General features: G+C 68.9%; 50 protein-coding genes and 1 pseudogene (1 of these 51 running past the window's edge). 16 read left to right on the forward strand and 35 right to left on the reverse strand.

The window, feature by feature from the left end:
- Both HUA76_RS42300 and HUA76_RS42305 read right to left on the reverse strand, forming a co-directional pair.
- Window positions 1–1411 (reverse strand): annotated as a pseudogene (locus HUA76_RS42300) (molecular chaperone DnaJ); the annotation flags it as partial.
- A 33-nt stretch (window positions 1412–1444) separates the two neighbouring features.
- Window positions 1445–1948, reverse strand: a complete 504-nt coding sequence (locus tag HUA76_RS42305; RefSeq protein ID WP_174458593.1) for a tRNA (cytidine(34)-2'-O)-methyltransferase — start codon at window positions 1946–1948, stop codon at window positions 1445–1447.
- 17 nt (window positions 1949–1965) lie between these two features.
- Between HUA76_RS42305 and HUA76_RS42310 the strand changes: the two genes are divergently transcribed.
- Together HUA76_RS42310 and HUA76_RS42315 are read left to right on the forward strand one after the other, a co-directional pair.
- Complete coding sequence (locus HUA76_RS42310) at window positions 1966–2343, forward strand: DUF192 domain-containing protein (protein ID WP_174458592.1); 378 nt, start codon at window positions 1966–1968, stop codon at window positions 2341–2343.
- Window positions 2344–2433: 90 nt separating this feature from the next.
- Window positions 2434–3198, forward strand: a complete 765-nt coding sequence (locus tag HUA76_RS42315) for a Stp1/IreP family PP2C-type Ser/Thr phosphatase (RefSeq protein ID WP_141642395.1) — start codon at window positions 2434–2436, stop codon at window positions 3196–3198.
- Between the two features lie 7 nt (window positions 3199–3205).
- Here the strand turns inward: HUA76_RS42315 and HUA76_RS42320 are convergent, their stop codons facing one another.
- The 4 genes from HUA76_RS42320 to HUA76_RS42335 form a co-directional block, all read right to left on the reverse strand.
- Window positions 3206–5224: an amylo-alpha-1,6-glucosidase gene (locus HUA76_RS42320; protein ID WP_174458591.1), complete on the reverse strand. Its 2019-nt coding sequence runs from the start codon at window positions 5222–5224 to the stop codon at window positions 3206–3208.
- Window positions 5221–7125, reverse strand: a complete 1905-nt coding sequence (treZ, locus tag HUA76_RS42325) for a malto-oligosyltrehalose trehalohydrolase (RefSeq protein WP_174464150.1) — start codon at window positions 7123–7125, stop codon at window positions 5221–5223. Before treZ ends, HUA76_RS42320 begins: the two co-directional genes overlap by 4 nt.
- A gap of 303 nt (window positions 7126–7428) precedes the next feature.
- Window positions 7429–8460, reverse strand: coding sequence for a sugar phosphate nucleotidyltransferase (locus HUA76_RS42330; RefSeq protein WP_174464151.1), 1032 nt, complete (start codon window positions 8458–8460; stop codon window positions 7429–7431).
- Window positions 8461–8488: 28 nt separating this feature from the next.
- Complete coding sequence (locus HUA76_RS42335; RefSeq protein ID WP_174464152.1) at window positions 8489–9529, reverse strand: aminoglycoside phosphotransferase family protein; 1041 nt, start codon at window positions 9527–9529, stop codon at window positions 8489–8491.
- Window positions 9530–9903: 374 nt separating this feature from the next.
- On the opposite strand from HUA76_RS42335, the gene HUA76_RS42340 reads away from it, so the two are divergent.
- The 4 genes from HUA76_RS42340 to HUA76_RS42355 all read left to right on the forward strand — a co-directional run bounded on the left by HUA76_RS42340 (window position 9904) and on the right by HUA76_RS42355 (window position 14319).
- Window positions 9904–11271 (forward strand): pyridoxal-phosphate dependent enzyme, encoded by a 1368-nt coding sequence (locus HUA76_RS42340; RefSeq protein WP_141642400.1) that lies wholly within the window; start codon window positions 9904–9906, stop codon window positions 11269–11271.
- A gap of 135 nt (window positions 11272–11406) precedes the next feature.
- Complete coding sequence (locus tag HUA76_RS42345; protein WP_174464153.1) at window positions 11407–12915, forward strand: AlkA N-terminal domain-containing protein; 1509 nt, start codon at window positions 11407–11409, stop codon at window positions 12913–12915.
- Entirely contained in the window at window positions 12908–13444 is a 537-nt protein-coding gene (gene ogt, locus HUA76_RS42350; protein WP_174464154.1) for a methylated-DNA--[protein]-cysteine S-methyltransferase, read from the forward strand. Before HUA76_RS42345 ends, ogt begins: the two co-directional genes overlap by 8 nt.
- A gap of 59 nt (window positions 13445–13503) precedes the next feature.
- Window positions 13504–14319, forward strand: coding sequence for an isocitrate lyase/phosphoenolpyruvate mutase family protein (locus HUA76_RS42355; RefSeq protein WP_174464155.1), 816 nt, complete (start codon window positions 13504–13506; stop codon window positions 14317–14319).
- A gap of 159 nt (window positions 14320–14478) precedes the next feature.
- On the opposite strand, the gene HUA76_RS42360 is transcribed toward HUA76_RS42355, so the two are convergent.
- Entirely contained in the window at window positions 14479–14937 is a 459-nt protein-coding gene (locus HUA76_RS42360; RefSeq protein WP_174458584.1) for a MaoC family dehydratase, read from the reverse strand.
- Window positions 14938–15124: 187 nt separating this feature from the next.
- Here HUA76_RS42360 and HUA76_RS42365 point away from each other — a divergent pair, with 187 nt between their 5' ends.
- The gene (locus tag HUA76_RS42365) at window positions 15125–15388 is read left to right on the forward strand and encodes a hypothetical protein (RefSeq protein WP_174458583.1); all 264 of its coding nucleotides are present in this window, start codon (window positions 15125–15127) and stop codon (window positions 15386–15388) included.
- A gap of 221 nt (window positions 15389–15609) precedes the next feature.
- Here HUA76_RS42365 and HUA76_RS42370 read toward each other — a convergent pair whose 3' ends face one another.
- The 4 genes from HUA76_RS42370 to HUA76_RS42385 form a co-directional block, all read right to left on the reverse strand.
- Window positions 15610–16608: a hypothetical protein gene (locus HUA76_RS42370; RefSeq protein ID WP_174458582.1), complete on the reverse strand. Its 999-nt coding sequence runs from the start codon at window positions 16606–16608 to the stop codon at window positions 15610–15612.
- 164 nt (window positions 16609–16772) lie between these two features.
- Complete coding sequence (locus HUA76_RS42375) at window positions 16773–18368, reverse strand: caspase family protein (protein ID WP_174464156.1); 1596 nt, start codon at window positions 18366–18368, stop codon at window positions 16773–16775.
- The gene (locus HUA76_RS42380) at window positions 18365–19135 is read right to left on the reverse strand and encodes a hypothetical protein (protein WP_174464157.1); all 771 of its coding nucleotides are present in this window, start codon (window positions 19133–19135) and stop codon (window positions 18365–18367) included. The genes HUA76_RS42375 and HUA76_RS42380 overlap by 4 nt, the downstream gene beginning before the upstream one ends.
- A complete protein-coding gene (locus tag HUA76_RS42385; protein ID WP_174464158.1) occupies window positions 19132–19683 on the reverse strand; it encodes an RNA polymerase sigma factor in 552 nt (183 codons plus the stop codon). The genes HUA76_RS42380 and HUA76_RS42385 overlap by 4 nt, the downstream gene beginning before the upstream one ends.
- 205 nt (window positions 19684–19888) lie before the next feature.
- Between HUA76_RS42385 and HUA76_RS42390 the strand changes: the two genes are divergently transcribed.
- Window positions 19889–20050 carry a hypothetical protein gene (locus HUA76_RS42390; RefSeq protein ID WP_174464159.1) on the forward strand — a complete coding sequence of 54 codons (162 nt, stop codon included), beginning with the start codon at window positions 19889–19891 and terminating at the stop codon, window positions 20048–20050.
- Between the two features lie 41 nt (window positions 20051–20091).
- Here the strand turns inward: HUA76_RS42390 and HUA76_RS42395 are convergent, their stop codons facing one another.
- From HUA76_RS42395 to HUA76_RS42405, 3 genes are all read right to left on the reverse strand, one after another.
- Entirely contained in the window at window positions 20092–20469 is a 378-nt protein-coding gene (locus tag HUA76_RS42395; RefSeq protein WP_174464160.1) for a DUSAM domain-containing protein, read from the reverse strand.
- A gap of 9 nt (window positions 20470–20478) precedes the next feature.
- Window positions 20479–20856: a hypothetical protein gene (locus HUA76_RS42400; RefSeq protein ID WP_174464161.1), complete on the reverse strand. Its 378-nt coding sequence runs from the start codon at window positions 20854–20856 to the stop codon at window positions 20479–20481.
- Between the two features lie 265 nt (window positions 20857–21121).
- Window positions 21122–21769 carry a TetR/AcrR family transcriptional regulator gene (locus tag HUA76_RS42405; protein WP_174464162.1) on the reverse strand — a complete coding sequence of 216 codons (648 nt, stop codon included), beginning with the start codon at window positions 21767–21769 and terminating at the stop codon, window positions 21122–21124.
- A gap of 55 nt (window positions 21770–21824) precedes the next feature.
- On the opposite strand from HUA76_RS42405, the gene HUA76_RS42410 reads away from it, so the two are divergent.
- From HUA76_RS42410 to HUA76_RS46350, 3 genes are all read left to right on the forward strand, one after another.
- Window positions 21825–22556, forward strand: coding sequence for a nitroreductase family protein (locus tag HUA76_RS42410; protein ID WP_174464163.1), 732 nt, complete (start codon window positions 21825–21827; stop codon window positions 22554–22556).
- Window positions 22557–22649: 93 nt separating this feature from the next.
- On the forward strand, window positions 22650–23840 hold the full coding sequence (locus HUA76_RS42415) for a hypothetical protein (protein ID WP_174464164.1): 1191 nt from the start codon (window positions 22650–22652) through the stop codon (window positions 23838–23840).
- A 74-nt stretch (window positions 23841–23914) separates the two neighbouring features.
- Window positions 23915–25414 (forward strand): tail fiber domain-containing protein, encoded by a 1500-nt coding sequence (locus tag HUA76_RS46350; protein ID WP_174464165.1) that lies wholly within the window; start codon window positions 23915–23917, stop codon window positions 25412–25414.
- A 148-nt stretch (window positions 25415–25562) separates the two neighbouring features.
- On the opposite strand, the gene HUA76_RS42425 is transcribed toward HUA76_RS46350, so the two are convergent.
- From HUA76_RS42425 to HUA76_RS42435, 3 genes are all read right to left on the reverse strand, one after another.
- Complete coding sequence (locus HUA76_RS42425; protein WP_174464166.1) at window positions 25563–27440, reverse strand: metallophosphoesterase; 1878 nt, start codon at window positions 27438–27440, stop codon at window positions 25563–25565.
- A 191-nt stretch (window positions 27441–27631) separates the two neighbouring features.
- Window positions 27632–28777 (reverse strand): cystathionine gamma-synthase, encoded by a 1146-nt coding sequence (locus HUA76_RS42430; protein ID WP_141642414.1) that lies wholly within the window; start codon window positions 28775–28777, stop codon window positions 27632–27634.
- Window positions 28778–28826: 49 nt separating this feature from the next.
- A complete protein-coding gene (locus tag HUA76_RS42435) occupies window positions 28827–29588 on the reverse strand; it encodes a crotonase/enoyl-CoA hydratase family protein (protein ID WP_174464167.1) in 762 nt (253 codons plus the stop codon).
- A gap of 133 nt (window positions 29589–29721) precedes the next feature.
- Between HUA76_RS42435 and HUA76_RS42440 the strand changes: the two genes are divergently transcribed.
- Complete coding sequence (locus tag HUA76_RS42440) at window positions 29722–30723, forward strand: class I SAM-dependent methyltransferase (RefSeq protein WP_371823607.1); 1002 nt, start codon at window positions 29722–29724, stop codon at window positions 30721–30723.
- A gap of 34 nt (window positions 30724–30757) precedes the next feature.
- Here HUA76_RS42440 and HUA76_RS42445 read toward each other — a convergent pair whose 3' ends face one another.
- Window positions 30758–31948, reverse strand: a complete 1191-nt coding sequence (locus HUA76_RS42445; RefSeq protein ID WP_174464168.1) for a hypothetical protein — start codon at window positions 31946–31948, stop codon at window positions 30758–30760.
- 235 nt (window positions 31949–32183) lie between these two features.
- Between HUA76_RS42445 and HUA76_RS42450 the strand changes: the two genes are divergently transcribed.
- Together HUA76_RS42450 and HUA76_RS42455 are read left to right on the forward strand one after the other, a co-directional pair.
- Entirely contained in the window at window positions 32184–32849 is a 666-nt protein-coding gene (locus tag HUA76_RS42450; protein WP_174458571.1) for an RNA polymerase sigma factor, read from the forward strand.
- Entirely contained in the window at window positions 32836–34668 is a 1833-nt protein-coding gene (locus HUA76_RS42455; protein ID WP_174464169.1) for a FecR domain-containing protein, read from the forward strand. Before HUA76_RS42450 ends, HUA76_RS42455 begins: the two co-directional genes overlap by 14 nt.
- 189 nt (window positions 34669–34857) lie before the next feature.
- Here the strand turns inward: HUA76_RS42455 and HUA76_RS42460 are convergent, their stop codons facing one another.
- Window positions 34858–36051, reverse strand: a complete 1194-nt coding sequence (locus tag HUA76_RS42460) for a DTW domain-containing protein (RefSeq protein ID WP_174464170.1) — start codon at window positions 36049–36051, stop codon at window positions 34858–34860.
- A 146-nt stretch (window positions 36052–36197) separates the two neighbouring features.
- Here HUA76_RS42460 and HUA76_RS42465 point away from each other — a divergent pair, with 146 nt between their 5' ends.
- Both HUA76_RS42465 and HUA76_RS42470 read left to right on the forward strand, forming a co-directional pair.
- Complete coding sequence (locus HUA76_RS42465) at window positions 36198–36962, forward strand: 16S rRNA (uracil(1498)-N(3))-methyltransferase (RefSeq protein WP_174464171.1); 765 nt, start codon at window positions 36198–36200, stop codon at window positions 36960–36962.
- 33 nt (window positions 36963–36995) lie between these two features.
- Complete coding sequence (locus HUA76_RS42470; protein ID WP_141642421.1) at window positions 36996–38618, forward strand: aminopeptidase P family protein; 1623 nt, start codon at window positions 36996–36998, stop codon at window positions 38616–38618.
- 114 nt (window positions 38619–38732) lie between these two features.
- Here HUA76_RS42470 and HUA76_RS42475 read toward each other — a convergent pair whose 3' ends face one another.
- The 16 genes from HUA76_RS42475 to tig form a co-directional block, all read right to left on the reverse strand.
- Window positions 38733–39902: a winged helix DNA-binding domain-containing protein gene (locus tag HUA76_RS42475; RefSeq protein WP_254614854.1), complete on the reverse strand. Its 1170-nt coding sequence runs from the start codon at window positions 39900–39902 to the stop codon at window positions 38733–38735.
- A gap of 273 nt (window positions 39903–40175) precedes the next feature.
- Window positions 40176–40733 (reverse strand): DUF4123 domain-containing protein, encoded by a 558-nt coding sequence (locus HUA76_RS42480; protein WP_141642423.1) that lies wholly within the window; start codon window positions 40731–40733, stop codon window positions 40176–40178.
- Between the two features lie 14 nt (window positions 40734–40747).
- Window positions 40748–41278: a hypothetical protein gene (locus tag HUA76_RS42485; RefSeq protein WP_174464173.1), complete on the reverse strand. Its 531-nt coding sequence runs from the start codon at window positions 41276–41278 to the stop codon at window positions 40748–40750.
- 50 nt (window positions 41279–41328) lie between these two features.
- A complete protein-coding gene (locus tag HUA76_RS42490; RefSeq protein ID WP_141642425.1) occupies window positions 41329–42759 on the reverse strand; it encodes a DUF2914 domain-containing protein in 1431 nt (476 codons plus the stop codon).
- Between the two features lie 77 nt (window positions 42760–42836).
- The gene (gene grxD / locus HUA76_RS42495) at window positions 42837–43157 is read right to left on the reverse strand and encodes a Grx4 family monothiol glutaredoxin (RefSeq protein ID WP_141642426.1); all 321 of its coding nucleotides are present in this window, start codon (window positions 43155–43157) and stop codon (window positions 42837–42839) included.
- Window positions 43158–43173: 16 nt separating this feature from the next.
- Entirely contained in the window at window positions 43174–43431 is a 258-nt protein-coding gene (locus HUA76_RS42500) for a BolA family protein (protein WP_141642427.1), read from the reverse strand.
- Window positions 43431–43976, reverse strand: a complete 546-nt coding sequence (locus tag HUA76_RS42505; protein WP_141642428.1) for a YqgE/AlgH family protein — start codon at window positions 43974–43976, stop codon at window positions 43431–43433. Before HUA76_RS42505 ends, HUA76_RS42500 begins: the two co-directional genes overlap by 1 nt.
- An 86-nt stretch (window positions 43977–44062) precedes the next feature.
- A complete protein-coding gene (locus HUA76_RS42510) occupies window positions 44063–44524 on the reverse strand; it encodes a response regulator (protein ID WP_141642429.1) in 462 nt (153 codons plus the stop codon).
- Window positions 44525–44617: 93 nt separating this feature from the next.
- Window positions 44618–45430, reverse strand: a complete 813-nt coding sequence (locus HUA76_RS42515) for an ABC transporter permease subunit (protein ID WP_174464174.1) — start codon at window positions 45428–45430, stop codon at window positions 44618–44620.
- 193 nt (window positions 45431–45623) lie between these two features.
- Complete coding sequence (locus HUA76_RS42520) at window positions 45624–46508, reverse strand: ABC transporter permease subunit (RefSeq protein WP_141642431.1); 885 nt, start codon at window positions 46506–46508, stop codon at window positions 45624–45626.
- A gap of 163 nt (window positions 46509–46671) precedes the next feature.
- Window positions 46672–48258 carry a peptide ABC transporter substrate-binding protein gene (locus tag HUA76_RS42525; RefSeq protein WP_254614867.1) on the reverse strand — a complete coding sequence of 529 codons (1587 nt, stop codon included), beginning with the start codon at window positions 48256–48258 and terminating at the stop codon, window positions 46672–46674.
- A 242-nt stretch (window positions 48259–48500) separates the two neighbouring features.
- Window positions 48501–50951, reverse strand: a complete 2451-nt coding sequence (gene lon / locus HUA76_RS42530; RefSeq protein ID WP_141642433.1) for an endopeptidase La — start codon at window positions 50949–50951, stop codon at window positions 48501–48503.
- Between the two features lie 198 nt (window positions 50952–51149).
- On the reverse strand, window positions 51150–53219 hold the full coding sequence (locus HUA76_RS42535; protein ID WP_254614855.1) for a prolyl oligopeptidase family protein: 2070 nt from the start codon (window positions 53217–53219) through the stop codon (window positions 51150–51152).
- Between the two features lie 288 nt (window positions 53220–53507).
- Window positions 53508–54791 carry an ATP-dependent Clp protease ATP-binding subunit ClpX gene (gene clpX, locus HUA76_RS42540; protein WP_141642435.1) on the reverse strand — a complete coding sequence of 428 codons (1284 nt, stop codon included), beginning with the start codon at window positions 54789–54791 and terminating at the stop codon, window positions 53508–53510.
- A 215-nt stretch (window positions 54792–55006) separates the two neighbouring features.
- The gene (gene clpP, locus HUA76_RS42545) at window positions 55007–55627 is read right to left on the reverse strand and encodes an ATP-dependent Clp endopeptidase proteolytic subunit ClpP (RefSeq protein WP_141642436.1); all 621 of its coding nucleotides are present in this window, start codon (window positions 55625–55627) and stop codon (window positions 55007–55009) included.
- 51 nt (window positions 55628–55678) lie between these two features.
- Window positions 55679–55916: the final stretch of a trigger factor gene (gene tig, locus HUA76_RS42550; RefSeq protein ID WP_174458560.1), read on the reverse strand. Its footprint extends 1040 nt past the window's final position; only the last 238 of its 1278 coding nucleotides appear in the window; its start codon lies beyond the right edge, outside the window; the stop codon is at window positions 55679–55681.

Genomic DNA, 55916 nt, shown 5'->3' on the forward strand with positions numbered 1-55916 from the left:
CCTCTTCCGCGAGCCGTGCCTCTTCAGCGAGCCGTGCCTCTTCAGCGAGTCGCTCCTCTTCAGCGAGCCGAGCCTCTTCAGCGAGTCGCTCTTCCTCGGCACGAACCCGGGCCTCCTCAGCGAGCCGGGCCTCCTCAGCGAGCCGAGCCTCTTCCGCGCGGCGCTCTTCCTCAGCACGAGCCCGCGCCTCTTCAGCGAGTCGCTCCTCTTCAGCGAGCCGTGCCTCTTCAGCGAGCCGTGCCTCTTCGGCAAGTCGCGCCTCTTCCGCGAGTCGCTCTTCCTCGGCACGAACCCGTGCCTCTTCCGCGAGCCGTGCCTCTTCCGCGAGTCGCTCTTCCTCCGCACGGACCCGTGCCTCTTCGGCAAGTCGCGCCTCTTCCGCGAGTCGCTCTTCCTCGGCACGAACCCGGGCCTCTTCGGCGAGCCGGGCCTCTTCAGCGAGTCGCTCCTCCTCGGCGCGAATCCAAGCCTCTGCCGCCAGCCGAGCAGCCTCCGCGCGCCGGGCCTCTTCCGCGCGCCGTTCTTCCTCGGCACGAGCCCGGGCCTCTTCCGCCCGCCGTTCTTCCTCCGCCCGAACCCTCGCCTCTTCCGCGAGCCGTTGCTCCTCGGCACGAATCCGAGCCTCTTCCGCGAGCCGAGCCTCTTCAATCGCACGGAGTCGGGCTTCCTCCGCCAGCCGAGCCTCCTCCGCCCGCCGACGAGCCTCCTCCTCGGCGCGGAGCCGCTCCTCCTCCGCCCTCCTGCGCGCGGCCTCCTCCTCCTGCCTGCGCGCCTCCTCCCTCGCCTCCCACTCCTCCACCGACAGCGCCTCGACGCCCCCTTCGCGCTCCAACACGAGCAACAGCGCCTCGCGCGCGGGCGTCAGCGACTCCGGCTCACGAAACTCCCCCAACGTCCTCAGCAACTCCCGCTCGGACGCATCCGTCAGCCACGGCTCGCACACAGCCACATCCGCGCACCGGAACACCCGCCCCTTCGCCCCACCCGCCCCCGGCCGCTCCAGCGCCGCCCGCACCACCCTCACTCCGGAGATGGGCTCGAACTCCGCCTCCACGCTCCCAGGCTCGAAGGCCGCGCGCTCGGCCAACTCACTCAACCGCCGCACGTGGGCAAGCACCTGCTGCTCCACCACCGCGTCCCGCTCCAGCCCGTGCTCCTCCAACAACTCCTCGTCCGCGGCGCCCGCCCCCCCCCGCGCCCACAGCGCATCCAGCGCCTCCGCGCTCAACAAGCCACTCTGCAACAGCGCCTGCGCCGGACTCTGATACCCAAACCCCAGCCGCGTCCCCACGAGGTCGCCCTCGCGCAGCATCAACCGCGACTCACGCCCTCCTGCGGACAAGGTCAGCCATCCCGTGGCTCGGGACTTGTGGGCGGAATACAGCGCTTCGGCGGCCTGCGACGGAATCATCCTCGCCGCAGTGTAGTCCCTCCTCACCGCCCCTCAACTTGCCGAGGGTGCCCGCCTGCCCGCCCCGGTGAAACACACCTGTCGCAGCGCCTCGTAGGTCCCCACCCCCACCGCCGTGGACAGGTTCATGCTCCGCCGCCCCTCCAACATCGGAATCGTCAGCGCCGTCCCCGTCCCCCCCTCCATCACCTCCGGCAACAGCCCCGTCACCTCCGAGCCGAACACCAGATGGTCCCCCTCCTCGAACCGCGCCTCGTACAAGGTCTGCTCCGCCCGCGCCGAGAACAGCCACCGCCGCGCGTCCGGATACGCCGCCACGTAGGCCTCATAAGTCGGGTACAGCCGTAGAAATACCTTGTCCCAGTAGTCCAACCCGGCCCGCTTGAGGTTCCGGTCATCGATTGAGAAGCCCAGGGGCTCCACCAGGATGAGCCGGCAGCCCGTCACCGCGCAGAGGCGGGCCACGTTGCCGGTGTTGGGGGGAATCTGGGGGGAGACCAGAACCAGATGCAGAGGACGCGCCAGGGGCTCGAGCATGGGGTAGAACGCGCTACATGCGCTGGAAGGTGACCAACGAGACGCGGCAGAAGCCGCTGGCGGACCGGGCGGAGAAGGCCACCTCTTTCGCCCAGCGCTTCAAGGGACTGATGGGGCGCCAGGAGCTCGCCATGGGCGACGGCCTCCACATCCAGCCCTGCAACTCCATCCACACGTTCTTCATGCGCATCCCCATTGACGTCGCCTTCCTGGACGCCCAGGGCCGCATCGTCAAGCAGATGATGGCGCTGCCGCCCTGGAGGGCCACCTCCGTGTACTTCCAGGCCCGTTCCGTGCTGGAACTGCCCGCGGGCGTCCTGGCCGCGAGCGGCACCCAGGAAGGGGACCGCTTGAGCTTCGAGCCTGCCTCCCCTGCCCCGGTGTCCCCTGTCTGACCGCACCAAGAGCACGTCTTTTGACCGTTTTCCGAGCGCTTTGTTAACGTGCGCCGCCAGTTTCTCGTCCCCTTAGAAGAGTCCCCGCGCATGCGCATCGAGGTAGCCGGCAGCACCCACGTCGGGATGAAGCGGAACCACAACGAGGACAACTTCCTCATGTTGCCCGATGAGCACCTCTTCATCGTCGCGGACGGGATGGGCGGGCACTCCTCAGGAGAGATCGCCAGTCGCATCGCCGTGGACGAGTTGGGTGAGTTCTACAAGATGACCTCCAAGGACCAGGACAGCACCTGGCCCTTCAAGATGGACAAACAGCGCAACTATGACGAGAACCGGTTGGCCACCGGAATCAAGCTCGCCAACGCGCGCATCTTCGAGAAGGCCAGCAGCGAGTCGAAGTACAAGGGCATGGGGACGACCATCGTCAGCGTGCACTTCGCCAGCGACGTCGCGTACGTCGGGCACGTGGGCGACAGCCGCGTGTACTGCTTCCGCGCTGGAGCCCTCAAGCAGATCACCGAGGACCACTCCCTGCTCAACGACTACCTCAAGGCGAAGAAGCTCTCGCCCGAGGAAGTCGAAAACTTCCCGCACAAGAACGTCATCGTCCGCGCCCTGGGCATGAAGGAGAACGTCCAGGTGGACGTCTCCCGCGTGGACCCCCAGCCGGGCGACGTCTTCCTGCTGTGCTCGGACGGCCTGAGCGGCATGGTGACCGACCCCCAGATGCAGGAAATCCTCGGCCGCACGCCCGAGCTGGACAAGGCGTGCTCGCAGCTCATCGACATGGCCAACGCCGCGGGCGGCAACGACAACGTCACCTGCGTGCTCGCCCGCTACCACCCCGCCTGACCCGACGTCAGGCGATGCGCAGGAAGACCCGCAGCGCCTCGGCCACTCCCCAGGCCTGGGCGATGCACCCCCTTGGCCTGAAGGGGGGCGTGGCGTCGAAGATTTCGCTGACCTGGCCGACGCCCGCCTGTCTCAGGTGGGTCTCCAGGCCCTCCATGACGTCACGCACGTGCGCGCGGGCCGGCTGAACCCTGAGCGCGGCGTCCACGTAGTGGCCAATCAGCCAGCTCCACACCGTGCCCTGGTGGTACGCCGCGTCACGCGCGCGCAGGTCTCCGTCATACGTGGCCTTGTAGTCGTCGTGGTCCGAGGCCAGCGAGCGCAGCCCCACCGGGGTGAGCAGCTCCGTCTCCACCTTGCGCAGCACGTCCGACCAGTGGTCCGGGTTCAACACCGGGTACTTGAGAGACAGGGCGAAAATCTGGTTGGGCCGCACGGCGGCGTCATTGCCGCCCCCTTGCGCGTCCACCACGTCGAACAGGCACCCCTCGGCCGGGTTCCAGAAGCGCCGGTTGAAGGAGTCCTGCGCCTGTTGCGCGGCCATCGCGTAGGGCGTCCCGTCCAGTCCCTGGAGCGCGGCCCACTCCGCCATCAGCCGCATGGCGTTGAACCACAGGGCGTTGAGCTCCACGGCCTTGCCGCGTCGGGGCGTCACCACCCAGCCGTCCACCTTCGCGTCCATCCAGGTGAGCTGGTAGCCCTCTTCGCCCTGCGTCAGCAGCCCATCCGTGGGGTCGATGCGGATGTTGTGGCGGGTGCCCTGCTGGTGCCTGCGGACGATGTCCTCGAACGTCGGGTAGAACTCCCGCAGCAGCTCCAGGTCCCCGGAGGCCGTCACGTAGCGGTCCACCGCGTGGAAGAACCAGAGCGTCGCGTCGGCCGTGTGGTAGAGCCCGTCGGCCTCTCCCTCCGGGAAGAGGTTGGGCAACAGCCCGTCCTTCACGTGGTGACGGAACGTGCGCAGAATCGCCGCCGCCTCACGGAAGCGCCCCGTGGACACCGTCAGGCCCTCCAGCGAAATCATCGTGTCGCGGCCCCAGTCGGTGAACCAGGGGTAGCCCGCGATGACGCTGCGGGCATCCTCGCCAATGGCCCGGGCCCACGCATCGTCGCGCGGACGCATGGGGTCGACGATGAACTGGTCGCCCGCGAGGACCAGGCGCGCCGCCGTGCCCGTCCTCGCCGCCACGGGCGCGCGCTCCAGCAGGCGCCACTCGCGCTCGCGCTCCATGTCGAAGCTCATGGACGGGTCCCGGTCCAACAGCGCCCAGTCATCCACCGTGGCACCGAGCGACAGGCGACTGCCTGGCCTCACCGTGCACTCGAAGTAGCCAGGGCTCGCCTGCGTCTCGATGTGGGGCATCCCCCGGGAGCGCTCCGTCCGGTAGAGCAGGGGTGAGGAAATCTCAGGCATCGCCACGAAGGGCACGATGCCATCGCCGTACAGCCGCAGCCGCAGCGAAGGCGCATCCTTCGCCGCCTGCATCTCGATGCGCTCTCCCTGGAGAATGACCTTCGGCTGGCAGTAGTCGTGCGGGAAGTCGTGCTCGTGCACTCGAAACACCGGGAAGGGCCGCAGCCGGAGCTTCACCGGAGGGCCGGACAGGTGCGCCCACTCGATGAAGAGCGTGTTCTCCCCGTGCACCAGCACCAGCCTGCGACGCAGACGGGAGGCGCCCAGGACGTACTCCCATTCGGGAATGAGGCCGTCGAGCCGGAAGGAGCGCAGCAGCGAGGCGTCCCCCATCAGCGCGCCGTCCGCCCGCACCTCGCCGTCCAGTCGGCACGTCTGCCCCTCCACCCGGGCCGTCTCCACCAGGCGGGACAGCATGACGGTGCGGCCCCGCTCGGGCAGGGTGGGGATGAAGAGGCCGTGGTAGCGGCGCGCGTTCACCCCCGCCAGGGTGCTGGACGCATAGCCCCCCAGGCCGTTCGTCATCAGCCACTCCCGTCCGAGCACCTCGATGGCCGGCGCTCCCACCGGCCATGCGAACTTCAGCTCCGGCAGCCCGCGCACCCGGCTCATCCGGCCTTCTGTGGGCCGAGCCCCTGGCCGCTCCTCCCGGTGCTCGTCATCCACAGGGCGGTCATCCCCGGTACGCGCCACGACGTCTCGACCCTCAGTGACTCCAGTGAGCAAGACCCTGCACCTCCGAATCGAACCTCTTCACTCGACAGTCCAAGACGCCACCCTTCATCCCGAGGTGGTGCGAGTAATGGTTCGGGGCACGGAGAGAGCTCCAGCTCGCCCCCCAGGTTGACGAGCAGCAGCCGGTCGCCTTCCTGTTCGCTGCCCGAGTAGCGCAGCACGAGCGCGAGCGGGGAGAGGACCGCGCCGGTGAGCTGGCCGCTGTCCTGCCGGGCAAGCACGGAGTCCTCGCGGCGCAGTCGGAGCAGCTCCCGGTGCAGGGTGAGCGGCCCGGTGTGGCGCTCGCGCTCGCTCCAATCGAGCCGGGAGAGGGTGAACGCCTTCTCGTCCACGTGCTCCACGTAGCCCTCGTGCTCCAGCGCGTGACGGGCGCTCTCGAACTGGCCGAGGAACTGGTCCCGACCCTTGCGCACCAACGGCTGCAGCTCCGGCTTGTGGTCCACGAAGTAGAAGAAGGGGGAGTTCGCGAACCACTCCTGGCCCATGAAGAGCAGCGGCGTCTGGGGCAGCAGCAGCCACAGCGTGGTGAGCGCGCGCGCCAGTCGCTCGCCGCAGATGCGGTGCAGCCGCTGGCCCTGGAGCATGTTGGCGAGCTGGTCGTGGTTCTGGAGGTAGAAGACGCACGCGCTCGCGGGCACGCGCAGCAGTGGACTGCCTCGGGCCTTCTTCTGCCAGCGGTAGTACTGCCCCTGATAGAGCGAGTTGCGCAGCGCGCACGACAGCAGCTCCTGCGCGGTGCCGCGATAGTCCTGGAGGTAGGCCTCCGCGCGTCCCGTGGCGGCGACACGGGCGGAGTGGTGGAAGTCATCCACCCAGAGGGCATCCGTGCCCCAGCCGCCCCGCTCCACCGACCTCACGCACAGTTCGTCCTGGGGCTCGTTCTCGGCGATGACGAGCACACCGCGGCCAGCCGCGGCCTCGCGCACGGCGCGCGTCAGCTCCTGGACGATGTGGCACGGCCCGTCGTCATACAGGGCCTGCGTCGCATCCAGGCGGAGCCCGTCGAAGTGATACTCGGCGACCCAGGCGCAGGCGTTCTGGATGAAGAAGTCGCGGCTGGGGCCCGCGGCGGCGCCGTCGTCGAAGTTCGTCGGCTCGCCCCACTCGTTCTCGTACTTGCGGGTGAAGTAGTCCGGTGAGTACTGGGCCAGGTAGTTCCCGTCGGGCCCCAGGTGGTTGTAGACGACGTCCACCAGCACGCCGAGCCCCAGCGCGTGCGCGGCCTCCACGAAGGCGCGCAGGTCCTCCGGCCGGCCGTACTGCCCGCTGGGCGCGAAGAGCTGCGCGCCGTCATAGCCCCAGTTGAAGCGCCCGGGGAACGTGTGCAGCGGCATCAACTCCAGGCAGGTGACGCCCAGCTCCTTGAGCAGCGGCAGCTTGGCGATGGCCGCCCTGTACGTCCCCTCGGGCGTGAAGGCGCCCAGGTGCAGTTCGTAGAGCACCTGCCCCCGGATGCAGGACACGCCCTTCCAGTCGCCGTCCGTCCACGGGTGCGCGTACGCGTCGACGACCTCGCTGAAGCCATGCGGGCCCTCGGGCTGGAAGCGCGACGCGGGGTCTGGGAACTCCTCGCTCGAATCCAGGCGGTACTTGTACAGCGCCCCCACGGCCACCGGATGCACGGCCTCGAAATAGCCCTGGGCGTCCCCCGCGAGTGGGAGCGGGCGGGAGCCTCCCTTCACCACGACCTCCACACTGCGCCTGCGTGGCGCCCACACACGGAAGTGAGTGCTGTCTCCCCCCGCCGGCCTGGCCCCCAGAGAACCTCGCCACTTCATGCCCCAGACCTCCCCTTGTTCCCCGCCGGAAACCCCCGGCGCAGGCAGGCTGTCCGTGGCGAAAGGTAGGGCCCATTGTCCGAAACGGCGACCTTCGTGCGGACGACAGAGCTCGCTCGCACGCCGTGCGGTAACCGACCCTTTCCGAGCAGGGTTCGTGCGCGCGCGGACAGGAGTCGACAGGCATCACCATGCGGCCGCCCCCACACGCTCGCGGCGAGGGCACGCGCGAGCGGGCGGCGCACGGCACCCGCTGGCCGCGCACGCGGTCAGCTCATCCGAGGGCCTTGAGGCTCGTGCGAGTCAGCGCCCCGAAAGCGGCGCGGGAATCCGATGCTCCCGCCACGCAAGCAGCTCCGTGAGCGACTCATCCGCCTCGATCACGGTCTGCTCGAAGACGGCGGCGTTCTGGAGGCGAGCCCCCGCGTCCACCTTCACTCCGGCGCCCAGCGCCACGGACTCGCCGACGACGGCGCCCTCCGCCACCGTGACGCCCCGGCCAAAGTACGCGGGGCCCTCCACCTTCGCGCCACTCACGTGCGCGTCGGGATGCGCCCACGAGGACCCCGGCCCTCGCACCGTGCCAGCGAGCGGCGAGTCCGCCCCCAGCCACTCCAACCGCACGCGGCCGGCGAGCACGTCCCGCACCGTGGCCAGATACCGCGACGGCGTGCCCAAATCGGACCAGTAGCCATCCACGCGCACGCCTCGCACCACCTGTCCCTGGGACATGGCGCGCGCGTAGACCTCGCGGTTGATGTCCTCGGGTCCTTGCGCGCTCATGAAGTCGAAGACGCGCGGGGACATGACGTGCACGCCCGTGAAGTGCCACGGCGTCAGGCCCTCGCCTCCAGGCCCGTGTCCCGCGATGCGCCGCACTCGTCCGGACGCATCCAACTCCACCGACGCGTACTTCTCCCCCTCCGGCATGGGCAGCAACACCATCGTCGCCAGCGCACCGGACGCCTGGTGCACGGCCACCACCGGCCGCAGGTCCACCGGGTAGAGGATGTCGCCGTTGTAGACGATGAAGTCTCCGTCCGAGAGGAAGTCGCGCAGGCCCCGGATGCCGCCGCCGGTGCCCTGGATGACGGGCTCGCGCACCACGTGCAGCGCCAGCTTCGCGCGCGCGCACTCCTCGCGAGCCACCTCCTCCATCGTATCCGGCAGGTGGTGGGTGTTGATGCCCACCGCCGTGACACCCGCGGCCTTCAGCACCGCCAGGTGGTAGCGCAGGAGCGGCTGACCCAGGAACGGGAGCGCCGGCTTGGGCCAGCGCTCCGTCAACGGACGCAGGCGGGTTCCCAGACCCGCGCAGAGCACCATCGCCTTCATTGTCGACTCCCCTCCCCCGCCAATGGGCTCAGGCCGCCAGCTCCGGGACGTACTTCGCCACCAGCTCCTGCAGCCCTCGCAGCTCCGGCCGCTGACGGAACGCCTCGCGCACGTAGCGCAGCGACGCGGGGATGGAGACGAGGAAGCCCGGGTTGCCCTTCACGCGGTTGATGTACTCGAAGCGGCCCGCGTCCTTCAGCTTGCGCTGCACGGTGAGCAGGTCGAAGAACGCCTTGAACTCCACCGCGTCGATGCGCTCGCCGCTCGCCTCCTGGAACGTGGCGATGTAGCGGTCCAGCATCGCGTCCACGAAGGCCCGGTCCAGCTCCACGTAGCTGTCGCGCAGGAGCGCCACCAGGTCGTACTGCCTGGGGCCCTGGAGCGCGTCCTGGAAGTCGATGACCACCAGCTCGCCCTCCTTCACCATGATGTTGCGGCTCTGGTAGTCGCGGTGCGTGAAGCCCCGGGGCGCGGCGGCCAGCTGCTTCGCGATGTCCCGGAACGTCGCGTCCAGCTGCGCGCGCTCGGCGTCCGTGGGCAGCTTGCCGCTCCACGCCTCCAGGCCCCACTCGCGGAAGTGGTGCAGCTCCCAGTCGTACAGGTCCTCGTCGAACGAGCGCGTGAAGGCCAGGCAGTCCGGGTCCTGGTGCTTCTCCGCCTGCACCCGCAGCCGCGCCAGCAGGTCCACCGCGCGCGTGTAGAGCGCCTCGTTGTGCTTGCCGCCTTCCAGCGCGGACTCGAAGGTGATGTCGCTTAGGTCTTCAATCACCATCATCCCCGCCGGCTCGTCGTAGCGGAGGATGGCGGGCACGCGCACACCGAGCTTGTTCAGGTAGCGGTGCACGTTGACGAAGGGCAGCTCCTTCGGAGGCTCACCCTTGGTGGCCTCCTCGCTCTTCTTCGTCGCGTCCAGCGGCATCACCATCACCACCCAGCTCTCCGGGGGCGCGCCGACGCGGTAGTACGAGCGATTGCTCGCGTCTCCCTTCAACTTCTTGATGGGAGCATGGGGAACGGGACGGCCAGTGGCCTGTCCCACCTGGTCGCGCAGGGCGGCCTCGAGTTCCATATCGACGGGGTTCTCCAAGGGGGTTGGGAGAAGAGGCTTGCGAGTATGGGAGGGGCGACTTTCCGCGTCAAAGGCCCGGCGCGGCGATTGCCCCCTGGCCCCTCGGGCTGTCACGTAAGCGACGGCGAAACCTTGAGCCCCCAATTCCCGTCGCGACGCGTCGCGCGCCCGGCCGCCCCCTGACGAAGCAGGCCCGTCCCTGCTGGCAGGTCGCCAGGAGACACCCCGGGTCCTGCTGCTCCAGGGGTGCGGGGGAAGTGCCCAGGACGGGGCACTGTTACTTCTCGACCGGGGAGATGGACTCCCGCTGTCGACCGGGCCCCTCCGGCGGCATATAAGACGCGCCGCGAACCCCCTTTTTTCTGGAAGCCCCGATGGACATCCACGACACCATTCTCTCCGCCATTGGCAACACGCCCCTGGTCAAGCTCAACAAGCTCGTCGGACCGAACGATGCGACTGTTCTGGTCAAGTGCGAGTTCATGAACCCGGGCGCGTCCATCAAGGACCGCATGGCGCTGTACATCATCGAGAAGGCCGAGCGGGAGGGGAAGCTCAAGCCCGGCGGGACCATCGTGGAGAACACGTCCGGCAACACCGGCATGGGCGTGGCGCTGGCGGCCGCGGTGAAGGGCTACAAGTGCATCTTCACGATGCCGGACAAGATGTCGCTGGAGAAGATCAACCGCCTGAAGGCGCTGGGCGCGCAGGTGGTGGTGACGCCGACGAACGTCGCGGCCGAGGACCCCCGCAGCTATTACGAGACGGCCAAGCGGCTGCACCGTGAGACGCCGGGCGCGTTCATGCTGAACCAGTACCACAACCCCGACAACATCGAGGCGCACTACCAGCTCACCGGTCCGGAGATCTTCGAGCAGACCGGCGGCAAGATGGACTACTTCATCTCGGGCCTGGGCACCGGCGGGACGATGAGCGGCGCGGGCAAGTTCCTCAAGGAGAAGATCCCCGGCCTGAAGAACGTGGGCGTGGACCCCGAGGGCTCCGTCTACGAGGGCTACTTCAAGACGGGCAAGCTGACCGAGCCGCACGTCTACAAGGTGGAAGGTATCGGCGAGGACATGCTGTGCGGCGCCATGGACTTCAAGGTCGTGGACGACGTGCGCCAGGTGGATGACCGCCAGTGCTTCGCGGCGGCGCGGCGGCTGGCGCGCGAGGAGGGCATCTTCGCGGGTGGCTCCTCCGGCGCGGCCGTGCACGTGGCCGTGCAGCTGGCGAAGGAAGTGGGCAAGGGCAAGACGATTGTCGTCGTGCTCCCCGACTCCGGCAGCAGCTACATCAGCAAGTTCCACTCCGATGAGTGGATGCGCGACAACGGCTTCGCCGAGGACAAGAGCACCGGCACCGTGCGCGACATCATCGGGAGCAAGCAGCGCGACGTGAAGACGGCGCGCAAGGGCGACCGGGTGGACCAGGTCGTGGAGACGATGCGCGGTCACGGCATCAGCCAGATGCCCGTGGTGTCCGAGGACGGCCGCGCGGTGGGCATGGTGCACGAGTACGACCTGCTCAACGCGCTGGTCGCCGGGAAGGCGAAGTTCGCCGACACCATCGACGCCATCGTCTCGCCGCTGCAGGGCGCGCTGTCGCCGGACACGAGCATCGCCCGCCTGCGGGAAATCTTCGCGCAGGACAACGTGGCCGTCGTGAAGGAGGGCGAGAAGGTCATCGCCATCGTCACGAAGATCGACCTCATCGACTTCCTGCACCGCACGGCGGCCTAGTCGGCCCCCAGGCAGTCGCGTCTTGAAGAGGGCCTCTCACCGGTGGTGGGAGGCCCTTTTCGCGTCTGGAGGGCGCGTGCCATCGATGTCCGAAAACCGCGAGCGCGCACGACGCCCCGATGACACTGTCTGGGCATGGACCTGCTCGATTCCGACGCCTGCTACCGCGTGCTCCAGACGCGGGATGCCCGCTTCGACGGCCGCCTCTTCGTCGCGGTGACGTCGACCGGCATCTACTGCCGGCCCATCTGCCCCGCGCGCACGCCGAAGCGGGAGAACTGCCGCTTCTTCGCCTCCGCCGCCGCGTCCCAGGAAGAGGGCTTCCGGCCGTGTCTGCGCTGCCGGCCGGAGACGGCCCCGGACCTCGCCTCCTGGCGGGGCACCTCCAACACCGTGTCGCGCGCGCTGGCCCTCATCGCGGAGGGCGCGCTGGACGGAGGCGAAGCGGGCGTGGACGCGCTGGCGGAGCGGCTGGGCGTGGGAGGACGACAGCTCCGCCGTCTCTTCAAGCAACACCTGGGCGCCACGCCGGTGGCCGTCGCGCAGACGCGGCGCGTGCTCTTCGCCAAGCAGCTCATCCAGGAGACGCGGATGCCGCTGGCCGAGGTCGCGCTCGCCGCGGGCTTCGGCAGCATCCGGCGCTTCAACGAGACGTTCCAGGACCTCTACCAGCGGCCCCCCAGCGCCCTGCGCCGCAAGCAGGCGGTGGAGACGACCTCCAGCGCGGCGGCGGAAGCGGGCGTCACGCTGCGGCTGCGCTACCGGCCGCCGTACGACTGGGCGGCGATGCTCGCCTATCTGTCCGCGCGAGCCATCCAGGGCGTCGAGCAGGTGTCCGACTCGCGCTACCTGCGCACGGTGTCCCAGGACGGCGCGGTGGGCACGGTGGAGGTGTCCCACGAGCCCGCGAGGGACAACCTCGTGGCGAGGATTCGCTTCCCGCGCGTCCAGTCGCTCCCCGCCATCGTCGCGCGCGTGCGCAGGGTGTTCGACGTGGGCGCGGACATCGAGGTGATTGGCGCGCACCTCTCCAGGGACCCCTTCCTGGCGCCCCTCGTGGCGCTGCGTCCCGGGCTGCGGGCCCCTGGCGCATGGGACGGCTTCGAACTGGCGGTCCGCGCGATTCTGGGCCAGCAGGTGACGGTGGTGGCCGCGCGCAGGCTCGCGGGCCAGTTGGTGGGACTGTGCGCTGACGCCCCCGTGGACGGACTTGCTCCGGGCCTGTCGCGGGCCTTCCCTTCACCGGAGCGCGTCGTGGCGACGGACCTGGGAGCACTGGGAATGCCCTCCGCGCGCAAGGCGTCGCTGAAGGCCCTGGCGGAAGCGGCGCTCGCGGACCCGCTGTTGTTCCAGCCGTTCGGCACGGTGGAGGAAGGCGTCGCCCGGCTGCGCTCCATCCGAGGCGTGGGCGAGTGGACCGCGCAGTACATCGCCCTGCGCGCGCTGCGCGAGACGGACGCGTTCCCCGCCAGCGACGTGGCGCTCTTGCGGAGCGCGGCGACGGACGCGGGCGCGCGTCCCACACCCGAGGACCTGCTTCAACGCGCGGAACCCTGGAGGCCCTGGCGGGCCTATGCCGCGCAACACCTGTGGGCCGCGGACCCGGGCCTGCTTCCACGACTCCAAGAGGTGCGTCATGGCTGAGACTCTCCGCTTCCTCATCGACAAGACGGACACCCCCATCGGCGAGCTGGTCATCATCGCGGACCGAGACGGACACCTGCGCGCCGTCGACTGGACGGAACACGAAGGCCGCATGCGGCAGTTGCTGCGCCTGCACTACGGGGCCGGAGGCTTCGAGCTGGACGCCGCGCGAAATCCGGGCGGACTCACGGAGACGATGCGGACGTATTTCTCCGGGCGGCTCGACGCCATCGACGGCCTGTCCGTCCGCACCGAAGGCACGCCCTTCCAACGCGAGGTGTGGGCGGCGCTGCGGGGCATTCCCTGCGGCGCGACGGTGTCCTACTCGGAGCTGGCGAAGCGCATCGGCCGTCCCGCGGCCGTACGCGCGGTGGGCCTGGCGAACGGCGCCAATCCGGTGGGCATTGTCGTGCCGTGTCATCGCGTGGTGGGTGCCAATGGCTCCCTCACCGGCTACGGAGGTGGCATCGAGCGCAAGCGCTGGTTACTCGACCACGAGTCGCGAGTGCGACGGACATCCACGGCCTGAAGCGCTCTGCGTATCATCCGGCCCCGCTCCACACCCCTGTCGAAAGAGGACCTCTGCCCATGCCTGTCGCTCCGCCGAACTCCGCCCGGGACTTCCGTCAGTTGCACGAAGCGGGCTTGTTGCTGCTGGTCAACGCGTGGGACGCCGGAAGCGCCCGCGTCATGGAGAGCCTGGGGGCCAAGGCCCTCGCCACGACGAGCGCGGGCGTGGCCTGGGCCCAGGGATACCCGGACGGCGACCTGCTGCCGGTGAGTCGACTCCTGGACACCGTCGCCGCCATCACCCGCCTCGTGAAGGTGCCGCTGACGGTGGACATCGAAGGGGGCTACTCGGAGGACCCGCACGCGGTGGGCGAAGTGGCCGCGGGGGTGCTGGAGGCGGGCGGCGTCGGCATCAACCTGGAGGATGGCTCGGGCTCGGTGGACCTGCTGTGCGCCAAGATTGAAGCCGTGAAGCGCGCCGCCGCGCGAAAGGGCGCGGACCTGTTCGTGAACGCGCGCACGGATGTGTTCCTGCGGGGCATTGGCCCGGCGGAGCGTCGCGTCGAGGAGACGCTGGCCCGGGCCCGTCGCTATCGCGCCGCGGGCGCGGATGGGCTCTTCGTTCCGGGCCTGAAGACGCCGGTGGACATCAAGGCCATCGTCACGGAAGCGGGCCTGCCCTTGAACCTGATGGCGATTGGCGGCCTGCCTCCCGCGTCGGAGCTCGCCTCGCTCGGCGTGCGTCGCGTCAGCGCGGGCGCGGGCATGGCCCAGTCCATCTTCGGCCGCATCGCGGCGCTCAGCGCGGACTTCCTGCGGGACGGCTCCTCCGCGCCTCCGCCCGAGGCGGGCATCAACTATCCCGCGCTCAATGCCCTGATGGCCCAGCGCTGAGCCGACGTCGCGCGGGCGGACAACAAGACGGCGCGGTGTCGCTCGCCCACGCGGAGGGGCGCACCGACGTCGGGTCCAGCCAGCGCCTGGCAGGTGAAGCGTGGCCGCGCCGATGAATGGCGCGGCCCTTGCCATCGGTTCCCTGAGGATGGCTCGCGGCTACTTCGCCGCGCCGCCCTCGGGCCGTCGGGCGAACAGCGCGTTGGCGACCTCCGTCATCACCACTTCGCCATTCTGGTTGCGGACCTCGAAGCGGAACTTGATGGCGCCGCGGTCCGGCTTGCTGCGCGACGGCGTGGTGGAGAGGACCTCGAAGCGCGCGCTGAGCGCATCCCCGGGACGCACCGGCCGCAGCCAGCGCAGCTCGTCGAGCCCCGGTGAACCCAGGCTCGCGGACTTGCCCAACAGGCTCTCCACCGCGAGCTTGTGGCAGATGGAAGCGGTGTGCCATCCACTGGCGATGATGCCGCCGAAGATGCCTTCCCGACCTCCCTCGTCACTCAGGTGGAAGGGCTGCGGATCGAACTGCTTCGCGAAGGCGATGATCTCCTCCCGGGAGACCACGTAGGGCCCGGCCTCAATCGCCTCACCAGGTTGGAAGTCGTCGAAGTAACGCATGGGACTCCTCGGATACGGGTGACTCTTGCTGCGTGGCCCCCTGGCGCATTGCATAGGCCGCTCGCGGGGCCAGGGCAACGCATTGCGGCGCCCATCCGCTCCCGAACCATCTATCCTCGACTTTCTGGATTGGTTGTTTTCATGACAGACTGGCGTGGCCTCGTCAGGCACTGCCAAGGAGACACGCATGTTCGCGAAGCTGCTCAAGAGCCAGTGGTCCATGGTGCTGTGCATGTTGCTCGTGGTGGGGCTCGCCGCCCTGTCCATGGGTGAGCCTCAGGCCGCGCTCGTTGAAGTGGAAGGAGACGCGACGTGTGACCTGGAAGTGAGCACGCCGCCGGAGGGCATGCTGCTCGCCGACAGCGAGCACGCCAACGCGGCCTGTCGTCCCGGCTGCGTGGGTCCGTGCTGGTTCTGCCTGCTGGGTGTCTGTGAAAACCGCTGTATGTAGACAGTCCTCGGAGCGTTGAGCCACCCAGCATGGATGGACGCGGCCAATCTCTGCTCAGAAGTGCCCCATGAATCCGTCGCCTGGGATTCATGGGCTCGCGGAGTCAGGAGTCGCGGTCCTCGTCACGACAGGCTGTGACACTCGGAATTCTTCCGTGCCGCCGTCGGGTGACTCGTCGCGAAGGGGCAGCGCACCCGGCCTGCCCCCTCGCGGTCCTCACCTCAGGGCGCGGTCACCGGGCAGGGCCACCACGCGGGAGGAGAGGCCCGGTCATCCCAGGCACCATCCCAGTAGTCTCGCAGCGTGTACGCCACCGTGTTCGCGGCGGTGCAGAAGCGCTCCGGATGGGGGTTCACGAGCAGCACCTGGTCGAGGCGCGACACGGGACGGATGTACGTGCCGCAGCGCTGGGTGCTCCCCGGCGGTGGCGGCCCCATGGTGGAGGCGCGCACCGAGTCCACGAGGACGCTCGCGTTGGGCAGCTCACAGGCCATCTGCTGGAGGGCCTGGCTCGCCTTCAGGACGACGTTCACGTCCACCTTGCGCGTCGTCACGAAGCACTCCTCGGAGGTAGGCGTGTAGCGCATCGTCACCACGGAGTACCCCTGGGGAATCTCCGGGCAGTTCGGGAAGTCCAGGTGGAAGAGCGGGTGGAGCGCGCCCTCGCGAAACATGATGAAGGAGCTCTCCGTCTGTTCTCCGTCGAAGCCCTCCTGAAACCCGACGACGATGTCAGGGCTGGAAAGAGCCTCGGTCGGGACTCGGTCCAGCTTGCCGTTGCCGTTGCCGTCCACGTAGGCCATCACATAGGCCATGCCCAGCCGGGAGCCTTCCTCCCCCATCAGGGCTCCAGGCTCCGGCAGGCGATTGAGGGGCATGCTGAAGGAGTTGGGGAACCGGCCGTTCACCTTCACGTCCACCCCGGGATGGTGGAACGACGACCTGGGGCTCAGCCGCGCGCACTTGGAGATGCCCTCCGGGTACGTTTGCTGGACCAGGCAGTCCACGACGACCTTGGGCCAGGTGTTCCAGAGCAGCGCCGCTCGCAGCCGGTCGGAGTTGGAGTTGCCCAGATCGAATGAAGCGCTGGATTGAAGCGTCCCCTCCAGCGTGAGCAGCGGCTCATCCCCCGCCTCGTCCCCCAGGACACCGCCGCACCCCGCCAATGCCAGTGAAAGCAGGCCCCACTTCCAGAAACCGCGCTCCAGCCTCGTCGTCATATGGCCTTCCTCTCGGTGCATGGGAGCAATCCCATGTCGCGTGACAGACACCGGCCAGGAGACACGCGCGCCGTGCTTCGAATGCGCTCGGGCCACCTGAACGATGCGAGAAAGGAGACGCGCGGACAGCGAGGCGTGGGACATCCCTTTCACGCGCTTCCGTGTCACAGCCCCCAGGTGCAACCCAGCAGCAGTTGTGGCGCGAGTTGCGTGCGGAGCTTTTCATCCTCGCGCATCAACGCGACATGGCCGCCCAGCCGAGCGAAGAGGCCCGTGCGCGCCCCCACCGGCACCTCCGCGGAGAGCGAGGCGAACGCGGCTGCTCCCGCGCCCGTGCGTGTCCGCCGCGCGGGCAGCCCCAGCTCCCGGCGTCGCTCCGCGTCCGGGCTCGTCGCGCGTTGAACCAGGCCCAGCACTCCGAGGCCCGCATGGGCTCCGGCCCAGACACGTCCCAAGGAGCCCGCCACGCCCAGGCCACTCCACAGCCCCAGCTCCAACTGCTCCAGGTCCTGAGCGGTGGTTGAGCCCCGGGTGGCTCCCAGCGTGAGGCCCCCGAGGAAGGACACTCCCAGCCCTCCCGTGCCCTCGCGCGCGAGCAGCACGCCCACCTGCGGCCCCCATCCGCCCAACTGCGTCGAGGAGCGGCCCGCGCCCAGCGCCGCTTGAAGTCGCCAGGAGCTGGCATCCAGGAGTTCGCCCTTGCGCTGGTGCAGGGCCAGGGTGCGCACCTCCAGGGACTCGGGATTCAAGCGCTGCCTCTCGCCCCAGGGCAGGTACACCTTGCCGTAGAGCACCTGCGAGCCACGCCGCACCTGCACGCGGTAGCGCCCCGAAGGCAGGGCGATGCTCACCGGGTCCTCCGCCCGCGGCTCCACCTCCGCCATCACCTGCAGCGTGCGCTCGTCCACGAGCACGACGCTGTCCCCCACCAAGGGAGGAAGTTCGAGGTGCGCGTGGGCTCGCGAGAGCGTGGTGAGGAACAGGTCCCCTTCTCCCGCGAGCTGGCTGGACAGCTCCGGGTGCTGCACCGCCGCCGTGGAGCCATGGGAGCCCGCGAGCGTGCGGTGGTAGACGTGGCCATAGGCTTCCGTGAGGGTGACGCGGCCGTCGGCGTCCACATCCGCCGCGCCCCGCAGGCCCGAAATCAGGTGGTGCGTGAAGAACGAGCCCCGGAGGCTGTCCGACTCCTGCGCGACCTCGTGTGCGCCGGCGGAGGCGATGAACACGCGGCCCTCCGGCCCCACCTGTCGGAGGAAGGAGACATCGAAGGCGGGCGCGGACTTGAGGCCCTTGGACCGGCCGCGCACGAGCGCGCCACTGTGACAGGCATCCATCATGGCGATGGTGACGGTGGCAGGGACTTCGGCGAGCAGCCGTTGCAGCTCCACGAGCGGGAGCGCCTCCCCACCCATGCGCAGCGCGGCCTCGTCTCCGTGGCCTGAGTAGAAGAAGAACAGCAGCGTGCGCTCCCCGGCGCGGCGAGCCTCCTCGATGCGGCCTCGCATCCGCGCCAGTCCCAACCGGAGATTCGAAACCGACTCACCGCGCAGGAGGATGCGGCGGTCCTCGGGCACGCCGCCAAGCTGGCCGAAGACCGCGTCCATGCGTTCGGCGTCCTGCTGGGCCCAGCGCAGGGGCTCATCCGTGTCCCGGCCCAGGTTGTGTCCCACGCTGATGGAGAACCGGTTCTCCGCGCTCGCGACAGAGGCGGCGAGGAGGACGAGCAGGCCTCCGAGCGCGCGCGCGGCCCTGGCGCTCAAGGCAGCTCCTTGGGCAGCGTGCGCACGGCGTGGCGGGTGCCGGGCAGTGGAGTGAGTGACGGGGGGAAGTCCGCCTCTCGCGCCGCCTGCTCCAGCCAGCGATGGATGGCCTCTGGCGACGGTGCATCACGGGCGTCGGCCGCGAGCACCACCACCAGCGCCTCCTGCTCGGGGGCGTCATCCAGCTCCAGGCTCCCGGGCAACACCCACCGCCCCGGCACCATGGACAACGTGCCCCCCGTGGCCGGAAAACCCTGGAGCGGAGTGACGCGGCCACGCTCACTCACCGCCAGCACATAGAGCGCGCCCCCTTCCACGTCCTCCACCTCCACGCGCACCCTGTCGCCGGAACGCAGCACCGCGCCGGGCCCCTGCTCGAAGACGACCTCGCCTCGCTTGACGAGCACCCGCGCGGTGAGGCCACCGCGCACGCGCACCCGCTCCACCTCCTGGAGCGAATGAAGCCGTGGCAGCACCGCCGCCAGCACCACGCCGAGCACCAGCACGGGCTGGCTCCAGCGCCAGAGCATCCGCCAGCGGCTCGGACGAGGCAGCTCCAGACGCGCGCGCACCGGCCCAAAGGGACGCACGAGGGCGAAGGCCGCCTTCTCCGCCCGTCGCTCGCGCAGGTGCGCGGCCAGCGCGGGCGAGGCCCTGGCCGCCTCCTCCACGTGACGAGCCTCTTCCGGAGAGAGCTCGTCACACAGGTAGCGCTCCACCAGGAGGTCCGGCACGCCCGGGAAGTGAGGAATGGATGAGGTGCTCATGCGGAGGCCGCTCCCTTTCGCGGCTCAGGACGGGGGGCGACGTCCAGCAGCCGCCGTGCGGTGTCGAAGAAGGCCTGGAGCTTGCGCTGCACCGTTTTGCGCGAGACGTCGAGCAGCGTGGCGATCTGCTCCTGCTCCAGCTCGTCGATGAAGCGGTGGGCCACGATGCGCTGGACGTCCTCCGGACAGTGGGCGAGGACGCGTCTCACCAGGTCCGCATCCACCAGGAGCCGCTCCAGCGTGGCTTCCGGTGAAGCGTGGGCGTCCGGAAGCGGAGCCAGTCGCGTCAGCGCGCTGGTGACCTCCGTGCGGCGGCGACGCAGCACCGAGAAGCACTGTCGGTCCGCCACGGTGAGCAACCACGACAAGGCAGAGCCGGCGGCGCGAAGCTGCGTCAGGTTCGCGTGGGCGCGCAGGAACACCTCCTGCGTCGAGTCCCAGGCCAGCGCGTCGTCGCCAAGCAAGCGCAGGCAACGCCGGTGCACGGCCTCACCGTAGCGACGGTAGTAGCCCTCGGTCTGCTCGACCTCATTCACTGGCTCGCGCACGCAAGGACCTCACCCTGGGCCGACACCTGCCCCCACAGTCAGTCTCGCCCGGCGCGGGCGTCGGGGGAGGCTCGACCCACGAAGCGAGACGCATGACCCTCATTCCGTGGGACATTTCCCGAGCCCATTCTTCTCGGCTTGACGGGAAGCAGACGGCTCGTTCCAGGCGGGCGGGCCTCACCGGCCACCCTCGGCGGAATCCTCCATGACCCGGTATGCAAATACGCAGGTGATGTGCGCCGCGCTGACGGCGGCGCGCGACTCGGAGCGCACATGGGCCGCGTATCTGGATGCGCGGCTTACGGCACGGACGGGCGCGGCGTGCAGGCAAGAGGCGCCACCGAGCGACGGAGCGGCGCCGCCGTAGTGCTCCGGGGCTCCGTTTTGGCGGGAGCGCCCCAATTGCCGTTACGGCTCGTCGAGCGCGTCCAACTGCACCTGGGCAAGCTCGCGGTAGAATGGAACAACCTCAACATCAAGCAGCTCCAGAAGCGGTGCACGCGCGGCGTCAAGGTCACCTTCCTCCTGGCGCTTGTCCACTTCGGCAAGAGCGCGCGACAGGCGCCACGAGCCCACGCGAATGCGCTTCGCAATCTCCTTGAGCAGAGCGGCGGCACTCGCGTCGCCCTGGAGGGCCTGGGAGACCTCCTGCGGCGCGATAGCCACCTCGGAGGCCGTGCCAATCAAGAGCGCTCGGATTTCATCCGTGAGGGCGAACGGCTCCCCGAGGTCGATGACGCGGCGATTCAGTTCCCTGATTTCGTTCCAAGTTCTATGGTCCGGCATCGGAAGCCCCTAGCGTTTACTCTGGCTGCACAGTTCGTAAGGCCATTGGTGTTGGCCTTCGCAGTTGCGTAGGCAGTCATAGCAAGGCCCCACCCATCGCGGCTTCTTCTGGCTCTTGCACCGCACATAGTTGTCGATGCAGTGCTGTCGCCATCCTTCATCGGGGTCGTCGCCTTCGCTCGACGTGGCCAGCACTGACGTGGCCGTCGCGGCAGCCGCGAGGATGATGGCAGCTTCCGCATCGGTGAAACCGCACGCAGCCGGGTTGCCCGGATGTGACTGCAGGCAACACGTCTCGCTGTCCATGCAGCGCCCCCCAGGGGTGGCGCATTGCAGCGAGAGCGCGGCGACGAATGCGGTGAACCCGATGGATTGCACGTTTGTCATGGTGAGCAATTTATCCACCAGGAGTGACGTCAATGCGTTGGACGTGATGCCGCGCTGACGGACGCCTGCAAGGTACGGCATTAAGCGCGGCGCCACTGGTACGCATCCAGCACACCGTCGGTCCGGGACGCCAAGGTGCGTCCTGCGGCACCCGGTTGACGGCCGAACCCCAGGCAAGGATTCCAACTGACAATGCAATACCCCTCGGAGTCACGTCCGGGGCCGCGCTTTCAGGCAGCGCTCCGAAAGCAGTCCAGTCTGAGGCCTACCCCGCGCGCGTGCGTGAGCGCGCCGGGGCCGCTCGGCGAAGGTAACGGTCGAGCAGGCACACCACCTCACTGGCGAAGTCAGGTCGGTCCAGCAGCTCCGGCCTCGAAGTGGCCGCCTCGTGAATCACCGCGTGCAGCGTCACCCGGACGAAGAAGGCCGCGAGCGGCAGGTCCGTCACGTTGCGCACGAATGGGGCCAGCACCTCCCTCCAGAACCGGTCCACCTGCGCATCCGGCACCTCCGAGGGAGCCCGGGCCGAGCGCGGCAGCTCCTCGGAGAAGATTCGGTGCAACTCCGGCGCAACACGATGCTCGGCGATGGCCCCCTCCACCACGAGCTCGAGCACGCGCGGAAGCGTCTTCTGCGCCCGCAGCGCGGAGATGGCCCCCTGCATCCCCTCCCGTGACTTCGCGACATGTCGCCGCTGGAGCTCCACCACGATGGCTTCCTTGTTGGGGAAGTACTGGTAGAGCGAGGCGATGTTCACCCCGGCCCGCTCCGCCACGCGGTTGGTGGTGAAGCCCTCCCAGCCCTCGCGGACCAGAATGTAAGTCGCGGCTTGCAAAATCGCGTCGACCGTCGCGACGGAGCGGTCCTGCTTCGGCTTTTTGCGGGGAGAGGTCCTGGGCTTTCGCGCGGCCATCGCTGGGTCCTGAATGCAAGTTGTGAATCCAAGCCCCAACTTACATTCTTGACACATGACAGACCAGCCCCACACCGAGCCTCGCTGGAGCCACTTCTGCGAGGTCAACGAGCACCGCCGCGCCATCCGCGATTTCGATGGAGCCCCCCTCCCGGACGAAGACGTGCGCGCGGTGTTGCAGGCCGCGCTGCTGGCGCCATCGAGCGGCAACCTCCAGCCCTATGAGCTGCACTGGCTGCGGGACACGGACCTGAAGCAGCGCGTGGTGGAGGCCTGCCGCGCCCAGCGCGCGGCCCGGTCCGCGTCGACGCTGGTCGTCGTCGCCGCAAGCAGGAGCATCGGCCTCAGGACAGCGGCGCGGCAGCTCGAGCACGTCGAGCACGCCACGGACCTGGATGCCCGGTCCAGGACCTACCACCTGGGACAGGTCCGCAAGTTCACGCGCTTCCTGAAGCTGGCCCCGCTGCTGCTCTGGACGCCGATGCGCGCCCTGCTGTCGCTGCTGAATCCCGTGCACTCGCTCCTACCCATCGGCACGTCGGGCATGCGCAACTGGGCGGCGCGCAGCGGCATCTATGCGGCCCAGACGCTCATGCTGGCCGCGTCCGCGCGAGGACTGGACTCGTGCCCCATGGAAGGCTTCGACGCCCCCAAGGTCGCCAAGGCGCTGGGGCTGCCGCGCGGCACGGTGATTCCGATTGTCATCGCCCTGGGCCATCGCAGCGCGGACGCTCGGCTGGAGCCGCGCTGGCGCAGGGCGCTCACGGACGCGGTCATCGAGCACTGAAGCTGTCCCGCCGCGTCCTCCGCGAGCAGGCGGGGCAACGGGCCTCGCCCCTCCATCGCTCCTAGCTTCAAGAAGAGACGCTGGAGGTGCGTCATGCCCAATCCCCACACCCTGTTGAGCAGCCCGGAGCTGATTGCCCGGCACATCATCGAATACGGCGCCACGGTGGACGAGCAGCCACTGGAGGCGACGGCCCTTCCCAGAGGCCCCCTGCCCGCCGAGGTGGCCCTGGGGCTGACCTGGCCCACGGGCCTGGAGCCGCGTCCCCGACGACTGCCGACCACACCCGACCCCGGCGCCGCGCTTCCGCAAGCCGACTACCTGGTCGTCACGTGGACGGTCGCCGAAGTGGAGGCCCTGGCGGACACCCTCACCCCGGGCGTGCGGCGCACCGCCTGGTACCCATACGACAGGAACTTCCAGAGCCACTACCAGCCGCTCATCCGCAAGTCGGCGCCCGCCCAGCGCGTGCAGCGCCTGGGAAGCTGGTTCCTCACCGACATCGGTGGCCGGAGCGTGCTGTGCTTCAAGTCGGAGCTGCACCTCAACCAGGACGGCATGCGCACCGGCGTCGGCACCGCGACGCTGCCGGTGAAGGACCTGTTCCACCAACTGCTGCGGGAGGTGAAGCCTCGCATGGTCATCACCGTGGGAACCGCCGGAGCGACGTTCGCGGACCACGAACTGGGCGACGTCATCGTCACCCGCGCCGCCCGCTTCCGACTCTCCCAGGAGTTCCGCAACGAACCCTTCAACGACAAGACCTATCGCTGCGAGATGGACGTCCCCACCCGCTTCTTCGACGACGCGGAGCGGCTGATGGCCCAGCACGCGCCACAGCTCGGCGAGCCGGACTTCGGGCCGCCCACCAAGCGCTACGCCTTCGACGGACCCTTGCTCCAGGGCCCCCGCAGCACCCCCGACATCAAGCTCGATGGCAGGGACCTGCCCGCCTTCCACCCCATCCTCACCACGGACTTCTTCGAGTTCGGCACCTCGCGAAACGGCCTGGAAGCCGTTGGCGCGGGTGTGGAGATGGGCGACGCGGTGCTCGGCATGGTTGCGGAGGAACTGGGTAACACCGCACCCCTGTGGCTCGTCATCCGCAACGCCTCCGACCCTCAAATCAACGGAGACCTGCCGGATGCGCCCAGCCGGCTCGACATGCAGGCGCACTGGGCCGTCTGGTACTACGAGGCCTACGGATACTGGACCAGCGTCAACAGCGCGCTCGCCACCTGGGCGGTCATCGCCGGGCAGACAGCCCCGGGGGTACGACACTGAAGGCAGTCCATCTCCCGAGATGACCTGGCGCGTAGGGCGGTAAGCTCCCCGCCCTATCTGCCTGGAGGCATCGAATGAAGGTCGGGACGTGGCTGGCCGCGCTGGGAGTCGTCTTCGCCGGCCTGGGCTGTGGTGGGTCCGATGGTGTGAACGGCGCGCAGGGCGGCCAGGGACTCCAGGGGCCGCAAGGCGCCGCGGGACCTCAAGGCGTCGCGGGCCCCCAGGGCGTCGCGGGGCCTCAAGGTCCCATTGGCCCCGTGGGCCCATCCTGGCAGGTGGGGACAGGGTTGGAGCTGAAGGACGATGTCCTGAGCCTCCGGTACGGAGACGAAGCCACCGCCCCCGTGCCGAGCAGCGACCCGCGCCTCACCGATGCGCGCCAGCCCCTGCCGGGCAGCACCAACTACATCCAGAATGGCGTCCTCGCCCAGGACGCCTCCTTCTCGCTGTCGGGCACGGGCACCACGCGCGGGCGGATGACGACTCGCTCCGACCTGCTCGTCGATGCGGCGACGGCCATCGCCACTCCCACGTCCCTCTTGAAGCTCCAGAACACGACGTCGGACGGCGTGAGCTGGACCGCGTTCCCCCTCTTCACCGTGGACTCCGCCGGTGGGCTGCTGGTGCGAGGCGAGCAGGGCCAGGGCAAGCTCCCCATGACGGGCAAGGGAGCCCGCCTCATGTGGGCGCCCCACAAGGGAGCCTTCCGCGCGGGTAACGCCGACACCCAGTGGGATGAGAGCGGCGTCGGATTGTTCTCCTGGGCGGGCGGCACCCTCTCCACCGCCAGCGGGAAAGCATCGTTCGCCATGGGTGAGAGCTGCGTCGCGAGCGCCGAGTCCTCGACGTGCCTGGGCAAGTCCAGCAGTGCCCATGGGACCAACAGCGTGGCCATGGGCTTCACGAACACCGCGAGCGGCAATGGGGCCATCTCCGGGGGACTCTTCAACCTCGCTTCCGGCCAGGGCGCCGTGGCCCTGGGCTCCGGCGTCACGGCGAACGCCGACTACAGCATCGCGCTCGGTCAAGCGGCGTCGACGAACGGCCACACCGGCTCGTTCATCTGGGGCGACCAGTCGACGGCCACCGTCATCAACAACACCGGCAACAACCAGTTCATGGTGCGCGCCGCGGGTGGCATTCGCCTTCGCGCCAGCGCGGACGCCAGCGCGGGCTGCGACCTGGCGCCGGGCGGCGGCAATTTCACCTGTACGTCGGACCGGAACCAGAAGGAGGGCTTCCGGAGCGTCGACGGCGAGCTGCTGCTGGCGAAGGTCTCCGAGCTGCCCATCTCGACCTGGCGCTACAAGCAGGAGCAGTCCGATGTGCGGCACCTGGGCCCCATGGCACAGGACTTCCGGGCGGCCTTCGGCCTGGGCGCGGACGACACGAGCATCGGCATGCTCGATATTGGCGGCGTGAATCTGGCCGCCATCAAGGCGCTGGAGGTCCGCACGCGGGAGCTGCGCGAGAAGACCGCCGAGGTCGACACCCTCAAGGCCGAGCTGGCCGAGCTGAAGCGCGGTCTGTCGCGCCTGGAAGCCGCCGTCCACGCACAGGCCGCGCGCCCGTAGCCATCCGGACTTGCGCCACGGCACGCGGCCCTGGAGCCGTCGCGCCGTGGCACCCGCGCCCCACCACCGCTGGAGCGATGAAGGGCCTCCCGACTCCAGGGAGGGAGCACGGGAGGCCCTGTTCAACCCCGGCGTCGTGATGCCGGGCCTACTCGGACTCGGGGGCTTCGGTTCGCGCGGGAGGCTCAGGCGCGTCGGCCACGTCCTCCAGCCGGTCCGCTGGAGGCAGCGGAGGCCGAACCCTCAGGCTCTCCGGCATGTGGGCCGGGTCATCCACGGGTCCAGGCACCGTCTCCATCGGCTCCAGCGTCTGGGCCTGGGACGACGTGCGCACCGCCGGCAGCGACTTCGTCACCGTGAGGGTGTCGCGCACAGTCCCCGTGGAGGTGATGAGCCGCGCCGTCAGCGTGCCGCCGTCCACCACCACGTCCATGAAGCCATACACCTGGTTGTCGCGCAGGGCCGTCCACGAGGGCTGGCTGCCCGCGAAGGGGCGCAGCGTCGCGCCGCCGCTGCCCACCACGACATAGGGAATGCCACGCGTGCCCGACGGCGCCACGGCGTCTCCCTTCATCGGCTTGCTGCGCTCGTAGTTGTGGTCATGCCCGGTGAGCACCAGGTCCACGCCGTACTTCTCGAAGAGCGGGCCGTACGTGCGGCGCATGGTGAGCTGCGAGCCGTGCTCTCCGCTGGACCAGGGCGGGTGGTGGAAGAAGACGACCTTCCACGGCAGCGCGCTGGCCGCCAGGTCCTGCTCGGCCCACGTCTTCTGCGCCGCCGCCGAGCACCGGTCCGAAGACGCCATTCCGATGGCGCAGTTGGAGTCGAGCGCGGTGAAGTGCACGTTGCCCCAGTCGAACGAGTAGTAGCGCTCGCTCTTCGCCGGGTTGTTGGTGGGCAGGTAGAAGTTGTCCAGGTAGGGCTGCCCCTGGTTCGTCACGTACTCGTGATTGCCCAGCGAGGGGAACACCGGCACCTCGCGCAGCAGGGCCCCCATGGGCTTGAACATCCGGTCCTGGAACTCCTGCTCGGTACCGGAGGAGTAGGCGTTGTCCCCCAGCGCGACGAGGAACTCTCCGCGCCACTCCGGCTTGTTCATCATCGCCATCACCTTCGACTGCGCGGAGCCGCCCGTGCCGAAGTCACCCATCGTGGTGAAGCGCACGCGCCGCGTCCCCGGCGCCGACGCCGTGCGGAACGTCCGCAGCCCCGTGACGGAGCCACACGCCTCCACGCTGTAGCCATACGCGCGGCCCGGCTGCAGGCCCTCCAGCTTCACCGCGTGACGCCAGCCCGCGACGGTGGCCGTCGCAGTGCGCGCCAGCAACGTGCCCTCGCCGAAGCGGACGAAGGGCGTGCAGGACACGCCGGAGCGAAACACGACGATGGCGCTCGTGGGCCCCACGCTCTGGAGGTACGGCAGGCGCGGCAACACCGGTCCGGAGTCGGCGGTGGGCGCGGGCGGCACGGTCTGCTCACCACACGCGCGCGTCTCCGCGATGGAGGCCCAGTCATTCACCGTGTTGCCATTCACGGTGATGCTCACGTAGCGGGCCTTGCGCGCGCTGAACGCATACGTCTGCGCCTGATTGTTCAATGCGCTGTCGGCCGCATACGCCTGGGTGAAGGTGGCGCCGTCCTCGGACGTGGAGAGGACGAAGTGGTTCTGTCGCTCGTTGCCCCGGTGCCACGCGACAGTCGTCCCCACCAGCGTCTGGGACGCGCCCAGGTCCATGATGAGGAACGCGCCCTTGCCCGGACCACTCCAGCGCGTGTCCAGGTTGTCGTCCTGCGAGTTGGCCGCGACGCTGCCATCACCGTCGTCACCGCTCGCCGTCACGGAGGCGGTGGCGAGCATGCGGCAGTCGGGCGCCGTCAAGGCGGCCTCGGAGACCTGCGACTCCGTCGTGGGGACTTCGGGTGGAACGACGTCCTGGTCGGCGGACGCGGGGAGCTCGTCGCAGCCAGCAACGGCCGCGAGCAGCACGCCCAGGAAGCATGTGGAGAGATTGCGTCGGTCGCTCATGATGGGAGCCCAAACGGAACCCATCTGGCGACATTCCATTTGTGAACACTCGCCCTTCCCCCCAGGCGGCAGGGCAGCCGAGCGCGAGCCACGGTTGGCAGGGCGTGGACAGACGAAGGGCCTCCGCGCGTCCCGTGTGCGAGGGAGCGGGGAGGCCCTTGGAAGCCCGCAAGGCGCGGGGCCTTTCGCGGTTACTTCACCGCGTCGAGCGCCTGGGACAGGTCATCGATGAGGTCGCGCGAGTCCTCGATGCCGACGGACAGGCGGATGAAGCCATCGGCGATGCCGAGCTTCTCGCGCGTCTCCTTGGGCACGGAGGCGTGGGTCATGATGGCCGGGTGCTCGATGAGGGACTCGACGCCGCCGAGCGACTCCGCGCAGGCGAAGACCTTCACCGTCTTGAGGAAGCGGCGCGCCGCCTCCAGGCCGCCGTGGATGTCGAACGTCAGCATGCCGCCGAAGCCCGTCATCTGCTGGCGCGCGAGCGCGTGCTGCGGATGCGTCTCCAGGCCCGGGTAGGTAACCTTCTTCACCTTGGGGTGCGTGGCGAGGAACTGGGACACCTTCATCGCGTTGTGCGCGTGGCGGTCCATGCGGACATGGAGCGTCTTCACGCCGCGCAGCACGAGGAAGCTGTCGAAGGCGCCGGACACGCCGCCCACCGCGTTCTGGAGGAAGTACATCCGCTCGGCCACGTCCTCGCGGCTGGTGCAGACGAAGCCGCCCACCACGTCGCTGTGTCCGTTGAGGTACTTGGTGGTGGAGTGCGCCACCACGTCGAAGCCGAGGTCCAGCGGGCGCTGGAAGTACGGCGTCATGAAGGTGTTGTCGGCGACGGCGAGGATGTTGTGCTTCTTGGCGACCTCGGCGATGCGCGCCAGGTCGATGAGCTTGAGCATCGGGTTGGTGGGGGTCTCCACCCACACCATCTTCGTCTTCGGCGTAATCGCCGCCTCGAAGGCTCTCGGGTCGGACAGGTCGACGAAGGAGAAGTTCAGGCCGCAGCGCTTGTAGACCTTGTCGAAGAGGCGGAAGGTGCCTCCGTAGACGTCGTCGGAGACGATGACGTGGTCACCGTGATCCAACATGTGCATCAGCATGTCCGTGCCCGCGAGGCCGGAGGCGAAGGCGGCGCCGTACTTCGCGCCCTCGAGCGCGGCCAGACAGTCCTGGAGCGCCTTGCGGGTGGGGTTCTGCGTCCGGCTGTACTCGTAGCCCTTGTGCTCTCCGGGCCCGTCCTGGACGTAGGTGGAGGTCAGGTAGACGGGGGTCATGATGGCGCCCGTCGTGGGGTCCGGCTCCTGACCGGCATGGATGGCGAGAGTGTCGAAGCGCATGGGCGGGGGAGTAACACAGCCCCCTGGGCCGTGCATCAGCCCCGCTGCCCTACTCGAACGTCCCGTGCCGCCCCGCCCCCTTCGCGAAGCGGGTGGCCCCGGCGATGGACTCCGATTCCAGCACCTTCACGCCCCCCACGAACTCCTGACGCAGCGCTTCTTCCAGGCCCAGGCCCCCCTGGGCGTAGGCCGAAGCCCGGTCCGCGTTCATGCAAGCCTGCGGAAACGCGGCCACTTCCCGGGCGAGCGCTTCGGCCGCCTCGCGTGCCTGCCCCCGGGGCACCACGCGGTTGACCAGTCCCATGGCCAGCGCCTCCTGAGCCGACACGGGGCGTCCGGTGAGGATGAGGTCCATGGCCCGGGACAGGCCGATGAGCCGGGGCAAACGCACGGTGCCGCCGTCGATGAGCGGCACGCCCCAGCGCCGGCAGAAGACGCCCAGCACCGCGTCCTCCTCCGCCACGCGCAAGTCGCACCACAGCGCCAGCTCCAGGCCACCCGCCACGGCGTGGCCTGAAATCGCCGCGATGACGGGCTTGCCCAGCACCATGCGCGACGGGCCCATGGGGCCGTCTCCGTCGACTTGAAGGCGCGGCATGCGGCCCTCGGAGACGGCCTTGAGGTCCGCGCCCGCGCAGAAGGTGCCGCCGTCGCCGTACAGCACCCCCACGCGCGCGTCGGAATCGGCATCGAAGGCGCGGAAGGCGTCAGCCAGGAGCTGGGCGGTGGCGCCGTCCACCGCGTTGCGCACCTCGGGCCGCTGGAGGACGACGGTGGTGATGGGGCCGCTCTTCTCGACGCGCACACTCATGGCGCCGAGTCTTCCCTCCCCCAGCACTCGCCGCAATGCCCGCGCGGGGGGCGTGCGCTTCGTCACCTGACCGCCCGAAGCGGCCTCTCCGAGCTTGTCGTCCGTCCGCGAGTCAGGGATGAGTGGGGCCGAGATGGCTGACCCACACGATACTCACGGCAACGGCGGCAACGAGACACCCGGGACGACCGAGGCGGCCATGTTCGCCAACCGGCTGCGCAAGGGCGCGAAGCATTTTCGCAAGTGGGCCCAGGCCCGGGGGCTGACGTCGTTCCGCGTCTACGACAGGGACATCCCCGAGTACCCCTTCGCGGTGGATATCTACGGCGACTGCGTCCACGTCACCGAGTATCCGCGCCGACGCGCGCTCAAGTCCGGCACGGCGGAGACGCAGCGCACGGAGGTGCTCGCGGCGGTGACGGAGGTGCTGGAGGTGCCCGCCGAGCGCGTCTTCGTCAAGACGCACACGCCCCAGCCGTGGGGCCGCGCGCAGTACGGCCGCGTGGGCCAGGGCAGTGGACGGCTCGTGGTGGAGGAGCGGGGCCTGAAGTTCTGGGTCAACCTGGGCGACTACCTGGACACCGGCCTCTTCATGGACCACCGCGACACCCGGCAGCGCGTGCGCGAGGAGGCCAGGGGCAAGCGCTTCCTCAACCTCTTCGCATACACGGGCGCGTTCACCGTGTACGCCGCCGCGGGTGGCGCCGCGAGCACGGTGACGGTGGACCTGTCCAACTCGTACCTGGACTGGGCCGAGGACAACCTGGACCTGAATGGACTGGCGAGCTCGCGCCACGAACTCATCCGCGCGGACGCGAAGGCGTGGGTGGAGGCCCAGGCCCGGGGCCCCGAGCGCTTTGACCTCATCGTCTGCGACCCGCCCTCCTTCTCCACCTCGAAGAAGATGACGGGCTCGTTCAACGTGCAGAGAGACCACCCGCGCCTGCTGGACGCACTCCGGACACTGTTGTCACCCGGAGGCGTCCTCTACTTCTCCAACAACTTCCTCGGCTTTCAGCTCGACGCCAAGGCGACGCGCGGCTGGAAGTCCGTGGAGGAGCTCACACCGGCCTCCATCCCCGAGGACTTCCAGCGCAAGGACATCCACCGCTGCTGGCGGATGGTGGCGCCCTGAGGACGGACCTCAGCGCGCCACCCGTCATGACGGACTACAGCCAGCAGACGTTTTCCTGGCAGCGCTCTCCCGCCGGGCACTCGCAGTTGGCCACGCAGGCCTTGCCACTCCCTCGGTTGACGGGCTTGCACGCGCCCTCCATGCAGGCCTCTCCCGCCGGGCACTCGCAGTTGGCGCGGCACACGGTGGTGGTGCCCGCATCCTGCGGCGTCGGAGGCGGAGGCGCGCGGCAGTAGTTGTTCGTGCACACCTGACCTGAAGGACAGTCGCAGTTGGCGGCGCAGGCATTGCCCGGGCCCGCGTCGGGCGGAGGAGGCGGCGGCGCGGGAGGACGGCAGTAGCCGCTGGTGCAGACCTGGCCGGAGGGGCAGTCACAGTTCGCCAGGCACGTCTGACCCGGTTCCGGCTCCGTGGAGCGGCACTGGCCGTTCGTGCAGACCTGGCCCGAGGGACACTCGCAGTTGGCGCGGCACTCACCGCCGTGGGGAATGGGCAGGCAGTAGCCAATCTGGCAGGACTGGTCCGCGGGGCACTGCGTGGTGGACTCGCACTGCGCACGGCACTGGCCGTCCACGCAGTCCTTGCCACCCGAGCAATCCGCCGCCGTGCGGCACGCGTTCGGGTCCGGCGGACGCGGGCGGCACACGCCGAAGACACACGCCTCGGTGCTGGAGCACTGCCCATCCGTCGCGCAGCCACGGTGACACTGGTTGTTGATGCAGTAGTTCCCCGTGCCGCAGTCCGCGTTCACCTGGCACACGGGCCCCGGACCCGCATCCATCGGAGGATGCCCACCGTCGGGAGGACCCGCGTCGGGACGACCGCCGCCATCCGGGCGAGGGCCACCGTCGGGCTTCGGGCCGGAATCGGGAGTGCCGCCGTCACGCGGCGGCCGCGAGCTACTCGGGGTGCAGAAGCCGTCCTCGCACCTGCCACCGGAGGAGCACTCGGCGGTGCGGGTGCAGGGCTGATTGCAGACGGAGTTGATGCAGATCTCCGTGCCGGGGCATTCGAGCGTGGAGGTACACCGATCCGCGTTGGGCCCCAGGTCGCGACAGTAGCCCGCGCGGCAGTACTGGTCGGCGTCACAGTCGGCGTTGGTGGCGCAGTAGCAGAGTTCCTCGTCGTCCAGCCAACTGTCATCGTTCTCGTGGATGATGCAGCCAGAGAATGCGAACAACACGAGGAGCGGCGCCAGCAGGCCGCGTGCGGGGTGGTGCCTCATGAGCGGGGACTCCATGCTTCGGGGAACCGGTCCGGCCACCGGGTGGGTTGTCCGGTTTCACCCGCGTTCGACTCCAAGGCGCTGACGGCTGATCAAAAATCTTTTTTGATCGGGTCACGTCGCTGCGGCGACCCAGGGGCACGGAGGTAGTGTGCTGGCCTGGACCTTTCACATGGACGGTGGGGCGCTCCTACAGGGGGGGACCTCATGGCGCGTCCCGGAGGGAGAGCGTCCGGTGATCTTCCGCGAAGCCCAGGCATTGGCGCCGGCCGCCTCGCCCGAGGAGCGCCCTGGACAGGGCCCTTCCTCACCTCCCACGTCGGATGAGCCCCAGCTCCAGTCGCTGGTGCGCCGGCTCCAGGAAGGAGACACCACGGCCTTCGAGCACCTCTACGAGCTGACCCGGGTGGACGCCGCGCGCACCTTGCGGCACCTGGTGGGCAATCGCGTGGACGTGGAGGACCTGCTCCAGGAGGTGTACCTGCGGCTCTTGACGGCGGTGAAGGGCTTCCGGGGCGAGTCGCGCTTCCGGACGTTCTTCTACCGGGTGTGCTCGAACGTGGCGCTGTCGCATCTGCGCTGGAAGCGGCGCAGGCCCGAGGACTCGGTCGCGGAGCCGCCCGAGCAAGAGTCTCCAGACGAGGACCCGGAGCGTGCCGCGTCGCGGCGGCAGGCCGCTCGGCTGGTGGAGGCGGCGCTGGAGAAGCTCAAGCCGAAGAAGCGAATCGTCTTCGTGTACTACGAGCTGTGCGGAATGAGCCCGGACGAAATCGCCGAGGCCGTGGGAAGCTCTCCCAACACCGTCCGCAGCCGCCTGCACCACGCGCGATTGGAGTTCAACGAGGCCATGCAGCGACTGCTCGCCACCCGCCGCCCTGGAGGCCCTCATGGCGCACCCTGAGGCACGGGCGCTGTGGGCGCTGGCGGCGAACGAGCTGAGCGCCGAGGAGACGGCGAGCACGCGCACGCACCTGTCGAGCTGCGCGACGTGCACCGCCGAGTGGGAGCAGGTGCGGGCCAGCCGCGCCGTGCTGCACGAGGCCAGGAGCGTGGAGCCCCAGGTGAACTGGGACGCGGTGGGCACGAAGCTGCGCGCCGAGGCCGCCGCGCGGCTGGAGGTGAAGTCCTGGCGGTCCCGATGGCCGTGGAGCACCGCGACGGCGCGACGCTCCGGGAGCGAGGAACACGCGCGACAGGAGGGGAAGTCCACCGCGACCTTGTCGCCCGTGAGAACGGTGAGCGCGCGACGGGCGGACAAGTCATTCCGACCGACGTGGCCCTGGGCGCTCGCGCTCGCGGGAACCTGCGCCGTGGTGTTCGCGCTCTGGGTGAGCCGTCCAACAGGGCCGTCCGTGAGTCCCCGTCCTCCTGAAGTGGTGCTCGCGGAGCAAGCGGCTCCGCCTCCCGAGGCGACGGTGGCGATGGGCACGCCCACGTCCCCCGCCGAGCAGGATTCGACCCGAGCGGAGAGCACGACGGGCGCGGTGATGCGCGAGCGCGGCGGCGCGGAGCGAGAGCTGCGGGCCGGGATGCGTTTGCGCTCGGGGGCGGCGGTGAAGACTCCGGCGCGAGCCTCCGCGATGTTGCGCCTGCCGGACGCGAGCCGGGTGAGGTTGTCGTCGGACTCGGAGGTGGAGCTGTCTCGCGCGGAGGCGAGCGACGTGCACCTCACGGTGCGCCAGGGCCGGGTGTCCGTGAAGGCCTCGCATGCGGAGCGCCGTGGCTTCCTCGTGGACGTCGCGGGCCTGCGAGTGTCGGTGGTGGGCACGGTGTTCACCGTGGAGCGCACGGCCCTGGGGGCTTCGGTGGCGGTGTCCGAAGGTCGAGTCCGCGTGGAGCTGCAGGGCCAGTCCGCGCGGATGGTGGGCGCGGGCGAGCGCGTGGAGTTGTCCGAGCAGGGGGGCGCGCTGAAGCAGGAGCCGCTGTCCGCGCCGGACCGTGATGCGCTCGACTCGATGGACCTTCCCACCGAGTCGTCCACGCAGGAGCCAGGCCCGACGGTGCCGACAGGTGCGAGCACACCCGAGGCAGCTCCGAGCGTGGTGCCGGCGGTGGCCCATGCCCCCCAGACGCCGAGCACCGTGAAGCCGGCCCTCGCGACGGAGCCCTCCCACAAGGTGGAGCGCAAGTCGAAGGTGGTGGCCGCATCCATGAAGTCTCGACAGGAGAAAGCTCCGCTTCCGCCAGAGGCATCGGAGGTCAAGGAGAAGTCCCCCGTGGAGCCCACGTCACCGCCGCCGACCGCGGTGGCCTCGTCAACGCCCTCGCCGGCCTCCACTCCTCGGAATCCCGCGGACCCCACGCAGGAGTTCGCGCCCTACCCCGCGCCGTCGGTGACGGAGAAGCTGCCTCCCGCGCAGCTGGCTCCCAACGTTCCCGAGACGAAACCGCCGGTGCAGGTGGCGGAGCGTCCTCAGCCCAAGAAGAAGGAGGGACTCATTCCGATGTCCCTGCTGTCGAAGGACGCTGACGAGCGGTTCCTGGGCTACGCGCGAATCCAGATGGGGCCACGGACGTGTGAGAACTTCCTCGCGGGCCTGGAGGAAATCGCGGACAAGAGCCCGCGCACGGACCACCGCGAGCAGGCGCGCTATCTGCGCGCACGCTGCTTCGAGGAGCGACTCCAGGGGCAGGACGCGAAGATGGAGTATCGCCAGTACCTGAACGACTTCCCGCGCGGCCGGTACGCACGCGAGGCCGGCACCGCGCTGCTGCCCTGAACCCCGGCACACGGCCTCGCGCCATGAGGCCAGCCGGTATCCCCTCGTGCGGCCCCAGCACGACATGACGCCGCGCGCGAATCCCGCATCACGCGGGCGAGCTGAACGCGCTCGGCGGTCGCGACAGGCGCGAAGCCCACATCGCCCACTCACCAGCCGAGGCCCGCGAGCACCCCGGTGCCCGACGCGTCAGCCTTCGGTGCCTGTGCGCTGTTGCTTCACCCGCTTCATCGGCTCCTGGGCGAGGCCACGCTCCACGAGCACGCGCAGCACGGACTCCAGCGCGCGGATGCGCGTGCCCGCGCGCCCAGGTGCCCACGAGGGCACGTCCGGACCGGCCAGCAGCTCCATCGCGTGCTCCACGCCACCGGCCTTGCCCTCCAGCGCACGCGCCGTGGCCAGCCGCACGTTCCTCGCGGGCCTGCGCTGCACACCGCCGCTCCACAGCAGGTCCAGCGCGAACGTCGTCCACACCGCCAGCTCGTCATCGGGACGAAGGAAGCGCTCGAACCGCTCCAGCGCCTGCACCCGAGGCTCACCCGCGCGCAGCACCTCTTCCGACAGCTCCACGTGCAACGTCGTGCTGCGAGCCAGCGGCTGCTCGGGCGCGATGATGGCCTCGAAGCGCTCGCCCGTGGCCGGACGACAGGCCACCACGTGCACCAGCTCCGGCGGGATGTCCGCACCCGTCGGGTGCGCATTCGCCTCGCCGTAGAAGACGACGAGGTTCTCGAAGTCCTCCGCCAGCGAGCGCAGCTCCTGCGGCGGACGCCACGGACCAAAGTGGATGCGCCGCCGGTTCGGCGACGTCCGCGTCGACTGTCGCCCCAACTGCGTGTCCACCATGTACTCGAACGCCTTCAACATCGTGTCGAAGCGCTCCGGCTCACCTTCCAGCAGCCCGAGGATCTCCACCACCGCCTCGATGGTGGAGACGCAGTGGTCCGCGGGCTCCGCGCGGATGCGGTAGTTGCTCGGCCGGCGAGGCACGAAGCCGATGCGCGGCAGCCCGGCGAGCAGCGGGTTCCGGGCGACGACCTTCTTCGCCTGTGGCCAGGTGCCATCCACCACGATGAGCGTCTTCGGCGGATGCGCGCGCGCCTGCTCCACGGAGATGGCGTCCTCACCAGGGAAGAGGACCGCGACGGACCCGGGGTCCGCGGCCAGCTCCTCCAGCCGGGAGTGGCCGGTGAAGTCGACGCCGTGGTGAAGCTCGGAGTTGGCCAGCGCCAGGTGCGCCATGCGCGCGGTGCCAATGGCCACGCGGCGCTCACGCGGGTGCTGGAGGAAGACGACGCGGGTGCGAGTGTCCAACCGAGGCGGCAGTTGCGAGCAGTAGCAGGTGCTCTCGGGGCGATGGCAGCGAAGACAAAGGTTACGCACAGCCCGGCTTTACGGCACGGCCCGGGGCCGGGCAAGCACTGCTGGTGGAAGGGCGCCCCACCTGTCAGGGAGCCGGGCGCTCCAGGGCCACCCCGGAGGGAAGAAGGGACCCACGGCGCCCCCTGGCCGGGGTACAGAAGCTCCCCGTGAACCTGCTGCTGCTCTTCGACGAGGACTTCCTTCCGGACGGCACCGCGCGCCTCACCGGCCGCCGCGCCCAGCATGCGCGCGAAGTGCTCCGCGCCGAGCCCGGCGAATCCCTGCGTGTCGGCCGCCTGGGCGGACTCATCGGCACCGGCGAAGTGCTGGAGAACAGCCCCGGCGTCCTCCACCTGCGCGTGGACCTCACCGAGCCGCCTCCGCCGCGCGCCCGTATCGACCTGCTGCTCGCCATCCCCCGGCCCAAGGCGCTCAAGAAGGTCCTCCCCGCCGTGGCCTCGCTGGGCGTGGACCGCATCGTCCTGGTCAACGCGGCCCGGGTGGAGAAGAGCTACTTCGACTCCAAGGTGCTCGACGGCGCCTTCGTGAGAGAGCTGCTCCTCCAGGGCCTGGAGCAGGCCCGCGACACCCACCTGCCGGAGGTCCTCGTCCGCGAGCGCTTCCGCCCCTTCGTCGAGGACGAACTCGACACCGTCTTTCCCCCCGATGCCGTCCGCCTGCTCCCCCACCCGCCCGCGAGCCAGCCACTGCGCGCCGTGTCAGCATCCCCCGGCCAGCGCTCCGTCCTGGCCATCGGCCCCGATGGGGGTTGGGTGTCGTTCGAGGCCCAACTGTTGGAGTCCCACGGCTTTCGGCCGTTCTCCCTGGGGCCTCGCATCCTCAGGGTGGAGACGGCGGTTCCCGTGCTCGTCGGGCAAGTAGCCCTTCTCGCGGAAGACACTGCTCCGCGTCAGGATGCATCTCGGGCTTGAGGAGCGCGAGGCGCTGTTGAAGAGTGCCTCGCCATGGCCACGTCCATCCCTTCGTCCCCGGTCGCTTCCGACAGCTCGCAGCCCGCGGTCGGTGAGCAGCAGCCCCTCGTCACGTCCGAGCCGCAGGCGCCAGCGAAGCCCGCCAGCCACGACTCGGTGCCGCCGCCCGCGCTGCTGGACTTCATGCTTCAGCAGTGGAAGCCCTCCGCGCAGAAGCTGCCTCCGCGCATCAAGTACGCGGACGCCTTCAAGGCCCGTCGCAAGGCGCTGTCACAGGCGTTCCCCGGCGAGACGCTGGTCATCCCCACGGGCCATGAGAAGGTGCGCGCCAACGACACCTACTTCCGCTTCCGCCCCGGCACGGACTTCTACTACCTGACGGGCAACCTGGAGCCGGACTGCGTGCTGGTGCTGGAGCCGAAGGACGGCGGTGGCCACACGGACATCCTCTTCGTGGAGCCCAACCCGGGCCGCGCCAACGCGACGTTCTTCACGGACCGCGTGAAGGGCGAGCTGTGGGTGGGCCCGCGCCTGGGCGTGCCGGAGAGCCGCGCGCGACATGACGTGGACGAGGCGCGCGGCCTGGACACGCTCGCGGACTACCTGACGGGCCTCAAGGGCGCGGCGACGAAGCCCTCGCGCGTTCTGCGCGGCCACTCGGCCAAGGTGGACGGCGCGGTGACGGAGGGCGGCGAGCGCGACAAGGCGCTGGCCACCACGCTGTCGGAGATGCGGCTCATCAAGGACTCGCAGGAGCTGCGCGAGCTCCAGATTTCCATCGACGCCACGCAGCGCGGCTTCGAGGACGTCATCCGCAGCCTGAAGGTCGCCAAGAGCGAGCGCTACGTGGAGGGCGTGTTCAACCTCCGCGCCCGCGTGGAAGGCAATGACGTGGGCTACAACACCATCGCCGCCAGCGGCTCGCATGCGTGCGTGCTGCACTGGACGCGCAATGACGGCCCGCTGGTTCCCGGGGACCTGCTGCTGCTGGACGCGGGCGTGGAGGGCCACACGCTCTACACGGCGGACATCACCCGCACGCTGCCCATCTCCGGGCGCTTCACACCGGAGCAGAAGGCCATCTACGACCTCGTGTATGCCTCGCAGGAGGCGGCCTTCGCGGCGGTGAAGCCGGGCAACGACTTCATGGAGCCCAACCGCGCCGCCATGCGCGTGCTGGCCGAGGGGCTGCAGAAGCTGGGCATCCTCGAGAGCGCGGCCGAGGCGCTCAAGGACGAGCACCAGTTCTACAAGCGCTACTCGTTGCACAACGTCAGCCACATGCTCGGCCTGGACGTGCACGACTGCGCGCAGGCGCGGCAGGAGGCCTACAAGTACGGCAAGCTCCAGGCGGGCATGGTGCTCACGGTGGAGCCGGGCCTGTACTTCCAGAAGGACGACCTCACGGTGCCCGCGCGCTACCGAGGCATCGGCGTGCGCATCGAGGACGACCTCGTCGTCACCGCCCGGGGTTGCAAGGTGCTCTCCGCCAACATCCCGCGCACGGTGAAGGACATCGAGGCGTGGATGGGCGGCCTGTGGAATGCCGACAAGGCCCCGGCCGCGAAGGCGAAGAAGTCCGCCGCGAAGAAGCCCCAGGCCCGCGTCGCGAAGAAGGCCCCCGCGAAGAAGGCGAAGGCCGGCAAGCGCAAGTAGCACGCGGCGACGGAGTCGGGCCCGACGGTCCGACTCTCGGCGCCCGACGCGGGGCTCGGAGTCACAAGCTCCGAGCCCACCTTGTGGCGCGAAGCCCGACGCCCCCCGTTCGCGTCAGGACACCGGCGCGAAGTGGACGTCGTGGGACGGGCTGTCAGGAGCCGCGAAGGCGAGCAGCCGCGCCCCCTCCTCCGTCAGCGCCGCGCGGTCCTCGCGCGCAATCCGTTCGAAGGGTTCGATGCGCAGCGTGACGCGCTCCTTCTCGCGCTCCAGCTTCCACATCCCTCGCACGAAGCCATCCACCAGCACCGTCGGGCGGATGATGCCGTTGATGGTGAAGACACGCTTGCGGTAGGGCTCGGAGATGATGCGCGAGCGCTCCGCATGCGACAGCAGCAGGTTGTCGAACTCCGCCACCAAGCGCACCGGAGCCGGCGTGTCCCCTTCCGGCCGAGGCGCGTCCGGCACATCGAACAGCTCGACCCCCTGCTCGTCGCGGAACGTTCGCAGCCGAGGACGAAGCTGCTCGACGGTGTCCGCCAGTCGAATCAGCCCGGACCAGGCCTGCATGTCCTTCACGCTCGCGGGACCGAAGGCGCCCAGGTAGCGCAGCACCACGTCCTCCAGGGGCAGCGCGGGGCCTGGCGGCTCACCGAACCACGACTTCGACGTGGCGAACTCCACCTCTCCGCCCACGCCCCACGTCCCGAAAGGAGGCACGGTGACGAGCGGCTCGGCCACCCGCACCACGAAGCTCAGCGCACGAGCATCCCGCTCCGGCCAGCGCGCCTGGAGGCGACGCCCCAACTCCACGGTGCTCAAGGGCTCCTTGGCGAGCAGCTTCCGTCCCTCGGCGACCACCAGGTCCAGGTCCAACCCCACCAGCTCCCGCGGATAGACGCTCTGTTTCATCATCCGGTCCAGGACCGCCTGGAGCGTGGGCCGCAGGCGCTGGAAGTCGCGCGCGGTGACGAGGTGCTGCGTGGACCGCATCATCGTCGCCCGAACGACGGTGCGCTCCTGGTAGCACCGCGTCAGGTCGTCGAGCTGGAAGTCCTTCATCCGCGTCCAGAGAGCCAGGTAGGGCGCGTTGCCGGCCTGCGCTTGAAGCCCCACCAGGTGCTCAATCACCTCCGGGAGCGAGCTGGCCGTCCGGCGCAGCAGGTACTGCCGCTGGAGCAGGGCCCGGTTGAGCTCCCGCGTCGTCAGCACCGGAGCCAGTCCACCCTTCCCGCTCCGACGCGGGGTGGTGGCGGATGCCGGGCTCTTGCTTCGAGGCGACAAGACGACCTCCTTCACATTCCGGGGTGCGGCAACCACGCGCTGGCGACGTCCCGGGTTCTTCGCACCGCCCACCCTGGAGCGCGTCTCTTCGGCCGGAATGAAGGGGAAAGGCAAGAACATCAAGGGGATGGGAATCATGGGGCCTGGGGTCCTGGGCGGGTCCGGAAGCTCGACGGCTTCGTAAGACGCACCATGACCCTCGGGCGTGACAGCGATATGTCAGGTATCTGGGCAGGCGCCCCGCCGCCCGCGCGCGACAAGAAACACGGCAGCTCAGGCGGCGACGGTGTCGGCCAGGAGCGGCACGCGCTGGAGCAGGAGTTCCCCGTCGCGCAGCGAGAAGCGCAGCAGCGACGAGCCCTCCTCGTCCTCCATCAGGAACGAGCGGACGGGACCGAAGACGAACTGGAGCTCCTCGGCGTTGCACGTGGGCAGGTACGTCCGGAGCACTCGAGGGTCGTAGTAGCGGAAGTAGAGGCGCTTGCCCCGCTCGTCCTGGACCTTGAGGAACCGTCGGAAGTGACGGCGCAGCAACTCCGGCGCGACGGGCGCCTCGACGTAGAGCCCCCACGCGCGGCCCCACCCCGTACCGAGCAGCTCTCCCAGGAGAGGAGCATCGGGCCGCAGCCGGACCAGGTAGGGAGCCACCTCGGCCAGCTCGGCGGGAATGCGCCCTTCGTAGAGACACGAAGCGGCGGGCTCCCAGCGAATCAGCGAGTACACGCGCGGCTCACGGGCCGCGTCGAGCAGGGCGTAGCGCTCCAGCGGAGGCGAGCCCTCTTCCGGAGCGGCCCAGAGCAACGCTGACAAGTGTCTGGCGCGCGGTGACATCCTCGTTCTCCCCTTCAGGCGGCGCGCTTCTGGGGCCCTTGCAGGGCCTTCTTCGCGCACTCCTCGCAGAAGGGCGTGCCGTCGGCGGCCGCCTGTCGCAAGGCGCGCACCTGCGCGGCGATGTCCTGCTCGGGCGCGGGAGGCGGGGGCGCGGGACGCTCCATAGGAGCCTCGCGTTCGATGACCACCGGCTCGGTGAACGGAGGCGGCACGTGGCGTACGAGCGGCACCTCGCGCACCGTCAGTTCGCCATCGAGAAGGGCCCGCTCCAACCGCTGCTTGAGCCGCTGTTCGAAGTGCGTGCGCTCCAGCGTGGACAGGCCCATGGGACACATGCCGCCCAGCGTCTCGTAGAGCGAGTACACCGTCGCCCGCGAACCCGCGAGCCACCGGTCCAGGTGCCAGATGGCCAGCCCGCCCGCCACCGGCGCGAAGCCCTCGCCGTCCTCGAACGTCATGTCGACGGCGCGCGCAATCTCGTAATCGAGTTGCGTTCCCGGCAGGAGCCAGGACCGCGCATGGGAGGACTTGCGGCGAGGAAGCATGAGCTCAGTATCTCACAGGGCTTCGCGCGAAGTGACGGCCCTGCGCGCGACTAGGGCGTGGGCGAGGGTGCGACTTCCACGGGGATGGGGGCTTCGTCGGTCGGAGCCGACGCGGGCGGTGCCGTCTCACCCGGAACCTTGTCGGTAGGCTTGCGCGTCTTCGCCCACTCCTCGGCGGAGAGGGGGATGATCTCCTTGAGCGTGGAGTACTCCACCTTGAGGTCGCGCGGCTCGGTGCGAGTGTCCAGACCGGCGGTGAAGGACAGGCGGTTGATTTCGTGCCCGGCCTCCGTCTCCAGCACCACGCGCCAGTTGCCGGGCTTCAGGTTGGACGTGGTGGCGTAGAAGCGGTAGCCGCCGTCCGTCCCGTTGCTGCTGACGTTGGCGATGAAGCCGTTGCCGCTGGTCGTCCAGCCCTTCTCCGGGTGGTCGTAGTACCAGCGCACGCGCACCTTGTAGGGCGCGAAGTGCTTCGGGGCGAAGATGCGGAAGAAGTAGTACGGCTTGTCGCCGGGCCGAATCACGAAGTCCGGGCCGAACCACGTCCACGGCTTGTACCAGAGCGAGTCGTCCACCGAGGTGAGCTGGTACAGGCCCGGACTGACGCGCTTCACCTCGTGGAAGATGCCCGAGTACTGCACGGCCAGGGGAATCGGCGGGATGACGCCCACCAGGTAGCAGATCAGCAGCGCCGCCTGTACGCCGAAGCCCGGCAGGGCCACCTTGCGCACCACGTACTCGACATCCGGGCGCAGGCGCTCCATCAGCCGCATCAGCCCGAACACACTCGCGCAGCCCAGGGACACGGCCAGCAGGAACACCCAGAAGCCCATCCGGCCGATGAGCACGGGCAGGAGGAAGGCGAAGTACATCGTCACGCAGAGGCTGAGCAGCGACACGCGGACGATGGGGCCCAGTTGCCGGAAGCGCGGCAGCTCGTTGGCCACCAGCAGGCCGAAGAGGCCCACGATGAAGAGGTACGGCGTGAAGCCCGACGTGCTCTTGAACAAGAGCAGCATGAAGACGCTGAGGAGGCTTCCGAAGAAGAAGTGGATGGCGTCTTCGCGCCAGCGCCACACCTTCGACAGCACCCCCGGGGGCGGCGTGCCCTCCGGAAAGCGCTGCTCCAACAGGATGAGGGTCGCCAGGATGAGCAGGTACGCGAAGCTCTGCACCATCGTCAGCGTGTCGTCGATGCGGCTGAGCGAGACGATGTCGTAGAGGAAGCCGCCGAAGAAGAAGGCGGCCATCTCCCACTTCTCGTGCCGGGTGCGGAACGCCTGCACCTTCTCCATCAGCGTGGGCGTCTTCGCCGTGGCCACCAGGTCATCGGGGTCCACCACCGCGGGCGCGACGCCCGGTGGGGCATCCGTCAACACGACAGCGGCGTTGGTGGCGGCGTTGGAGACCGGCGGGGCACCCGACGGGTCTGCGGTCTCTTCGGTCTTCTCGGACGGGTTGGGCTGAGTGGCGGTGACCACGGTGTTTCCTCGCGGGAGCGGCCACCCATTCTACCCGCAGGAGGGGAGCAAATCTCCCCTCCCCCCTCCAGCCCGGGTCAGGCCGGGGGCTTGCCAGCGACCAGGTCGGTCAGCTCGCCGCGCTCCGCGATTTCGGCCAGGATGTCCACGCCGCCAACGAACTGCCCGCGGATGAAGATCTGCGGGATGGTGGGCCAGTTCGTGTAGTCCTTGATGCCCTGGCGAATGGCGGGGTCGGACAGCACGTCCACCGTGAAGACCTCACCGTGGGGCTGGAGTATCTGCAGCGCCCGCGCGGAGAAGCCGCACTGGGGGAACAGGGCATTGCCCTTCATGAAGAGGACGATGGGGTGCGACTGGGTCAGCTCGTCGAACCGGGCCTTGAGCTCTGGGTTCATGGATGGGTCTCCTTCGTTAGCGGTTCCCGAGCTTCTTCCACTGCTCGGGCGAGTAGGTCTTAAGGGCCAGGGCATGCAGTTCGCCCGACTTCAGCCATTGCTGGAGCGGCGCGTACACGAGCTGGTGTTGCTGAACCATCGCCTTACCGGCGAAGTCGGGGCTGATGACACGGGCCTCGAAGTGGTCGCCCGTCCCCGTGGTGTCCTGGACCTCCACCTCGGAGCCCGGCAGGGCCTCCAGGATTCGGCTGCGGACGAAGTCTGCGTCAAGCATCAGTTCATTCCCCTTCCCATCACCAGCATGGCTGGGTCCACGCCCATGCCACGCAATGTCGTCTCCCACAACTTGCCAGGCTCCATATCCAGCACCGCGTCCGCGCTGGCCTCGGTGAAGAGCCAGGAGCCGGCGGCAATCTCGCTCTCCAGTTGCCGGGGTCCCCAGCCCGCATAGCCCAGGCAGAAGCGCAGGCGGGGCGCCCCGCGCTCCAGCAGCGGCCCCAGGGCATCCAGCGTCACGCTGAGGAACAGTCCGGGAAGCACCGAGTGCTTCTCCAGGACACCTCCGTCGTCGTGCAGCACGAAGCCCCGTTGAGGCTCCACGGGGCCGCCGACGAAGACGGGCTGGCTGGTGCGCTCCGTGTGGATGTCCAGGTTCTGCCCGCGCGCCAGCTCGCCCAGGGTCAGCGGTGCGCCCCGGTTGACGACGAGCCCCATGGAGCCGGACTCCCCATGCTCAATCATCAGGATGACGGAGCGGTAGAAGTTGGGGTCCCCGAGCTGAGGCATGGCCAGCAGGAAGCCGGGAGCGAGGTTCTTCACGAGCCGAGCATCAACCGTTCGAGCGGGCGGCGCAACCGGAACCGCCCCCGTCGGGGCTCGCTCCGAGCACGCCGCCGCCCTGGCTTTCAGTGCCAGCTGGTGTGCTTGGACTGCAGCGCCTCGGAGAGTCGCTCCGGGTTGAGCGGCTTGCCGATGAAGAGGTCCGCGCCCAGGCCCTTGCACTTGCGCGCCATGGCCGCGTCGCTCATCGCGCTCACGCCGATGAGGACCGCTTGCGGGAAGCGCTCGCGCAGTCGGGACATCAGCGTGGCGCCGCTGCGACCGGGGAGGAACACGTCGACGATGGCGGCATCCATGCGCTTGTTGCGCACGGCGAACTCCGCCTCCTCGGCGCTGCCCACGGGCATGGGCTCGTATCCCCAGCCCGCCAGCATCTCCACCAGGATTTCGCGGTGGGATGGATCATCCTCCACGACAAGGACCGAGCTGCGCACGGTCTCCACCTTCAACTCGTCGCTGCGTTCCGTGCGCTCCTTCGCGTCGTGGCCGAGCACGGGGATGGTCTCTTCAGTGGTAGGCAGGGACATGAGGGCACCGGTTGGGCAAAAGGTTTCCGTGTGATGGGAACCCACATTTCCACGGTGGGAATTCCTCACACCCACCGGTGCCCCGGTGCCTGCTCAGGTGGCCTTGCGAGGGCTCGCCGAGAGTGCCTGTGAGGCGAGCGAAGCGCCGAGCACCAGGAGGACGAGCAGCGCCCAGGCGGGCAGGACGACGCGAGCGCCGCCCTCGTAGATGAGGGCCGCGTAACTGGTACCCAGGTAGCGCCCGAGCGACATGGGCTCCATTCGCGCGATGCCGAAGAAGCTCACGGTGGACTCGGTGAGGATGGCGGTGGGCAGGCGGCTGAGGAACACGGCCAGGGCGAAGGGGCGCAGGGCGGGCCAGAGGTGGACGCGCAACACGTGCGTGCCGCCACCGCCGAGTGCTCGGGCCGCGGCGACGAACTCCTGTCCTTCCAGTGTGGCCAAGCGATTGCGGAACATGCGAGCGGGGCCCGCCCAGCCGACGAGCGCGAGTGACGCCACCATCAATCCGAAGGGGCCCAGGCCGCCGCTGTGTCCCGCGTCCGCGAGGGATTGGCCCGCGAGTTGGAGCACCATGACGACGAGCACGTCGGGCAGGGCGAAGACGGCGTCCACGCCGCGCAGCAGGGCCTGTTCCCACGCGCCACCGACGAGTCGAGCCACGGCCGCGACGATGAGACCGATGAGCGTGGACAGCCCGCCCGCGCACAGGCCCACGGCGAGGGACACCCAGAGCCCACCAAAGGCCAGCTCGCACACGGTGCGGTCCGGCCGCGTCGGGTCCACGCCCAGCGGACAGGTGCTGGCGAGCCAGTCAGGGAACAGGCGCCCAGCCACGAGGCTCAGCACGCCGAGGCCGACGAGGAGGATGAGCCCGAAGGTGGCGCGAGCAGGGACGCGACTCATGCGGGCACCTCGGGTGGGACCGGCGACCTCGGGCTCACCACACCGCGCATACGGCGAGCCCCGCGTGGGCGTGGCATCAGCGAGTCACACGACCACGGTCTCACGAAGCCGCGCGCGGGGCGCGCGTGACACGTGCGCGGAATCAGCGCATCGCACGACCCCGCTCCTGAGCAGGTGGATGCAGGAACAGGCCTCATGCGCGGGCTTCTCGTGAGCGAGGGTCCACCGCATACCGCGTGAGTTCTACCGCGAGGCTGACGACGACGAGCAGCGAGGCAAAGGTGGTGGTGGCCACCACGACGACGGCCACCTGTTTATTGAGGACGGCGAGGACGTAGAGCTGACCGAAGTACGGCAGGCCCAGCACACGCTCGGCGGCGAACGAGCCGGCGAGCAGCGCCGTGGCCACCGGCCCCACCGCGTCCAACAAGGCGGGCAGCACGTTGGGCAACACGTGACGGCGAAGCACCGTGCCGGGCGCGAGCCCCTTGCCCAACGCGGTGCGCACGTAGTCGCGCGACAGTTCCGTCTCCAGCGAGTCACCCACCAGGGTGCCCAGGAAGATGCCGGGCCAGATGGACGTGACGAGCGCGGCGCAAAGCTCCGGCAGCATGTTGCCGCGCTCCACCACGGCGGGAGCGAGCAGGAGCGCGGGGATGAAGACAGGGGTGCCGAAGGCCAGCGCGGGCACGACATCGCCCAGCGCGGCCCAGCGGCCCCGACGCCAGCGCGTACGCACCATCGCGAAGCCGAGCGCCCACGTCAGCGCCAGGGGCAGCGCGAGCAGTCCGACACCGACACTGCCGGACAGCTTGCGCGCCAGTTCGTCACCGGTGACTCCTTGCGCGCTCGTGCCCAGTCGCTCGCCGCGCCAGAGCTTCTGCCACGGCCGAAGAAAGCCCAGCGGCTCACCGATGCCCAGGTCCCGTCGATACGAAGCGGCCAGCTCCGGTGACACCTGTCGCTTCGCTTCGCTCTCCGTGGTGAGCGGCAGCATCGCCATGAGGAAGTACGAGGCCACCGCCACGAGCGGTACCAGCACGAGCTGTCGCGCCAGCTTCTGGAGCACCGACCTCATGGCGTGACCTCGGCGCGCTGCGACTCCACCGGGAGCCGCAACCCTGGTGGGGCCAGCGCCATATGCCACAAGCGCCCTGCCTTCATGGCGTGACCTCGGATCGCCACGGTTCCACCGGGAGCCGCCATGATGGTGCCTGCGCCACGCGCCACAAGCATCGCCGTCATGGCGCCACCTCGGCCTGCTTCGGTTCCGGAGCAGACCGGCGCAGCGTGCGCAGCGCCAGGAAGTTGAACGGGTCCACGTCCAGACCGCGAAGCGTGTCCCGAGCACGGAAGTAGCGGTCCGGGTGGTAGAGCGGCGCAATCACCGCCTGCTCCCCCACCAGCACCTCCTGCGCCTGGGTGTACAGCGCATGGGCGCGGGCCTCATCCGCCTCGCCATCCGCCGCCTCCAGGAGTCGCTCGAAGCGCCCCATCGGCTCCCCACCCGCCTGCGTCTCCCAGCCCGTCTGATGGTTGCCCTCGCGCTCGAAGAGCGTGAAGAACGTATTCGGGTGCGCGTAGTCCCCGCCCAATCGGCGCAGATACAGGTCATACGCGCGAGGCCCCTGCGCCGTGCGCCGAGCCACCTCCGCCATGAAATCCGAGCGCGCTTCCAGCACCACCTGCACACCCACGCGAGCCAGCTGCGCGGCCACGCGCTCCGCGATGGCGACCTCCGGCACGAAGTTGTCCCCAGCGCGATACACGAGCCGCAACGGCCGCTCCAACCCGGGCACCCCAGCCAGCTCCTGCTTCGCGCGCTCGGGCTCGTAGTGCGGCAGTCGCGCCGCCTCCTCCGTCGAAGCCGCACCCGGAAGTTCCGGAGGCAACAACACATGCGACGGACGCGAAGCCGGCAGCAACCCCGCCACCAGCGCTTCCCGGTCCAACGCCCGTGACAGCGCGCGACGCACCTCGGGCCTGTCCAGCGGAGCGCGCTCCGTGTTGAAGGCCAGGTAGTACGTCGACAGCAAGGGTTCGCGCTGCAGGTCCTCGGGCCGCTTCACGCGCAGGGCCGCGGCACTGTCCACGAAGACGAAGTCCACGCGGCCCCGCTCGTACAGCGCCGGGCCAATCTCCGACTTCATCAAGGTGATGACGGGCACGGGCGCCTCGCCGGGCACCAGCGGCGGAGGAAACGCCGAGCGCGGGTTGTACACCAACCGCACCCGCTCGCCCGCGCGGTCCCAGCTCTCCACGCGGTACGGCCCCAGCGCCAGCGGACGTCCGTCACGAGGCCGATCGAAGTAGTCACGGACCTCCTCATCCGCCCTGCCCTCCAGGTCCGCGGCTGGCGCCGGATAGAAGATGTAGACGTTGGCCACACGGGCCAGGAAGTAGCTGCGTGGATGCACCAGCGTCACCCGCAGCGTGTGCGCGTCCACGGCCTCCACGCCCACGCGCTCCATCGCCGCGCGGAGGTCCGCCTCGGGCGCCATCCGCTCCTGGAGCGCCAGCACCTCCGATGCGCCATCCAGGTCCGCCATCTCCCCGCGCTCCCGCCCGCGCAGCGCACGTCGCCAGCCGACGACGAAGTCCCGCGCGGTGAGCAGCGAGCCATCGGACCAGCGCACATCCCGACGCAGGTGGAAGACGTAGACCTCGCGGCCCTTCTCGTCGCGAGTGCGCTCCCAGCGCTCCGCCAGCCCCGGCCGCACCGAGTGGTCCGCTCCGAGAACCGTGAGCCCCCGCTGCGTGGCCAGCATCACCGGATAGTTGGCCCAGCTCTCGGGGTCCGAGTGACTCCAGTCCAGCGTGGTGGGCATGGCGGGCACCACCACCTTGACGCCCGCGTCGGGCTGAAAGCCGCACGGCCCGCAGGCCCCGGTCACCCAGGCCAGCAAGAGACACCACCAGGCGAGTCGCGCGCGAGGAGCCACCGGAGCACGTTGTACCCCGAAGCGCCGCTCCCCCGAAAAGGAGAAGCCAGGAGACCGGCGACTCCTGGTCGGCCGGCATCCTGGCTTCGGTACCTCACGGAGGAAACTCCTCCGCTGTCACCCCGGCACTAGGCCGGGGCGGGGGCGGGCGTGGACGGAAGGTCCGGCGGCGCGGCCTTCAGGCTGTCGGAGAACGGCTTGCGGCCGAACTCCTCCGGCTTCTCCAACACCAGCGCCTCGCGCAGCACGTCGTCCACGAACTCCACCGGGACGATGCGCAGCTGCTTGCGAATCTTCAGCGGGATGTCCTTCAGGTCCTTCTTGTTCGCCTTCGGGATGAGGACCGTCTTGATGCCCGCCCGGTGCGCAGCCAGCGTCTTCTCCTTCAGGCCGCCGATGGGGAGCACCCGTCCACGCAGGGTGATTTCACCCGTCATCGCGACGTCGCGACGGATGAGGACCCGCGTGAGCGCGCTCACCAACGCCGTGCAGATGGTGACACCCGCCGAGGGACCGTCCTTCGGAATGGCGCCTTCCGGCAGGTGGACGTGGATGTCGTAGTTCTCGAACACCTTGCGGTCGATACCGAAGCGCTCGGCGCGGCTGCGCACGTACGACATGGCCGCCTGGGCGGACTCCTGCATCACCTCACCCAGCTTGCCGGTGATGATGAGCTTGCCCTTGCCCGGCATCACGGTGGCCTCGGTGGTGAGAATCTCACCGCCCAGCTCCGTCCACGCAAGGCCGGTGACGATGCCCACCTGGTCCTCCTGCTCCGCCACGCCGTAGCGGTAGCGCGGGGTGCCCAGGAACTTCATCGCCATCTTGCGGTCCACCGCCATGTCCCGCTTGCCGTTCTTCAGCACGTCGCGGGCAATCTTCCGGTACACGCCGCCAATCTCACGCTCGAGCGAGCGCACGCCGGACTCACGCGTGTAGCGGTGGATGATGGTCTTCAGCGCCTCTCGGCTGATGTCCACCTTGATGTCCGCCAGCCCGTTGGCCTCCTGCTCCTTCGGGATGAGGTAGCGCCGGGCGATGGAGAGCTTCTCCGGCTCGGTGTACCCCGCGATGCGAATCACCTCCATGCGGTCCTGGAGAGGACCGGGGATGTTGTGCATCGTGTTCGCGGTGCAGATGAACATCACCTTCGACAAGTCGTAGTCGAGGTCCAGGTAGTGGTCGTTGAAGTTGTGGTTCTGCTCGGGGTCCAGCACTTCCAGGAGCGCCGCGCTCGGGTCGCCTCGGAAGTCCGTGGACATCTTGTCGATTTCGTCGAGCAGGAAGACGGGGTTGTTGCTGCCCGCCTTCTTCAGCGACTGGATGAGCTTGCCCGGCATCGCGCCGATGTACGTGCGCCGGTGGCCGCGAATCTCGGCCTCGTCACGCACGCCGCCCAGGGACAGGCGCACGAACTTGCGGCCCGTGGCCCGAGCAATGGAGCGCGCCAGCGACGTCTTGCCCACGCCCGGAGGACCCACGAAGCACAGCACGGGGCCCTTGAGCTTCTTCACCAACTGCTGCACGGCCAGGTACTCGAGGATGCGCTCCTTCGGCTTCTTCAAGCCGTAGTGGTCCTCGTTGAGCACCGTCTCCGCTTCCGTCACGTCGAGCCTGTCTTGCGTCTCGTCGTACCAGGGGAGGCTGATGATCCAGTCGATGTAGTTGCGGACGACGGTGGCCTCGGCGCTCATCGGGCTCATCATCCGGAGCTTCTTCAGCTCCTTCTTGACCTTGAGCGTGGCCTCCTTGCTCATCCGCTTGTTCTTCAGCTTCTCTTCAATCTCCTGAATCTCGTTCTTGAACTCGTCGCGCTCACCCAGCTCCTTCTGAATGGCCTGCATCTGCTCATTCAGGTAGTACTCCTTCTGGGTCTTCTCCATCTGCTTCTTGACGCGGGTGCGGATCTTCTTCTCCACCTGGAGAATCTCGATCTCCCCCTGCATCAGCTCGTACAGCTTCTCCAGCCGCTTGGCCGGGGACTCCGTCTCGAGCAGCGCCTGCTTGTCGTTCAGCTTCAGCGACAGGTGCGCGACGATGGTGTCAGCGAGCCGCGCCGGGTCGTCGATGCTGGCGACCTGCATCAGCATCTCTGGCGGGATGCGCTTGTTGAGTTTGACGAAGGCCTCGAACACGGAGTGGACGCTGCGAACCAGCGCCTCCAGCTCCACGCTCTTCTCCGTCTGCTCTTCGACCTCCTCGACCTCCACCATGAAGAAGGCGTCGTTGGGGTGGAACTTCTTCACCTTGGCCCGGCGCACGCCTTCCACCAGCACCTTCACCGTGCCGTCAGGCAGGGGAAGCAGCTGGATGACATGGCCCATGGTACCGAAGTGGAAGATGTCGTCAGGAGAGGGGTCATTCGTCTTGGCCTTCTTCTGGGCGGCCAGCAGGATGACGGCCTTGTCGTCCGGCCCCTTGTGAGCCATCGCGTCCTTCAACGCCGCGATGGACTTCTCCCGGCCGACGAACAGCGGAACCACCATGTGCGGGAACACGATGATGTCCCGAAGGGGCAAGAGCGGGACGGTGAGTCCCCGCTTCTGGGCTTCCTTCTTGTCGTCACGTCCGAAGAACATGTATCCGCCACCTGCTGGCCTACCGGGAGGGTAGGCCCCTGAAGAGTTGCCCGGTTGCTCGCCCGACGAGCGCTTACCCGGGGTGAAGCATGTCTATAACACGTCGGTTTCAGGCGCCGTTCCCCGCCTCAAGATTGGGGAACGACTTGCTGCCTTCAAGGGAACACCCGGAGCCGACTCGGGTGTCCGCCTGGGGTGTCAGCGGCCCTGCGCTGACTGCCCACCCTGGAGCCCTCCCACCTCCAACGCCTGGAACAAGAACGCGTACTGGTCCGCGCTGGATTCAATGCTCTTGGCCACCTGGTCCGCGCCACCATGTCCCGCGTTCATTTCGATGCGGAGCAGGGCGGGTGACAAGCCGCCAGGTGCGTTCTGCACCGCCGCGATGAACTTGCGAGCGTGCATGGGGTCCACCCTGTCATCGTGGTCCGCGGACATCATCAAGAGCGCGGGGTAGCGCACGTCCGAACGGACGTGGTGGTAGGGCGAATAGGCGTGAAGCGTCCGGAAGTCCTCGGCCTTCTCCGCCGTCCCGTACTCGGGAATCCACGTCCGCCCGCTTCCGAAGAGGTGGTAGCGCACCATGTCCAGCAGGGGCACCTGGCACACCACCGCGCCGTACAGCTCCGGGCGCTGAGTCATGGCCGCCCCCACCAGCAGGCCGCCGTTGCTGCCGCCCTGGATGGCCAGGCGGCGAGGCTGGGTGTACTTCTCGCGGATGAGGTACTCGGCGGCGGCGTGGAAGTCGTCGAAGACGTTCTGCTTGTTCGCCTGGCGACCGGCCTCATGCCACGACGTCCCGTACTCGCCGCCCCCGCGCAGGTTGGCCACCGCATACACGCCTCCCGCGTCCAGCCAGGGCAGGATGCTGGCTCGGAAGCTGGCCTCCATGTTCACGTTGAAGCCGCCATACCCGTACAGCAGCGTGGGGGCGTCACCGTCCCGCTTCAGGCCCTTTCGGTACACCAGGAACATGGGCACGCGGGTGCCGTCCTTGGAGGGGTAGAAGACCTGGTCCACGGTGTAGGCCGTCGGGTCCATGGGCAGCTCCACCTGGGCCCACAGCTCTGACTTCCCGCTCTGGACGGACGTCTTGTAGACGCGCCGGGGCGTGGTGAAGGACGTGAAGACGAAATAGGCCTCATCCTCGTCCTCCAGGCCGGACAGGTTGGAGGCCGCGCCCACGCCCGGCAGCTCCACCTCGCGCACGGGCTTGCCCCGCAGCGTCGTCACGCGGATGACGGTGGTGGCGTCCTTCATGTACTCCAGCGCCAGGTGCCCCCCGACGATGTTCATCGTCTGGAGCGAGGCCACCGGGTCCTCGGGGACGATTTCCTTCCACGAGGCACGTGCGGGGTTCGCCGGGTCCACCTCGAACACGCGCTGGCGCGGAGCGCCCTCGTCGGTGTTGACGTAGAAGCGGCCCTTCCAGGCCAGCGCGGTGTAGCGGGCGCCCTGCCCCTTCACCAGCAGACGGAAGTCCTTCTCCCCGGGCCGCTTCCAGTAGATGTCGTTCTCGTTCCAGCCCCGGAGCACATAGACGAAGAGGAACTGGCCGTCGCGGCTCAAGTCGCCCTGGAGGAAGGTGCTCGGGTCACCCGTGTGCGGGTGCACCAGCGCATCCTTCGCGGGGTCCTCGCCGAGCGCGTGGAAGCGCAGCGTGGTGTAGCCCGGCCGCGCGTCCACGGGGATGGAGGCGTCGGTGGGCAGCCACTCGTAATAGAAGCCCTTGCTGTCCGGCGTCCACCGGGGCTGGGCGTACTTGGCCCCCTCGATGACATCCGCCTTCGACCACTGGCCCGAGTCCACGTCCATCACGTGCAGCACGGCCTCGTCGGCCGCGTTGGGCTTTTGCGCGAAGACGAGCTTCTTGCCGTCCCACGAAGGTGCCCACGTGCCCAGCGACACGGAGCCGTCCTGGCTCCAGCCGTTGGGGTCCAGGAGGACTTTCTCCGCGCCCTTCTCACCGTCGCGCCAGTAGAGGACCGCCTTCTCCTTGTCCTTGTGGGTGCGCATGTAGAAGTAGCGGCCCGCGCGCCGGCTGGGCATGGAGATGGAGTCCACGTAGAACAGCTCGCGGAAGCGGCGCACCAGCGCGTCGCGGCCGGGCACCTTCGCCAGGGCCTCGCGCGCGACGGCATCCTGCGCCTTCATCCACGCCTGGACTTCGGGTGCCTTCTCGTCTTCCAGCCAGCGGTAGGCGTCCGACACCGGCACGCCGTGCACCGTGTCCACCACCGCGTCCACCCGTGTCGCCGGGTATGCCATGCGCGAGTGTTCCTCCTGGGCCCGCGCCCCCACCGGAGGCGCTTCCCGTTCCGCCGGCTTCGAGCCAGCGCAGGCAGAGAGCATCAACCACAAGGCGGGCAGGGGCAGCCGTCTCATGGAGCCAGCACATACAGAAAGCCCCACGCCCGTCCCACAAAAACCGTGGGCCGCCTGGAAGGCCGGCCCTGCTCCAGAATGGATGGGGCGCGTCGGGCCTGCTGCCTGGCCCTTGACGCGCCCCGTCACATCTCAAGGGGCCGCCCCTGGAAGAGGCGGCTCGGCGCCGCGCTAGGCGGATTCCTTCTTCGGCTCCGCGGGCTCTTTCTCCGCCGCGGAATGGAGGATGACGGGCTCGCTCTTCTTGAGGATGACCTCCTCGGAGATGAGCACCTCGCGCACCGTCTTGCGGGACGGGATTTCGTACATCACGTCCAGCATGGCCGACTCGAGGATGGAGCGCAGGCCGCGGGCACCGGCCTTGCGGCGGATGGCCTCGCTGGCGATGGCCTTGAGCGCGCCGTCGGTGAACTTCAGCGCCACGCCGTCCAGTTCGAAGAGCTTCTTGTACTGCTTGGTGAGCGCGTTCTTCGGCTGGTTGAGGATGTTGATGAGCGCGGGCTCATCCAGCTCCTCCAGCGCGGTGATGATGGGCAGACGGCCGATGAACTCCGGAATCATGCCGAACTTGAGCAGGTCCTCCGGCTCCACGTGCTTGAGCAGCTCCGTGAGGTTGCGCTGCTTCTTGGACTGGATGTCCGCGCCGAAGCCCAGGCTGCGGCCACCCAGGCGCCGCTCGATGACCTGGTCCAACCCGCCGAAGGCGCCACCGCAGATGAAGAGGATGTTGGTGGTGTCCACCTGCAGGAACTCCTGCTGAGGGTGCTTGCGGCCACCCTTGGGCGGAACGTTGGCCACCGTACCTTCGATGATTTTCAGCAGGGCCTGCTGAACGCCCTCGCCGCTGACGTCGCGGGTGATGGAGGGGTTCTCCGACTTGCGGGCAATCTTGTCGATTTCGTCGATGTAGACGATGCCGCGCTGCGCCCGCTCGATGTCGTGGTCGGCCGCCTGGAGCAGGTTGACAATGATGTTCTCGACGTCCTCGCCCACGTAGCCGGCCTCGGTGAGGCACGTGGCGTCCGCAATCGTGAAGGGGACGTTGAGGATGCGCGCCAGCGTCTGCGCCAGGAGCGTCTTGCCGCTACCGGTGGGGCCCAGGAGGAGGATGTTGCTCTTCTGGAGCTCCACGTCCTCGAGCGCGACCTTGGACTCGATGCGCTTGTAGTGGTTGTGAACGGCCACCGACAGCGTCTTCTTCGCCCGCTCCTGGCCAATGACGTACTCATCCAGCACGGCCTTGATTTCAGAGGGCCGGGGGATGCGCAGCTTGGTGTCCTTGGTCTCCTCGCGGTCGATCTCCTCCGCGATGATGTCGTTGCACAGCCCGATGCACTCGTCGCAGATGTAGACCGTTGGCCCCGCGATGAGCTTCTTCACTTCCTTCTGCGACTTGCCGCAGAAAGAGCAGCAGAGGGTCTGGTTGTCTCGCTTCTCCACGTTCTTGCCCGCCATGAAATCCCTCGCTGCGCCTGTAAAGCCGCCACCCTGCCTCGCGCCACCCGACCCGGCCCCAAAGCAATCTAGTCAGCCCCCATCAGGGACGTCCACGCGCCTTCCCGGTACTTAACAGGGAGAGTGGGTCGGCGCAGAAAGCAGAAAGCCGGAGGCGCGGGGACGAATTCCCGCGGCTCCGGCCACCGGCCGAGGCGTCAAGCCCCGGCGAACGGCTACTTCTTCTCGTCCTTGCCCAGCCCCACGACCTTTCGGGGGTTCTGGATTTCATCCACGATTCCGTAGGCTTTCGCCTCCGTGGCGCCCATGAAGTAGTCGCGATCCGTGTCCTTCTCGACGCGCTCGATGGTCTGCCCGGTGTGCTTGACGATGATCTCGTTGAGCTTCGCCTTCATCCGCAGGATTTCCCGGGCCTGGATTTCGATATCCGTGGCCTGGCCCCGCACCCCGCCCAGCGGCTGGTGGATCATGATGCGGCTGGAGGGCAGCGAGTAGCGCTTGCCCTTCGTCCCGGCGAGCAGGAGCACGGCCCCCATCGACGCCGCCTGCCCCACGCAGATGGTGGAGACCGGCGGCTTGACGTACTGCATCGTGTCGTAGATGGCCATGCCCGCCGTCACGGAGCCGCCCGGCGAGTTGATGTAGATGTTGATGTCCTTGTCCGGGTCTTCGGACTCGAGGAACAGCAGCTGGGCGACGATGACGTTGGCCACGTCATCGTCGATTTCGGTGCCCAGCATGATGATGCGGTCCTTCAGGAGCCGACTGTAGATGTCGTACGAGCGCTCACCGCGGTGCGTCTGCTCGATGACGTAGGGAACGGGCATGAAGGGCATGTCGACCTCGAGTAGCGGGCTGAAGCGCTGAAGACGGCTCGGAAGAGAACCTCAGGAATACTTCGCCCGGCCCTTCAGGAATTCAATCGTCTTTTCCTCGCGCAGTCGCAGAGACAACCCGAGGCGCTCGTCCGGACCCTTGAAGTACTTCTTCACGGCGGCCACCGGCTGGCCCGCCTCGACGGCGAGCTGCTCGATGCGCGCTTCCACGTCCGCGTCGGACGCCTGCACGCCCTCCTTGAGGGCGATGGACTCCAGGAGCAGCGTGCCCTTCACTTCCTGGAGGGCC

Origin of the sequence: Myxococcus sp. CA056 (genome assembly GCF_013336715.1) — a bacterium.
Classification (GTDB): Bacteria; Myxococcota; Myxococcia; order Myxococcales; family Myxococcaceae; genus Myxococcus; species Myxococcus llanfairpwllgwyngyllgogerychwyrndrobwllllantysiliogogogochensis.

What these genes read in the sequence shown, in the direction of transcription:
- HUA76_RS42335 (WP_174464152.1), bottom strand. Translation starts at nt 9,529, where the DNA reads ATGGAACTCGAGGCCGCCCTGCGCGACCAGGTGGGACAGGCCACTGGC.
- HUA76_RS42415 (WP_174464164.1), top strand. Translation starts at nt 22,650, where the DNA reads ATGCCCAATCCCCACACCCTGTTGAGCAGCCCGGAGCTGATTGCCCGG.
- clpX (WP_141642435.1), bottom strand. Translation starts at nt 54,791, where the DNA reads ATGGCGGGCAAGAACGTGGAGAAGCGAGACAACCAGACCCTCTGCTGC.
- ogt (WP_174464154.1), top strand. Translation starts at nt 12,908, where the DNA reads ATGGCTGAGACTCTCCGCTTCCTCATCGACAAGACGGACACCCCCATC.
- HUA76_RS42310 (WP_174458592.1), top strand. Translation starts at nt 1,966, where the DNA reads ATGCGCTGGAAGGTGACCAACGAGACGCGGCAGAAGCCGCTGGCGGAC.
- HUA76_RS42445 (WP_174464168.1), bottom strand. Translation starts at nt 31,948, where the DNA reads ATGAGGCACCACCCCGCACGCGGCCTGCTGGCGCCGCTCCTCGTGTTG.
- HUA76_RS42520 (WP_141642431.1), bottom strand. Translation starts at nt 46,508, where the DNA reads ATGAGGTCGGTGCTCCAGAAGCTGGCGCGACAGCTCGTGCTGGTACCG.
- grxD (WP_141642426.1), bottom strand. Translation starts at nt 43,157, where the DNA reads ATGAACCCAGAGCTCAAGGCCCGGTTCGACGAGCTGACCCAGTCGCAC.
- treZ (WP_174464150.1), bottom strand. Translation starts at nt 7,125, where the DNA reads ATGAAGTGGCGAGGTTCTCTGGGGGCCAGGCCGGCGGGGGGAGACAGC.
- HUA76_RS42390 (WP_174464159.1), top strand. Translation starts at nt 19,889, where the DNA reads ATGACCCGGTATGCAAATACGCAGGTGATGTGCGCCGCGCTGACGGCG.
- HUA76_RS42455 (WP_174464169.1), top strand. Translation starts at nt 32,836, where the DNA reads ATGGCGCACCCTGAGGCACGGGCGCTGTGGGCGCTGGCGGCGAACGAG.
- HUA76_RS42405 (WP_174464162.1), bottom strand. Translation starts at nt 21,769, where the DNA reads ATGGCCGCGCGAAAGCCCAGGACCTCTCCCCGCAAAAAGCCGAAGCAG.
- HUA76_RS42315 (WP_141642395.1), top strand. Translation starts at nt 2,434, where the DNA reads ATGCGCATCGAGGTAGCCGGCAGCACCCACGTCGGGATGAAGCGGAAC.
- HUA76_RS42510 (WP_141642429.1), bottom strand. Translation starts at nt 44,524, where the DNA reads ATGTCCCTGCCTACCACTGAAGAGACCATCCCCGTGCTCGGCCACGAC.
- HUA76_RS42395 (WP_174464160.1), bottom strand. Translation starts at nt 20,469, where the DNA reads ATGCCGGACCATAGAACTTGGAACGAAATCAGGGAACTGAATCGCCGC.
- HUA76_RS42480 (WP_141642423.1), bottom strand. Translation starts at nt 40,733, where the DNA reads ATGTCACCGCGCGCCAGACACTTGTCAGCGTTGCTCTGGGCCGCTCCG.
- HUA76_RS42370 (WP_174458582.1), bottom strand. Translation starts at nt 16,608, where the DNA reads ATGACGACGAGGCTGGAGCGCGGTTTCTGGAAGTGGGGCCTGCTTTCA.
- HUA76_RS42360 (WP_174458584.1), bottom strand. Translation starts at nt 14,937, where the DNA reads ATGCGTTACTTCGACGACTTCCAACCTGGTGAGGCGATTGAGGCCGGG.
- HUA76_RS42380 (WP_174464157.1), bottom strand. Translation starts at nt 19,135, where the DNA reads ATGAGCACCTCATCCATTCCTCACTTCCCGGGCGTGCCGGACCTCCTG.
- HUA76_RS42435 (WP_174464167.1), bottom strand. Translation starts at nt 29,588, where the DNA reads ATGAGTGTGCGCGTCGAGAAGAGCGGCCCCATCACCACCGTCGTCCTC.
- HUA76_RS42430 (WP_141642414.1), bottom strand. Translation starts at nt 28,777, where the DNA reads ATGCGCTTCGACACTCTCGCCATCCATGCCGGTCAGGAGCCGGACCCC.
- HUA76_RS42345 (WP_174464153.1), top strand. Translation starts at nt 11,407, where the DNA reads ATGGACCTGCTCGATTCCGACGCCTGCTACCGCGTGCTCCAGACGCGG.
- HUA76_RS42320 (WP_174458591.1), bottom strand. Translation starts at nt 5,224, where the DNA reads ATGAGCCGGGTGCGCGGGCTGCCGGAGCTGAAGTTCGCATGGCCGGTG.
- HUA76_RS42355 (WP_174464155.1), top strand. Translation starts at nt 13,504, where the DNA reads ATGCCTGTCGCTCCGCCGAACTCCGCCCGGGACTTCCGTCAGTTGCAC.
- HUA76_RS42500 (WP_141642427.1), bottom strand. Translation starts at nt 43,431, where the DNA reads ATGCTTGACGCAGACTTCGTCCGCAGCCGAATCCTGGAGGCCCTGCCG.
- HUA76_RS42525 (WP_254614867.1), bottom strand. Translation starts at nt 48,258, where the DNA reads ATGCCCACCACGCTGGACTGGAGTCACTCGGACCCCGAGAGCTGGGCC.
- HUA76_RS42305 (WP_174458593.1), bottom strand. Translation starts at nt 1,948, where the DNA reads ATGCTCGAGCCCCTGGCGCGTCCTCTGCATCTGGTTCTGGTCTCCCCC.
- HUA76_RS42535 (WP_254614855.1), bottom strand. Translation starts at nt 53,219, where the DNA reads ATGGCATACCCGGCGACACGGGTGGACGCGGTGGTGGACACGGTGCAC.
- HUA76_RS42400 (WP_174464161.1), bottom strand. Translation starts at nt 20,856, where the DNA reads ATGACAAACGTGCAATCCATCGGGTTCACCGCATTCGTCGCCGCGCTC.
- HUA76_RS42425 (WP_174464166.1), bottom strand. Translation starts at nt 27,440, where the DNA reads ATGAGCGACCGACGCAATCTCTCCACATGCTTCCTGGGCGTGCTGCTC.
- lon (WP_141642433.1), bottom strand. Translation starts at nt 50,951, where the DNA reads ATGTTCTTCGGACGTGACGACAAGAAGGAAGCCCAGAAGCGGGGACTC.
- HUA76_RS42365 (WP_174458583.1), top strand. Translation starts at nt 15,125, where the DNA reads ATGTTCGCGAAGCTGCTCAAGAGCCAGTGGTCCATGGTGCTGTGCATG.
- clpP (WP_141642436.1), bottom strand. Translation starts at nt 55,627, where the DNA reads ATGCCCTTCATGCCCGTTCCCTACGTCATCGAGCAGACGCACCGCGGT.
- HUA76_RS42485 (WP_174464173.1), bottom strand. Translation starts at nt 41,278, where the DNA reads ATGCTTCCTCGCCGCAAGTCCTCCCATGCGCGGTCCTGGCTCCTGCCG.
- HUA76_RS42515 (WP_174464174.1), bottom strand. Translation starts at nt 45,430, where the DNA reads ATGAGTCGCGTCCCTGCTCGCGCCACCTTCGGGCTCATCCTCCTCGTC.
- HUA76_RS46350 (WP_174464165.1), top strand. Translation starts at nt 23,915, where the DNA reads ATGAAGGTCGGGACGTGGCTGGCCGCGCTGGGAGTCGTCTTCGCCGGC.
- HUA76_RS42410 (WP_174464163.1), top strand. Translation starts at nt 21,825, where the DNA reads ATGACAGACCAGCCCCACACCGAGCCTCGCTGGAGCCACTTCTGCGAG.
- HUA76_RS42440 (WP_371823607.1), top strand. Translation starts at nt 29,722, where the DNA reads ATGGCTGACCCACACGATACTCACGGCAACGGCGGCAACGAGACACCC.
- HUA76_RS42340 (WP_141642400.1), top strand. Translation starts at nt 9,904, where the DNA reads ATGGACATCCACGACACCATTCTCTCCGCCATTGGCAACACGCCCCTG.
- HUA76_RS42330 (WP_174464151.1), bottom strand. Translation starts at nt 8,460, where the DNA reads ATGAAGGCGATGGTGCTCTGCGCGGGTCTGGGAACCCGCCTGCGTCCG.
- HUA76_RS42470 (WP_141642421.1), top strand. Translation starts at nt 36,996, where the DNA reads ATGGCCACGTCCATCCCTTCGTCCCCGGTCGCTTCCGACAGCTCGCAG.